Source organism: Rhabdobacter roseus, assembly GCF_014202275.1.
In the GTDB taxonomy this organism is placed as follows: domain Bacteria; phylum Bacteroidota; class Bacteroidia; order Cytophagales; family Spirosomataceae; genus Rhabdobacter; species Rhabdobacter roseus.
Window position 1 is genome coordinate 1 of record NZ_JACHGF010000017.1, and the last position, 57,671, is coordinate 57,671.

Annotated in this window: 38 protein-coding genes and 1 pseudogene (1 of these 39 running past the window's edge); 24 read left to right on the plus strand and 15 right to left on the minus strand. The window is 55.8% G+C overall.

Annotated features, from left to right (window positions below):
• Window positions 1–92: 92 nt before the first annotated feature.
• Window positions 93–521: pseudogene (locus HNQ92_RS26995) on the plus strand (integrase core domain-containing protein); the annotation flags it as partial.
• 29 nt (window positions 522–550) lie between these two features.
• Here HNQ92_RS26995 and HNQ92_RS27000 read toward each other — a convergent pair.
• From HNQ92_RS27000 to HNQ92_RS27015, 4 genes are all read right to left on the minus strand, one after another.
• Window positions 551–829 carry a hypothetical protein gene (locus tag HNQ92_RS27000; RefSeq protein ID WP_184179400.1) on the minus strand — a complete coding sequence of 93 codons (279 nt, stop codon included), beginning with the start codon at window positions 827–829 and terminating at the stop codon, window positions 551–553.
• 173 nt (window positions 830–1,002) lie between these two features.
• Window positions 1,003–1,509 (minus strand): hypothetical protein, encoded by a 507-nt coding sequence (locus HNQ92_RS27005; RefSeq protein WP_184179402.1) that lies wholly within the window; start codon window positions 1,507–1,509, stop codon window positions 1,003–1,005.
• A 374-nt stretch (window positions 1,510–1,883) separates the two neighbouring features.
• Entirely contained in the window at window positions 1,884–2,447 is a 564-nt protein-coding gene (locus HNQ92_RS27010; protein WP_184179404.1) for a hypothetical protein, read from the minus strand.
• A 157-nt stretch (window positions 2,448–2,604) separates the two neighbouring features.
• Window positions 2,605–3,192, minus strand: coding sequence for a hypothetical protein (locus HNQ92_RS27015; RefSeq protein ID WP_184179406.1), 588 nt, complete (start codon window positions 3,190–3,192; stop codon window positions 2,605–2,607).
• Between the two features lie 418 nt (window positions 3,193–3,610).
• On the opposite strand from HNQ92_RS27015, the gene HNQ92_RS27020 reads away from it, so the two are divergent.
• Entirely contained in the window at window positions 3,611–4,054 is a 444-nt protein-coding gene (locus tag HNQ92_RS27020; protein WP_184179409.1) for a hypothetical protein, read from the plus strand.
• 23 nt (window positions 4,055–4,077) lie between these two features.
• On the opposite strand, the gene HNQ92_RS27025 is transcribed toward HNQ92_RS27020, so the two are convergent.
• On the minus strand, window positions 4,078–5,733 hold the full coding sequence (locus HNQ92_RS27025) for an amino acid permease (protein ID WP_184179412.1): 1,656 nt from the start codon (window positions 5,731–5,733) through the stop codon (window positions 4,078–4,080).
• Between the two features lie 229 nt (window positions 5,734–5,962).
• Here HNQ92_RS27025 and HNQ92_RS27030 point away from each other — a divergent pair, with 229 nt between their 5' ends.
• On the plus strand, window positions 5,963–6,736 hold the full coding sequence (locus HNQ92_RS27030) for a phosphatidylinositol-specific phospholipase C/glycerophosphodiester phosphodiesterase family protein (RefSeq protein WP_184179415.1): 774 nt from the start codon (window positions 5,963–5,965) through the stop codon (window positions 6,734–6,736).
• Here the strand turns inward: HNQ92_RS27030 and HNQ92_RS27035 are convergent.
• A complete protein-coding gene (locus tag HNQ92_RS27035) occupies window positions 6,733–7,977 on the minus strand; it encodes an MFS transporter (protein ID WP_184179418.1) in 1,245 nt (414 codons plus the stop codon). The two genes, HNQ92_RS27030 and HNQ92_RS27035, sit on opposite strands and share 4 nt — an antisense overlap.
• Before the next feature lie 361 nt (window positions 7,978–8,338).
• On the opposite strand from HNQ92_RS27035, the gene HNQ92_RS27040 reads away from it, so the two are divergent.
• From HNQ92_RS27040 to HNQ92_RS27055, 4 genes are all read left to right on the plus strand, one after another.
• Complete coding sequence (locus HNQ92_RS27040) at window positions 8,339–8,782, plus strand: hypothetical protein (protein WP_184179421.1); 444 nt, start codon at window positions 8,339–8,341, stop codon at window positions 8,780–8,782.
• 144 nt (window positions 8,783–8,926) lie between these two features.
• Complete coding sequence (locus tag HNQ92_RS27045; protein WP_221307560.1) at window positions 8,927–9,583, plus strand: phosphoribosylanthranilate isomerase; 657 nt, start codon at window positions 8,927–8,929, stop codon at window positions 9,581–9,583.
• Window positions 9,584–9,607: 24 nt separating this feature from the next.
• Window positions 9,608–10,141, plus strand: coding sequence for a class I SAM-dependent methyltransferase (locus HNQ92_RS27050; RefSeq protein ID WP_184179424.1), 534 nt, complete (start codon window positions 9,608–9,610; stop codon window positions 10,139–10,141).
• Between the two features lie 197 nt (window positions 10,142–10,338).
• Window positions 10,339–11,118: a 3-hydroxyacyl-CoA dehydrogenase gene (locus HNQ92_RS27055; protein ID WP_184179427.1), complete on the plus strand. Its 780-nt coding sequence runs from the start codon at window positions 10,339–10,341 to the stop codon at window positions 11,116–11,118.
• Between the two features lie 102 nt (window positions 11,119–11,220).
• Here the strand turns inward: HNQ92_RS27055 and HNQ92_RS27060 are convergent, their stop codons facing one another.
• Both HNQ92_RS27060 and HNQ92_RS27065 read right to left on the minus strand, forming a co-directional pair.
• The gene (locus HNQ92_RS27060) at window positions 11,221–13,401 is read right to left on the minus strand and encodes an outer membrane protein assembly factor BamB family protein (protein ID WP_425504318.1); all 2,181 of its coding nucleotides are present in this window, start codon (window positions 13,399–13,401) and stop codon (window positions 11,221–11,223) included.
• Window positions 13,402–13,624: 223 nt separating this feature from the next.
• Window positions 13,625–15,100 carry a hypothetical protein gene (locus HNQ92_RS27065; RefSeq protein ID WP_184179429.1) on the minus strand — a complete coding sequence of 492 codons (1,476 nt, stop codon included), beginning with the start codon at window positions 15,098–15,100 and terminating at the stop codon, window positions 13,625–13,627.
• 261 nt (window positions 15,101–15,361) lie between these two features.
• On the opposite strand from HNQ92_RS27065, the gene rbsK reads away from it, so the two are divergent.
• From rbsK to HNQ92_RS27150, 17 genes are all read left to right on the plus strand, one after another.
• Window positions 15,362–16,291: a ribokinase gene (gene rbsK / locus HNQ92_RS27070; protein ID WP_184179432.1), complete on the plus strand. Its 930-nt coding sequence runs from the start codon at window positions 15,362–15,364 to the stop codon at window positions 16,289–16,291.
• Window positions 16,292–16,496: 205 nt separating this feature from the next.
• The gene (locus HNQ92_RS27075; RefSeq protein ID WP_184179435.1) at window positions 16,497–18,515 is read left to right on the plus strand and encodes an alpha-amylase family glycosyl hydrolase; all 2,019 of its coding nucleotides are present in this window, start codon (window positions 16,497–16,499) and stop codon (window positions 18,513–18,515) included.
• 32 nt (window positions 18,516–18,547) lie between these two features.
• The gene (locus HNQ92_RS27080; RefSeq protein ID WP_184179438.1) at window positions 18,548–20,818 is read left to right on the plus strand and encodes an alpha-amylase family glycosyl hydrolase; all 2,271 of its coding nucleotides are present in this window, start codon (window positions 18,548–18,550) and stop codon (window positions 20,816–20,818) included.
• Between the two features lie 286 nt (window positions 20,819–21,104).
• Window positions 21,105–24,125, plus strand: coding sequence for a SusC/RagA family TonB-linked outer membrane protein (locus HNQ92_RS27085; protein ID WP_184179441.1), 3,021 nt, complete (start codon window positions 21,105–21,107; stop codon window positions 24,123–24,125).
• A gap of 11 nt (window positions 24,126–24,136) precedes the next feature.
• Window positions 24,137–25,705, plus strand: a complete 1,569-nt coding sequence (locus tag HNQ92_RS27090) for a RagB/SusD family nutrient uptake outer membrane protein (protein ID WP_184179444.1) — start codon at window positions 24,137–24,139, stop codon at window positions 25,703–25,705.
• A 90-nt stretch (window positions 25,706–25,795) separates the two neighbouring features.
• Complete coding sequence (locus HNQ92_RS27095; RefSeq protein ID WP_221307561.1) at window positions 25,796–26,713, plus strand: sugar phosphate isomerase/epimerase family protein; 918 nt, start codon at window positions 25,796–25,798, stop codon at window positions 26,711–26,713.
• Between the two features lie 5 nt (window positions 26,714–26,718).
• Window positions 26,719–28,446 (plus strand): GMC oxidoreductase, encoded by a 1,728-nt coding sequence (locus HNQ92_RS27100; protein ID WP_246440932.1) that lies wholly within the window; start codon window positions 26,719–26,721, stop codon window positions 28,444–28,446.
• Between the two features lie 430 nt (window positions 28,447–28,876).
• The gene (locus HNQ92_RS27105) at window positions 28,877–29,458 is read left to right on the plus strand and encodes an RNA polymerase sigma-70 factor (RefSeq protein WP_184179450.1); all 582 of its coding nucleotides are present in this window, start codon (window positions 28,877–28,879) and stop codon (window positions 29,456–29,458) included.
• An 85-nt stretch (window positions 29,459–29,543) separates the two neighbouring features.
• Window positions 29,544–30,725: a FecR family protein gene (locus HNQ92_RS27110; RefSeq protein WP_184179453.1), complete on the plus strand. Its 1,182-nt coding sequence runs from the start codon at window positions 29,544–29,546 to the stop codon at window positions 30,723–30,725.
• A 187-nt stretch (window positions 30,726–30,912) separates the two neighbouring features.
• Entirely contained in the window at window positions 30,913–34,455 is a 3,543-nt protein-coding gene (locus tag HNQ92_RS27115) for a TonB-dependent receptor (protein ID WP_184179456.1), read from the plus strand.
• Window positions 34,456–34,458: 3 nt separating this feature from the next.
• Window positions 34,459–36,306 (plus strand): RagB/SusD family nutrient uptake outer membrane protein, encoded by a 1,848-nt coding sequence (locus HNQ92_RS27120; protein ID WP_184179459.1) that lies wholly within the window; start codon window positions 34,459–34,461, stop codon window positions 36,304–36,306.
• Window positions 36,307–36,351: 45 nt separating this feature from the next.
• Window positions 36,352–39,342 carry a SusC/RagA family TonB-linked outer membrane protein gene (locus tag HNQ92_RS27125; protein WP_184179462.1) on the plus strand — a complete coding sequence of 997 codons (2,991 nt, stop codon included), beginning with the start codon at window positions 36,352–36,354 and terminating at the stop codon, window positions 39,340–39,342.
• 12 nt (window positions 39,343–39,354) lie between these two features.
• Entirely contained in the window at window positions 39,355–41,121 is a 1,767-nt protein-coding gene (locus HNQ92_RS27130; RefSeq protein ID WP_184179464.1) for a RagB/SusD family nutrient uptake outer membrane protein, read from the plus strand.
• A gap of 40 nt (window positions 41,122–41,161) precedes the next feature.
• Window positions 41,162–42,178 (plus strand): DUF5627 domain-containing protein, encoded by a 1,017-nt coding sequence (locus tag HNQ92_RS27135; RefSeq protein WP_184179467.1) that lies wholly within the window; start codon window positions 41,162–41,164, stop codon window positions 42,176–42,178.
• 108 nt (window positions 42,179–42,286) lie between these two features.
• The gene (locus HNQ92_RS27140) at window positions 42,287–43,393 is read left to right on the plus strand and encodes a glycoside hydrolase family 99-like domain-containing protein (RefSeq protein ID WP_184179470.1); all 1,107 of its coding nucleotides are present in this window, start codon (window positions 42,287–42,289) and stop codon (window positions 43,391–43,393) included.
• Window positions 43,394–43,452: 59 nt separating this feature from the next.
• A complete protein-coding gene (locus HNQ92_RS27145; RefSeq protein ID WP_221307562.1) occupies window positions 43,453–44,457 on the plus strand; it encodes a metallophosphoesterase in 1,005 nt (334 codons plus the stop codon).
• A gap of 40 nt (window positions 44,458–44,497) precedes the next feature.
• A complete protein-coding gene (locus HNQ92_RS27150) occupies window positions 44,498–45,364 on the plus strand; it encodes an endonuclease/exonuclease/phosphatase family protein (protein WP_184179472.1) in 867 nt (288 codons plus the stop codon).
• Between the two features lie 8 nt (window positions 45,365–45,372).
• On the opposite strand, the gene HNQ92_RS27155 is transcribed toward HNQ92_RS27150, so the two are convergent.
• From HNQ92_RS27155 to HNQ92_RS27185, 7 genes are all read right to left on the minus strand, one after another.
• Entirely contained in the window at window positions 45,373–47,544 is a 2,172-nt protein-coding gene (locus tag HNQ92_RS27155) for a c-type cytochrome domain-containing protein (protein ID WP_184179475.1), read from the minus strand.
• 29 nt (window positions 47,545–47,573) lie between these two features.
• Window positions 47,574–49,028, minus strand: coding sequence for a DUF1501 domain-containing protein (locus HNQ92_RS27160; protein ID WP_184179478.1), 1,455 nt, complete (start codon window positions 49,026–49,028; stop codon window positions 47,574–47,576).
• Between the two features lie 5 nt (window positions 49,029–49,033).
• Complete coding sequence (locus HNQ92_RS27165) at window positions 49,034–51,355, minus strand: PSD1 and planctomycete cytochrome C domain-containing protein (protein WP_184179481.1); 2,322 nt, start codon at window positions 51,353–51,355, stop codon at window positions 49,034–49,036.
• Between the two features lie 41 nt (window positions 51,356–51,396).
• A complete protein-coding gene (locus HNQ92_RS27170; protein WP_184179484.1) occupies window positions 51,397–52,827 on the minus strand; it encodes a DUF1501 domain-containing protein in 1,431 nt (476 codons plus the stop codon).
• A 10-nt stretch (window positions 52,828–52,837) separates the two neighbouring features.
• Window positions 52,838–55,189 (minus strand): DUF1549 domain-containing protein, encoded by a 2,352-nt coding sequence (locus HNQ92_RS27175; protein ID WP_184179487.1) that lies wholly within the window; start codon window positions 55,187–55,189, stop codon window positions 52,838–52,840.
• 286 nt (window positions 55,190–55,475) lie between these two features.
• Window positions 55,476–56,888: a sulfatase family protein gene (locus HNQ92_RS27180; protein WP_184179490.1), complete on the minus strand. Its 1,413-nt coding sequence runs from the start codon at window positions 56,886–56,888 to the stop codon at window positions 55,476–55,478.
• A 90-nt stretch (window positions 56,889–56,978) separates the two neighbouring features.
• Window positions 56,979–57,671: the 3' portion of a rhamnogalacturonidase gene (locus tag HNQ92_RS27185; protein WP_184179493.1), read on the minus strand. Its footprint extends 633 nt past the window's final position; 693 of the gene's 1,326 nt are visible here — the last part of the coding sequence; the start codon falls outside the window, past its right edge — the gene reads right to left on this strand; the stop codon is at window positions 56,979–56,981.

Consider the following 57,671-nt stretch of genomic DNA (forward strand, 5'->3'; position numbering starts at 1 on the left):
CTTCGACTGAAAATTTTCTCCTTGACATAATCCTACTAATTTAAGGGGTTTAATTAGTAGAATCCAGTTCCAGGTTTTTAGGGGGCTAGTACAATTTTATGCATGATACTTTAGATAACGGAAGGAAGTTCAAATGCTTTAATGTTATTGATGATTACAATAGAGAGGTAATTCATATCGAAATAGACTACTCCATTAAAAGCAGCAGAGTGGTATGGGTACTAAATCATCTGATAGCAAACAGGCAGAAACCTAAAGCTATTAGAATGGATAATGGGCCTGAGTTCATCGCAGATCTCACAGCCAAATGGAGTGAAATGAACACCATTGAATTTAAATATATACAACCAGGAAAACCAACCCAAAATGCATACATCGAAAGATTCAACAGAACATACCGCAACCATATATTAGACGCATACCTATTCGATGATATAAACCAAGTAAGAGAAATAACAAGTGATTGGATGGAGGATTATAATAATTATAGACCACACAAAGCACTTAAAGGAAAAAGCCCAGCAATGGTAAAATGAAAAAAATGTCTACTTTAGATATGTACTAAAAAAGGGATGCCTACATACAGCTGTGTCAGCTTACGTATTGCTTGGACTTGTTCTTTGCTTGGGTCATGAAGTGTCAGTTCTTCAAGGTTCGGACAGTCAAAGACTTGTTCCCAATGGTCGTGGGACTTGCTGATTGTTAGAATTTTTATTGCTTCCTTGTCGTGAATGTCAACCTCAGTAGCATAAGTATAGCGTTCTCGGTTCGCAACAATTGTCCAGTAGTCACCTGTCCGGTCTAAGAAATCTCCAAAGTGATGTTCCATGTATTCTTGAGGTCTGTCTAGCTATTGGGGTTAACGGAGCGAAGCTTTGTGAAGTAGCGGAATTTGAAAATCTGCCGCTTCATTGACTTTCTGCCGTTGATTAATGCTTGTTAGCTTAAATGTAGTTCGATAGCCGCTATTTTACAAAGCTTGGTTAGCTGCCGTAAATGTTATCAGGGTAGATTATTCCAGTTAATGTCTTTGTTGTCCAATAACGATTGTAGGAACTGCCTGTTACTGCTAACCAACGTCCCGTAATCTGTTGCACAAGGCAGATCTATTTCAAATAAGTAATCACATTCCTTAAGAAGCAGGTCATAACGAGACTTGCCCTTGATGTTTGCTGGGTTTAAGTAATACTTGGGCAGTTCATTTAGCTGTATCAATGTAATTCCAGGGCCAATGTTCGGCAGTAACGATCTGAAGTCATTTGTCGGCACAATAAAGTCAAAGCTTATATGACGAGCAAGCACTTGATGATAGTTTTCATTGTCAAATAATGGAAGTTGATAACTCTTCCATTCTAAGGAACCTTTAGTCTTATGCGAGTAAACCCATACGTACTTATATTCATCCAATAAAACGAATTTCAAAAAGTCTACAGTTGCAAAGTCAAGAATTATTTGAAAGTGTCCAGTGTATATTTCTTTGAGGGTATTGATATTTTCTCTCCAATCCATTTGAGGTCAGACATTATGGCAGCTAACTCCTAAATATACGCAAGTTTTGAAGTACTCCGCTACCGCCAGTTTGCAACTGGTGGATAAACATACAGCAAGTCTTTGACTTGAATATTTCGCTACGTCCGAGTGTGAAGCGGTCTCGGACCGCAGGCTCACATAATTCCGGCCAGCCCTCCGCTGGGCGTAGTCTCCGACTACGTCCGGGTGTAGGGCGGTCCCCGCGCGGCGTCCGCTCCCTCAATCCCTCCTTCCAGGAGCAGACGCCGCGCGGGGAAGCTTTATAAATTAATTCACGCATCAATAAAGAACTAAAGTAAAATATTTATTCATCAGCCGCTTTTTTGCCAATACGATGTTACCAGCCGTTTTTGTCAACGAAACCAACTTCCAGTCAAGTGTCTGTATTTGTCGCCAGTATGCTCTAGTGTCTGCAAATATGTTATCCCTAATCTAACATCAAGAAAACCCCACAAGCCATAATAAATTCCTTTGTTGGATTTCGAAATAAGATAGACGCCTAAGTCTTTCCTACCTCTTTTGAGTTTTTCCTTTTCGTGAAAGGTTAAGGTGTCATATTTGACAGTCACGCTATCGTTTAACATGAAAACCTCACCTTGTTTACGTTGCAAAATGTCGTTAATTTCATTCAATGTATTTTGATTTTGGCTGATATAATAGCGATAAGACGTGTCAATCAAAATAGGTTCTGTTAACCATTGAAGAACTGCACAAGCAACAACTAAAGCTGACCAAAAGAGCTTTGATTTCAATTTATTCCTTGCAAATAAAATTGTTAAGTAAAAGAAGAAAGCTGTCGCAATTCCGCCAAGTAAAAGAATTTGATAAGTCCCTTGCTGCCTTCCAGCAAACAGAAAGCTCAAAAAAATTGAAGCAATTCCAATTATAAGTCCTATGTGCTTGAAGGAAATTGTCATTCTAAAATGGCTGATAACGTCTATCGGCTTGCTGTCAGTACAGGCATTTTATATTTCGTCAGCTTAGCCTTTGTTCTATAGCTAAATAGCGATTTATTGTTAAACATTTATTCGCCGGCCTGTATTGCAGTAAACCGTTGTTGGCAGTAGTTGTTCGTCACTTGTGTCGTTTACAATACTCAATTGCCTTCCTGTCATAGTTCGATAAAATTTCACCGTATTGAACCATGCAATAGTAGTCCAAACAATTTTTATAGTTTTTGCTTTTAAACTCTTGGCGGGCTTTGTTTATATAACGTCTGTCAACCTGGTATTTATATTCTTCCTGTGCTTTTCGGTTGTATTCTTCAATCATTTCTTTTTGTTGTCTTGCAAGGACCTTCAGTATTGAGCAGCCGCCAAGAAAAAAATCGTCAACTAAAAATTCAAGGTCATGCAGGATGTATCGAAAAGCTAACAGCTTGTCGTCTGACTGAAAGTCGGGAAATTGCTTTTGTTCAGCAAAGCCAAGTCCGTCAAGGTAAAAGTCGTGGCTTACTTGTAATTTGTCACACTCATAAACGACGTAGCCAACAGAATACCTGTAACCAATGATAAACTTCTTGTTGTCTTTGGCAAAGGTTGCTCTTGTAAACTTTCCGCCTGAACCCTTACCGCTTTCATAATTGTCGAGACTGAAACCGAAGTTTAAGAGCAAAGGCTTCAGCACTTCAAGTCCGTTAACTAATTCTGGTAAAGGTTGCATGTCGTTTTACAATTACTGCCAACTCTTAAATATATGCAAGTTTTGCGGACGCCGTGCGGCAGTACTTCTTGTATTTATTTGTACTTTTCTGCTACATGTTGGTACTTTTAATACAGTATATATTTAAAAACTCCATGTTGAAGCGTTTCTACTTATGGATGAGTGAAGAAGAGCGCAAAGCCCCATAGCTCCCCGAGTTGGGCGTAGTCTGTGACTGGGCGGCACTCCGCTATGGCCGGATGTAAGCGATTACTCACCGCCGCCTACAAGAAAACCAGGGCAAGAACGATTTTGCCTACGCCGGTCGGAGACCGTGTGACGCACGGACATAGTTGGTACCCTACGCCCTGCATGGGTACTTAAAGCCATTCCAACCTTTCACGCCTTTTGAAACTCTATAGAAGCAAAAACGAAACTCATGAAAAAGAACCTGCTATACGCCTTGGGGGTACTTGGCCTGCTGAGCTGCCAGAGCAACGACCTCAAGCCCAAAGACCTGCGCATCCATTACCAGGAAACCGCCACGATCGATCGCACCAGCCAAACTACCCTGACGTTCGCTGATGTAGACGATGGCCGTTGTCCCGAAGATGTAAACTGCATCTGGTCGGGTCGGGCCAAGGTAGATCTGGCCCTCCGGGGAGCCGGAGCCAGCGAGCCCGAGCTCATAAAGCTATGCTTGTGGTGTGCCGGGGAGCTTAACCCAGGTACCTCACTCCCCATCACCGACACCCTCAGCTATACCTACCGCGGGCAAAACTACCTTTTCACCCTCAAAGCCGTAGAGCCGTATCCGGCCTCGCATACAGCTCCTACTCCTAAAGAAGACTACTCCATCGTGCTTTCGGTACAGCGAAAGTAGACCAAGTACCCTAGAAGTACCCCTTACGCCAGCTTGCTTTTGCGGTAGCCGTAGGCGAAGTAAATCACCAGACCAATGACCAGCCAAATAACAAAAATGAGCCAGTTGGAAGCGCCCAGCTCGGTCATGAGGTAGAGGTTGGTGAGGATGCCCATCACGGGCAGCAGCGAGAAGCGGTGCCGGTACCCCAGCACCGAAAGTACTGCCCAGGTGAGCCAGAAGACCACCAACAGGGGCTTGTCGGCCACGGCTTCCAGCAGATGACCGTTGTAGAGCGTATAGGCAAAGGCCGCCACGAAGAAAACCCCGATGATATACTTGCCGTTGACGTAAGGTACCCGAAACTTCGACTGCGCCGAAATGCCCGTGTGGTCCAGGTAAAGTACCCCGCCGCACACCAGAATAAACGCAAAGAAAGTACCTACGCTGGTGAGATCGACGAAGAAATCCATCTTGAAAAAGAGCGCCGGTACGGCCACCACAATGCCCGTGATGATGGTGGCGAAGGAAGGCGTTTGGTACTTGGGGTGAATGGTTGCGAATTTCTTCCAGAGCAGGCCGTCGCGGCTCATCGTCATCCAGATCCGCGGCTGGCCCAGCTGGTACACCAGCAGCGCGCTCGTGATGGCAATGACCGCACTCACGGAGATGACCCCCGCCATGAAGTCCAGCCCGATGCGCTCAAATACAAACGCCAGCGGATCGGCCACGTTGAGCTCTTTGTAGTTGACCATGCCCGTCAGTACCAGCGTGATGAGCACGTACAGTACCGTACAGATCAGCAGGCAGTAGATCATGGCGCGGGGAAGGTCGCGCTGCGGATTTTTGCATTCTTCGGCGGTGGTCGAGATGGAATCGAAGCCAATGAAGGCGAAAAACACCGCCGCCACGCCGCTCAGTACCCCGCCCACCCCGTTGGGTGCAAAGGGCGTCCAGTTTTCGGGTTTTACGTAAAACGCCCCCGCAAAAATCACTAGCAGCACCACGCCGATCTTCAGCACCACCATGATGTTGCTGGCCGTGCGCGATTCTTTAATACCAATGTACACCAGGGCCGTCACCAGCACCGTAATAAGCCCGGCGGGCAGGTCAAAAATAATACGGAGGTCGCCCAGCAGCGGGGCCGTTTGGTAGGCCAGCGCGGCGGCTTGCTCGGCCGTGGTAAGTACCTCGCCGGTTTGGAGCTTGGCAAAAGCCTCCGCCGCCGAACCCGGATCAATGGTGAGCCAGCCGGGCAGCACTACCCCAAAGCCCGCCAGCATGGTGACAAAGTACCTCGACCACGAAATGGCCACCACCATGTTGGAAACGGCGTATTCCAGGATGAGCGCCCAGCCGATGATCCAGGCAAACAACTCCCCAAAAGCCACGTAGGCGTAGGTGTAGGCACTGCCCGACACGGGTACCGTACTGGCAAACTGCGCGTACGACAGCGCCGTGAACACGCAGGCCACGGCCGTAAACACAAACAGCAGTGACACGGCCGGTCCGCCGTTGAAGCTGGCCAGCCCGATGGTACTGAAAATACCGGCCCCCACGATGGCCGCAATCCCCAGCGAAACCAGGTCGCGCACGCCCAGGATTTTTTTGAGGCCACCCGAGGCCTGGTCGGCCTGGTGGGCGTCGGACAGGATTTGGGTAACGGTTTTTTTACGAAACAGAGAGGAGTTGTTTTCCATAGAAGATCCCGCGTATTCAGAAGTAGTTTGATGATTAACGGGCTAAAATAAGGATAATCTCGCACGATGAAAGCACAACCGAGTGATTTATCCCCCTGACGGAGTAATTGACGACCCACCAAGGGTACTTTACGCGTTTCATCACAAAAAATTAACCGACTTCGTAGGTACCTGAAGGTACTTTGTGGCTTTACTTAGCAGCCGGTTTTTCTCAACCCCCGTTTCACCCATGATCCGATCGCTCGCTTGCCTGCTTATCGTCCTGCTACCCCTGCACTTTCTGGGGGCACAAAGTACCCCGCGCTACACCACCGCCCAGGCGCACTCGCACAACGACTATGAGCAGGCACGGCCGTTTTGGGCGGCCTACGAGCAGCAGTTTGGCTCCATCGAAGCCGACGTCCACCTGCGTAACGACACCCTCTTCGTGGCCCACGACGCCAAGGACATGGCCCCCGGCCGCACGCTCACGAGCCTGTACCTACAGCCCATGCAGCAGCAGGTACGCAAAAACAAAGGGCGGATTTATCCCGGCAAAAAACAAAGCCTTCTGCTCCTGATCGATCTCAAAACGGCCGCCGAGCCTACCATGGCCGCGCTGGTCAAAACCCTGGAGCCCTACCAAGCCTGGCTGGCCCCGAAGGGTACCGTCAAAGTGGTGGTAAGCGGCAATACGCCCCGGCCCGAGGACTTCGACAAGTACCCCGCCTACCTCTACTTCGACGGCCGCCCTAACCAGACCTACACGCCCCAGCAACTGGAGCGCGTGGGGCTCATCAGCCAGTCGTTTCTGGCCTACGCCCGGCCCAGCCAGGAGGGTACTTTTAGGCCGGAAGAAAAAGAAAAGCTGCGGGAGGTCATCGCCAAGATCCACGCCCAAAACCGCCAGGTACGTTTCTGGGCCACGCCCGACACGCCCGCCGCCTGGCAGGCGCTCATGGAGCTGGGCGTAGACTACCTCAATACCGACCAAATAGAAGCCCTCGCCGGGTACCTGCGCTAGGTGATGCGCACCGCAAAAAGATCCTTGGACCGGAAGTAGACCCAGGTCACGACACCCATCGTCACTACCCCGCCCAGCACCACCGCCGGTACCGTGCCGAAGAGCCGCGCCGCCACGCCCGACTCAAACGCGCCGAGCTCGTTGGAGGAGCTCACAAACATGCCGTTCACCGCCGCCACGCGGCCCCGCATTTCGTCGGGCGGAAAGAGTTGCAGGATCGTCTGCCGGATGATGACGCTCACGCTGTCGCAGGCTCCGGTCATGAACAACGCCACGCACGACAGCCAGAAGCTGGTAGAGAACGCAAACACCAGGGTGAATACCCCGAAGCCTGCCACCGAAAGGAGCATGTTGCGCCAGGCGTGCCGCGTGGGCGGAAAGTACGCCATACCCAAGAGCGTGAGCATGGCCCCTACCGACGGCGCCGCCCGAAGCAGTCCCAGTCCTTCGGGCCCTACGTGCAGGATGTCTTCGGCAAAGACCGGCAGCAGCGCGATCACGCCCCCGAAAAGGACCGAAAATAGATCCAGCGAAACGGCGTAGAGCACAATGCGCGTCCGGAATACGAAGCGGAAACCTTCCTTGAGGCTTTCGAGCAGGGTGGTGTTGGTTTTGATGAAATCGGGGCGCGTTTTGATGAACGAAAGCAGCACCAGGCACACCACAAAAAAGCCGATCACTACCAGCAGCGCGTTCGCCAGGCCGATGTACGCGTACAGAAAACCCGCCACGCCCGGCCCCAGGATGGACCCCGCCTGCCCGAAGGTACTACTCCAGGTGGAGGAGTTGGAGTAGAGCTCGCGCGGCACCAGAAAGGGCTTCAGCGACGACGAAGCGGGCGAATAAAAGCCTTTGGAAAAGCCTATCAGGAAAAAGACGGAATAGATGAGCACCAGCCGCTCCCGCAGACTGAGGAGGTCAAAAAAAGCGGGCTGGAAGATCAGGTACAGAATCACCGAGCCCAGGATAATGACCGCCAAACTGAGGCGCATGATGGTGATCTTGTTGCGCTGGTCGGCGATGTGGCCGCCAAAGAGCGAGGTCATGATGAAAGGGACCACCTCGGCCAGCCCGATAAGCCCCAGCGAGAGCGGGTCGTGCGTGAGCAGGTACAGCTCGTAGCCCACGATCACCTCCTGGATGAGGATCATGGCGCGAAACAAAAAACTGTTGGCTAAGAAAAAGCGGAAGTCGGGGTAGCGGAGGGCGGCGTAAGCGTCGTGGGAATGGGTTGATTTCAATTCGTTGATGGGGACGTGTTTACTTGGCTAACATCAAGTGGGCAAAGTAGTGTTCCCGAAGGTACTTTGAAAATGGGAAAGCGCTTGTGTTTGGGCGCTCTTGTCGGGGTTGGCGCTCTGGTTGCCGGTGTTCTCACCGGCATTTTCGTTAAAGTACCTTTTACCCGTAGCTGTTTCTACCAGGGGATTCGTCTTTAGTTTTACCTTCTGTACTTGAGGTTACTGCAAAAGAAATCCCGATGGGACTGCTAGTAATCATACTGACTCTTTACAACCTCAAGGGCTTAAAGTGGGTCAAAGGTACAAGGCCATCGAAACTCCCTTTGGGAGCGTGTTTCGTGTAAATCAAGATACTGTTTGTATGAAAAAATTCCCTTTTATCGCCAGGATGTTGCTGCTGGCTGCCTCATTGATAGCTACCTCCTGTAGTGACGGGGGGCCTAAAACTTGCCAGGTACCATCCGTTGAAGGACAGAAAAACAACGTCATCGGCAAATGGAAGCTCATGACGATGGACCGTCTCATGGGACGTGATGGACCCGTAACTATTGATTTGTCCTGCGATAACGTCATTTTTCATTTTATGAATGACGGCACAGTTACTATCCATAGCGATACCGAAAAATATAGTGATTATGGCGATGAAAAGTTACCCTATGAATGGGAAAATCCCACTCTGCCCGCTACCTACGGCCAACTTACTATTAACCAACTTACCTGGCCCGCTGGAGTTGAAGAGCGGGAAATGATTCTAGACAATTCCCCCTTGGATTGGGGAAGGCGCATTTTGGTCCGGATTGAATAAACAAAAACTCAACGTTTCCCCCTTTGCCGGTGAGAGCATCGGCATTTTCCTCGCCAAGGATGTACTTTTAGAAACTAGCTATCTTTGCTAACTACCGCGATTAGCCCTAAAATTGCGGTGTACATTAGCCCGGAACAAAACTCCTTGACACCCCTACCCCGCATCAAGATTTGCTGCATCAGCAGCGTGCAGGAAGCCCAAACGGCCATCCGCTACGGAGCCGCCGCGCTGGGACTGGTGGGCCCCATGCCCAGTGGCCCCGGCACCCTCACCGACGACGCCATCGCGCGCATCGTGCCCACGGTACCTCCACCCATCGCTACTTTTCTGCTCAGCTGCGAAACCCTGCCCGAAAGCCTCATTGCCCACCAGCGGCGGGTACATACCAACACGCTCCAGTTGGTAGACGCCGTTTCGCCAGGTACCTACGCGCTGCTGCGGGAGGCGCTACCCACGGTCCGGCTCGTGCAGGTGATCCATATCCTCGATGAAGCCTCGGTGGAAGAAGCCCTGCGCCTGGCCCCGGAAGTGGACGCCCTCCTGCTGGACTCCGGTAACCCGACGCTGGCCATCAAGGAACTCGGCGGTACCGGGCGCACGCACAACTGGATGCTGAGCCGCCAGATCGTGGAGCAGGCTCCGGTGCCGGTATTTCTGGCCGGAGGCCTGAAGGCCGAAAACGTCCGGGCCGCCCTGGATGCCGTCCAGCCCTTCGGCCTGGATCTTTGCAGCGGCGTCCGTACCCAGGGCCAGCTCGACGAAGCCAAACTGGAGGCGTTTTTTCGGGCAGTCGGGTACTGAGGTACTTGTAATCAGCATCACCCCATGAAACTACCCGAACGCTTCGCCTGGGCGCTGGAGGTACTTGACCCGGCCCCTACGGATACGCTCCTGGAAATTGGCTGCGGGGCGGGCCTGCTGGCCGAGGCCCTGGCCCAGCGCCTCACTACCGGTACCCTCACGGCCCTCGACCGCTCGGCGGCCATGATCCGGCAGGCTCAGCAACGCAACGAACGCTTCGTCACCGCCGGTACCCTGCAACTGGTCACGGGCGAGCTTTCGTCCCTGATAGCCGCGCCAGGTACCTTTGACAAGGCCGTGGCGTTCAACGTCAGCGCGTTTTGGAAAAACCCAGCCCCTGAGCTTGGTCTGCTGCGCAAGTACCTCAAGCCCGCAGGTACCTTTTATTTGCTCCACCAACCTCCTACCGACACGACCCGCGCCACCGCCGAGCGGGCCGTTGCATCCCTGACGGAGCAGGGATTTCAGGTTGAGCAGGTACTTTTCCGGGAGCTGACGCCCGCCTCGGCCTTTTGCATTATTTCAAAACCTAAGAAGCGGTCTACATGTATATTGTAAAAAATTGTATAGGCTATTTTTGAGCGAAACAAGGCACATTTCACAGCGATAGCCGGAGGCTATCGTGAGAAATGTAACGAAGTTACAGCCAAAAAAAGCCCTACAAGATTTACTAGATACATGATAGACTGCTTCTAACCTTGATTGATTCTTGCCCAAATAGGTACTTTTGGGGCGCAAACTAAAAACGAACCGTTATGCAATTGCAACAAACGACCGCGCTCATCACCGGTGGCGCTTCGGGCCTGGGTGAGGCCACGGCCCGGCTCTTCGTGAAGCAGGGCGCGCGGGTAGCCATCCTGGACCTGGACGAAACCCGGGGCCGCGCCCTGGCGGCCGAACTACCCGAACAGGTACTTTTCTTCAAAACCAACGTCAGCGACGAAGCCGAGGTACAAGCGGCCCTCGATACTACCCTAGGTACCTTTGGGAGCCTGGGCGTCGTGGTCAACTGCGCTGGCATTGCCGAGGCCCGCAAGACCGTCGGGAAGGTGCAAGGTACCTTCGGGCCGCACGCGCTGGCGGCTTTTGAAAAAACCATCCGGGTCAACCTCATAGGTACCTTCAACGTGATCCGGCTGGCGGCTTTTGCCATGCTCCAAAACGACCCCAACGAAGAGGGCGAGCGGGGCGTGATTATCAACACGGCCTCCGTAGCCGCCTACGACGGACAGGTGGGGCAAGCGGCCTATTCCGCCAGCAAGGGCGGCATCGTGGGCATGACGTTGCCCATCGCCCGCGACCTGGCCCCGAGCGGCATCCGGGTCATGACCATCGCGCCGGGGCTGTTCGAAACACCCCTGCTGGCGGGTTTGCCCGAGGAGGCGCGGCTCTCGCTGGGCCAGCAGGTACCTTTCCCTTCCCGACTGGGCCGCCCGCACGAGTACGCGCTGCTAGCCAAGTCCATCGTGGAAAACCCCATGCTCAACGGCGAGGTGATCCGGCTCGACGGCGCCATCCGGATGGCGCCGCGCTAGTCACTAAAGTACCTTATACAAAAACACCGAGCGCGCTCAGCGACTGGTTCGTTAGGCCAGAGGTTGAGCGCGCTCAATTTTATGATCTCGCTAGATACCTGCTTACTTCTTAATGAGGTTTTCGGGCAGGGCAAATGCCACGTAGCTATCACCACCCGGTGCGCCGAGCTTGGTACCTCCGCAGGCCACGACTACGTACTGGCGGCCGTTGACCTGGTAGGTACTTGGGGTAGCAAAGGCCGCGGCGGGCAGCTGCTTTTCCCACAGGAGCTTGCCGGTTTTTTTGTCGTAAACCCTAAACTTACCGTCGCGCGTACCGGCGATAAAGAGCAGCCCGCTGGCCGTCACGACCGGTCCGCCGTAGCTTTCTGAGCCCGTTTGCGGCAGGCCCTTGGCGGCTAGCTCCGGCGTCTCGCCAAAGGGTACTTTCCAGAGGTACTCCCCGGTGTTGAGGTTGATGGCGTTGAGGGTACCCCAGGGCGGGCGCACGGCCGGATGCCCGTCTTTATCCAGGAATTTGCTGTAGCCCGAAATCTGGTACGTCACTTGCGAACCTTTTTGGGTACCCAGGCCGGGCTCCTTTGCTTCGCCGTCGCCGGGCGCAAAACCCGGCTCTTCTTTTTCTTCATCGAACAGGAAGGCGACCAAGGCTTTCCTTTCCTTTTCGGAGAACTTCCGGAAGGCGGGCATCATGCCTTTGCCGTTACGGATGACGTTGGTGACGTAGTCCCGGGAGCGACGCCCGCCGATGTCTACCAACGACGGGAAGCCGCTGTTGGGGTTGCCTTTGCGCTCGGCCCCGTGGCAGGGGGTGCAGTTGGTGGTGTACAGGCTATGCCCGGACGAAAGGCTAGCCAGCTGCTCGGGCGACGAAGACGGCCCCAGCGAGATACGCCAGGCCATTTCGCTGCTGTTCAGGTACAGGATGCCGTCGGGATCGGCCGCGGCCCCGCCCCACTCAGCCCCGCCGTCCAGGCCGGGGTAGATGATGGTACCTTGCTGGCTAAGCGGCGTAAAGGGCCCCTCGGAGCGGCTCTTCCGCACCAGCTCGATCAGTTCCTGGCGGTTTGCGGCGTAGGGGCTCACGTCGTCTTCGGTAAAGGTTTGGCGCGCGTAGGGAGCGGGCTTCACCGGCACGGGCTGCGTAGGCCAGCTCTCCTCACCCGGAATGTCCGACTGCGGCACCGGCTTTTCCTCAATCGGGAACAACGGCTCGCCCGTTTCGCGATTAAATACGAAGGTATAGCCCTGCTTGGTCACCTGCACCACGGCGTCCACGCGCTTGCCGTTGTGGGTGAGCGTCACCAGGTTGGGTGGAGCCGAGGGATCACGGTCCAGGATGTCGTGGTGTACCAGCTGGTAGTGCCAGATCCGCTCGCCCGTTTTGGCGTTCAGAGCCAGCAGCGTATTGGCAAAGAGGTTGGTCCCGATGCGGTCGGCTCCGTAAAAATCGTAGGCCGCCGAGCCCGTCGGGATGTACACGATGCCCCTTTTGCGGTCTACGGCCATACCGGCCCAGTTGTTGGCCCCGCCCACGGTGGCGTTCTTGTAGGTATCCTTTGGCCAGGTATCGTAGCCGTACTCACCCGGCTGCGGAATGGTATGAAATACCCAGGCCAGCTTACCCGTCTGGATATTGAATGCCTGAATGTGCCCTAAGGCAGCGTCGGTACCTTCCGACACCCGCAGTGGCATGATAATAAAATCGTCGTAGACCGTGCCGGGCGTATTCGAAATCACCATTTTATCTTCGGCGGTGGGGCCCAGGCCGGCTTTCAGGCTGGCCCGCCCGTTTTCTCCAAAGCTCGTGATGGCTTCTCCGTTGGCCGCGTTGACCGCATACAGCCACGGGCCGTTGGTGTACAGGATACGCTTATCATCACCCTTTTTCCAGTACACCAGGCCCCGGCTGGTACTGAACTGATCGGTACCTTCGGTCACTTTTCGCCAGATTTCCTGGCCGGTGGCGGCATCCACGGCAAAGGGCTGGGTGGTGGCCGTCATGCCGTAAAGTACCCCATCCACGATGATCGGGTTGCACTGGATCTGCCCGGTATCGCCGGTATGGTACTCCCAGGCCACCTCCAGCGAAGTGACGTTGGACGAGTCGATCTGGGTCAGGGAAGAATACTGGTTGCGGCCCGGTCCGCCCTGGTACTCCAGCCAGTCGGCTCCCGAAGCAAAATCGGCATCCGTCGAGCCCGTTTGGCACGCCCAGTTGGCGGCGCCCATCGCCCCGGCCAGGAGAATTACGCGTAAGATGGTCTTTTTTAAAGGCAACATATAGTACATAAGGTAGTTTTACCAGTATAAATCCGAGATGCAAAGTAAATGACTGGAACGAGAATTTATCCGCTAATTTTACGAATTATAGATAATCCTATTGCCGCTCCTCTTGTTTGATTTGTTCCTTATTCAGCCTCTTGCTTTATTTTTTTAGCAAAAAATAGTTCTTTCTATTTATATACCTCCCGCTGCCGCTCTACTTTCCCACGGACCTTACCCATCAAAAGGTACCTAGCCGCTTTTTGGCTTTGATCCGCCCCAGCCACTCGCTAAGACAGAGCTCCGTAATAAGTCGCTTTTCGTACGGATTGTCGGCCAGGGCTTCCAGTTTTTCGCGGTAGCCTTTCAGGGGTTTGAAGGCCAGCCAGCGCTTCAGGATCGTGAGCAGGAGCTGCTCCACGCCAAAGAGTTTTCGTTCGCTTTTGAGCTTGCGTTCCATGGAGCGCATGGCGTAAAGAAGGTAGTCGGTGTTGTCCATGAGGGCGTTGACCTGCAAATTGAGCAATAGAAAGATGGTACGCGAAGACTGATCGGTCAAAGTACTAGGTAGATTCAGCTCACTGTTGATCAGCCGCAGCGCCTTGGAGTACTCGTCCAGGCACAGCCATACGCGGGCAATGGTGTACTGCAGGTGCGAGCGCATCTGAAAAGGAATCTGGGGAATGTCGCGTTTGAGCGCCGGGCTGTGCTCCGTGAGCAAAGTACCCGCCTCCTCAAACTGCCGCTGATCCACGCAGCGCTTGAGTTGGTGCTCAAGTACCTTGCACCGCACCAGCGCATCCAGGCTTTCGGAGGAGAAAATGGCTTTCAGCCGGTTGAGAAAGAAATCCATGTCGTGGTACTGCTCCATCCAGCGGAGGTCGGACAGGATGCCGTCGAGGACGTAGACGTAGTAGAGCGGCGAGTCTCGCCAAAGCAGCTCGTGCCGCTGAAACAGGTCGTCCAGATCGTAAAATACCCCCAAGCTACTCTTCACGTTGCCGAGCATCTGGAAGTAGGTCGACTGAAAATGCAGGTGCAGCTGCTGCAACTTAAAGGACATCTCGCCCGGTCGGTTCAGGATCTGGTACTCTTCCAGCAGCAGATCGTTCAGCTCGGTTACTTCCTGCTGGCTGCGCACCACGCCCTGCTTCCAGTACCTCAGCAAAAGTACCTCGTAGAGGCTCGCGTACTGGCTAAACCGCTGCTCCTGCTCCAGCAGCTCTTTTATTTTGTTTTGCTTTTCGAGGAGTTGGTCTTCATTCACTTCAATGAATTGCAGGTGGGCCAGGTACTGTAGCTCCTGCCGGGCGGCCAGAATATAGAACATGTGCTTTTCGAGCCGGAGCGCCTGTACTTTTATTTTTTCCAGCTGCTCCAGGCTGGCCTTCACCAGCCCTTTGTGGTACAAAATGCGGCTGTCATGCAGCGAATTCATCAGCTTCACTTCCACTTCCTTGTCCGAATCGTACTGGCGCAGGCTCTTCATTAGTGCCCGGTAGAGGTGCTTGCGGGCGGGCTCTATGCTGGTACCCGGAAATAGTTTCTTGAGGCCCTCGGCAAAGTCCCGGTCCAGGGCAGGCTGTTTTTCCAGGAAGTCAAATAGCTGCAAGTAGCTCTTTTCGCCTTTCTGCATATCAGAGCATAACCGGAAGTACCTTTTCTCGGATTTGGTCAAGGATTGCACCAGCGCGAAAAGGGTGTCAATGGAGTACATAGGATTAGCTAATCGGAGAAAAAACAAAACTACCTAAATAAAGTACCTAGGGCCGTTTTTTCTACTAATGAGGTACCTGAAATAAATACACCGTACGTAGTAGGATTGATGAAACAAGCTAAATATGGCAGTATTGAAAAGTATATTTATTTTTTTAAATGATTGTACACTTCTAATTTTGACCTCGTTGTAGTACTCAGCACGTACCCGCTGGTTTTGTACTACCTGTAGTGTATTTAGTATTCAAATACTACCAGAGCCATGGCCGTACCTATTTGTGTTATCGGGAGTTCCAACACCGACATGGTCGTGAAAGCGGATCGCTTGCCTCTGCCGGGGGAGACGGTTTTGGGGTGGTCGTTTCTGATGAATCCGGGCGGAAAAGGGGCCAACCAGGCGGTGGCGGCAGCCCGGCTTCAGAGCCAGGTAACGTTTGTGACCAAGGTAGGTAACGATATTTTTGGGCGGCAGGCCATCCAGCAGTTTCAGCACGAAAATATCAATACCGATTTTATAACGACGGACAAAGAACTACCCTCCGGCGTAGCGTTGATCGGGGTAGATGCCGACGGCGAAAACACCATCATCGTGGCTCCCGGCTCCAACAGCAAGCTCGACATCCGCATCGTGGAGCAGGCGCTGGACCGCATCGAGGGCGAGGCCATCGTGCTGATGCAGCTCGAAATTCCGATCCATATCGTGGAGGCCGCCATTGAAAAAAGTTTCCATAAAGGCCTGCGGATTATGCTTAATCCGGCCCCGGCTCACGCCCTGGACCACCGGATCCTGAAGTACCTGGAGGTCATCACGCCCAATACGTTTGAGGCCGAAATGCTCACCGGCGTGCACGTCACCGATCCGGCTTCGGCCCGGGAGGCCGCCATCATCCTGCACGAGTTGGGGGTACCTACGGTGGTGATCACGCTGGGGGCTACCGGCGCGTACCTGCACACCGCTAGGGTATCGCGGCTCATTCCGGCCCCGGCCGTTACGGCCATCGACACCACGGCCTCCGGCGACTGCTTCAACGGGGCGCTGGCGGTGGCCCTGTCGGAAGGCCAGGACATCGAAGTAGCCATTGCTTTTGCGTGCAAAGCGGCCTCCATTTCGGTAACGCGCATGGGCGCGCAGTCGTCCATGCCCTACCGCAAAGAAGTGAACGAAATTCCCATTATACCCGTCGGCGAATAGCCCCCCTCCTTGAGAAGTATGGTTTAGCAATGAATCGTTAAGTGAACTAAAAAAACACCACAATCACCCATTTAACAAGGGCTAGCCGCTCTATTCCCAAGTACCTGACTCGCTTCGCGGGGCCGGGGCTGGAAGCCTTTTTGCGTAACAAACCGGCAGGACTAGCTCTTCGTAAAGAAAACAACCCACTGATAGCTCATACTGTATGCGTCTCTTTATAGTATCTATTCTTATTTTCCTGGCAAGCCTCCCCGGCCAAGCCGCTGACCTCGTTTTGTTCGCCCATGACGCCGAGGTGTGGCACCCCAGGCAGGCGCTGTTGGGGCAGCTGGAGGGCTTTCGGGCGCAGCAGGTCACGGTACACCACAATCAGCGCACGTTTTTTGCCGAAGTACCCAACGGCCAAACATTCACCTTTGACCTGGTACTTTCCGAGCGCGAGAACCTCATCTGGGCCGAAGCCCGCACGCCCGACGGCCAGCGGATCGTCTCCGATACCCTGCGCTACACGCTGGCCTATAAGCCGGTACCCATCGTGAAGCCCTACGCCCGCGTGCAATCCAACCACGTGAGCCTGCACGCCCGCCTGCTGGAAAATCCCCTCGGCCTACCGCTCTCCTACGCCTGGCAGGCCGACCCGGCCAATCCGGCCCGCGCCACCATCGAGCACGCGCAGGATTCGGTGGCTTCGGTGGCGATCCCGAGCCAGGCGGGCGACTACTACTTCAACCTGCTCGTGGTGGCGGGGCGGGATTCGGTCAGGTACCAAACGCTGGTGCGGCAAAACGGCGGTGTCCCCACCGCCTACGACATCGACACCGCCTACCCGTCCTGGATGCACGACGCCGTGGTGTACCAGATCACGCCGCGCGCTTTCACGCGCGAAGGTACCTTTGCGCACATTACCCAAAAACTACCCGAGCTCAAGCAGCTGGGCATCAATACCATCTGGCTACAGCCCATCACCAAGTCGTCTTACAAGGGCCAGGGCTACGACGTGGTGGACTACCTGGGCCTCAACCCGGACTTTGGTAGCGAGCAGCAGCTCCGGGAGCTCATCGCCCAGGCCAAGCAGCTACAGATGCGGGTACTTTTCGATTTGGTCCTGAATCATTCGTCCATCCAGCATCCCTACGCGCAGGACCTCATCAAGCACGGCGAGCGCTCGCACTACTACGCTTTTTACCAGCACACCAACGACAAAGTACCTTACTCTTCTTTTTACAATAAAGACGAGCACGGCTTCATCACCTACTTCTGGAAAGACCTCGTCAACTTCAACTACGCCAACGAGGAGGTGCAGCGCTGGATCCTGGAGGTGTGCAAGTACTGGGTACGGGAGTTTGACATCGACGGCTACCGCTTCGACGCCATCTGGGGTGTGCGGTCACGCGAGCCCGCTTTTTCCCGCCGCCTGCGCACGGAGCTCAAGAGCATCAAGCCCGAACTCCTGATGCTGGCCGAAGACAAAGGCTCCGTGCCCGAAGTATACAAACTGGGCTTCGACGCCGCCTACGACTGGACCGCCGACACCAACTGGGTATCGCAGTGGTCGTGGGAGTACGAGTACTCCGAGTCCGAAAGTAAGACGCTTTTCAGCCACCCGGACGAGTCCCAGCGGGGTACTTTGTTGAGCCAGGCTTTATTCCAAAACAGCGCCCCGCACCGCCTGCTGCGCTTCATGGAAAACAACGACCTGCCGCGCTTCATGGCTACCTACGACCTGCCCCGTACCCAGCTGGCTTCCGCGCTGCTCTTCTCGTTACCGGGTATTCCTATGCTCTACAACGGCCAGGAGGTAGGCTTCCGGGGACATCCGTACCGCACGCACGCCGTCTTTTCGCCCGATAGTACCATCCGGTCGCAGGATCAGGACGGGCTTTTTGACTACTACCAAAAGCTCATTCGCCTGCGCCAGCAGCACGCCGTACTGAGGGATACGACCCTGGAGCAACTACCTCTAAACAGCACGGGGAGCCCGCTGGTGGCCTTCCGGCGCTGGAGCGGTAAGGAGCAGCTGGTGGCGCTGATCAACCTGGGAAGTACCCCCGCTACGGCCTCGGTGGCCATCCGGGAGGCGTTGCCCGCACCGCTTCGTAGGAAGAAACTACGCTTTAAAGAGGCCCTGCACGAAGGTACCTATACCGTAAAAAAACGCCAGACACAGCTGGAGGTACCGCTGGAAGCCTACACCATGAAATGGCTACTACTGGAGGAGAAATGAACGTCGCATCGCAAAAGTAGATACAAGCGAGTATGAGCATACGTGGATTCTTAGGGGTACTTTTCGGGCTGGTCGGTTGGGGAGCGGAGGCGGCATCCGTCCGGCTCCACCAGCACAGTGCGGAGGTATGGGCGGCTCGGCAGGTACTTTCCGGGGAGCTCAGCGGCCTGTCGGCGGAGTCCGTGACGGTGCATCATAACCAAACCTCCTTTGTGGTCAATACCACCAATGGCCAGGCCTTTTCTTTTGAAATACAGCTCAAGTACCCCCACAATACCATCTGGGTAGAGGTAGGCCAAGGTACCTCCGCGTGGGTTTCGGATACCCTGACCTACACGTTGGGCTATCGACCGGCTCCGCTCGTACAGCCGCTAGCCACCCTCGAAGGCGACCGCGCTACGTTGCAGGCCAATGTACTTGACAACCCCACGCAGGTACCTTTAAAGTACCTCTGGGTACCTGACGAGCAGAATCCCGCCGAATCGGTCGTTTTGAACCCGGCGCAGCCGCAGGCCTCCGTCACGATCCCCACCGCGCCGGGTGCCTACGAGTATCGTTTGCTCGTCATCGCCGAAAACGATTCCAGCTGGTTTCGGGCGCGGGTGGTGCGGGAAGCGGATCGCCTGCGGGCCATCGACCCCGATACCGACGCGCCGTCCTGGATGAACGAGGCCGTCATGTACCAGATTACGCCCTACAACTTCGTGGCGAACGGTACTTTCCGGGACATTACGGCCAAACTACCCGAGCTCCAGCAGCTGGGTATTAACACCATTTGGCTACAGCCCGTCACCATATCATCGTACAAGGGGCAAGGCTACGACGTGGTGGACTACTTCGGCATCAACCCGGACCTGGGTACCGAACAAGACCTGGCCGAGCTCATTCGGCAGGCCAAAGCTTTGGAGCTACGGGTACTTTTCGACCTGGTGCTCAACCACACCTCGATCCAGCACCCCTACGCCCAGGACGCCATCGCGCACGGCCAACGCTCCCACTACTATACCTACTACCAGCGCCAAAACGACGGCAAGCCCTACGCCAATTTTTACAATACCGACGCCCACGGCTTCTTTTTCTATTTCTGGAACGACCTCGTCAACCTCAACTACGACCACGAGGAGGTGCAGCGCTGGATGCTGGAAGTATGCAAGCATTGGGTCAAGAAGTACGATATTGACGGCTACCGCTTCGACGCCATCTGGGGCGTCAACGCCCGCCAAAGTACCTTTGCACGCCGGATGCGCACGGAGCTCAAAAGCATCAAGCCCGAGCTGCTGCTGCTGGCCGAAGACAAGGGCGCCGACCCGCAGGTGTACGCGCTGGGTTTCGACGCCGCCTACGACTGGACCAACAGCCGCAGCTGGGTGTCGCAGTGGGCCTGGGAGTACGAGTATTCCGAATCCGAAAGTCGGACCGTCTTCAACCACCCGGATCTGACCCAGCGGGGTACTTTGCTGCGCCAGGCTTTATTCCAAAACAACGCCCCGCACCGCTTGCTGCGCTTTCTGGAAAACAACGACCTGCCGCGCTTCGTCCACAGCCACCAGGTACCCCGCACCAGGCTGGCCGCCGCCCTGCTGTTTTCGGTACCGGGTATTCCGCTGCTCTACAACGGGCAGGAGGTAGGTTTCCGGACCCATCCGTACCAAACCAACGCCGTTTTTCAGCGGAATCAGCCCATCGAAGCCCACGATCCGGACGGGCTGTATCGGTACTACCAGCGGCTCATCCAGCTCCGCCAGCAGTACCCCGCCCTGCGCGACACCACCCTGGCCGAAGTACCCACCACGGGCGTAGGTACCTTGCTGGCCTTTCATCGCTGGCGGGACGAGGAGAACGTGGTAGTAGTGCTGAATCTCACCAGCAACCCCACCGAAACGACCCTCGACCTCGCTTCGGTACTGCCCGAAAGTACCTCCGGAGAGCCGTACTGGCTCGACGATGTGCTCAACGACGCCCAGTTTGCCGTTTCCGGCCGCAATACCCAGGTACCTATGCCCGCGTACGGAGCGCGCTGGCTGGTCCTGCGGGCGGGCGGCCCCGTCACGGGCGCCAATCAGAGCCTGACCTTTACGGTGTACCCCAATCCCTCGGCTGGTCGCGTATCCATACGTACTTCGTCCCTGGCCTTTGATCAGGTCCGGATTGTCGATGGAGCCGGGCGGACCGTCTTTCGCGAACAATTGAAAGTACCTACTACCCACACAACCCTACAACCGAATCTTCCTCCCAGCTTGTACGTGCTTCAGGTGAGCAACGGGGAAAAGGTACTTTCCAAGAAATGGGTACTTCAAAACTAAATCCAACGCCGCTGTCAAGTCCACCTTTTTTAAAAAACACACGAAGACTAAACCTTAACATTCACCAAGCCTATGCAACAAGCACAACACTCACTAAGAACCCCGAATCAACTCCTTTTATGGAAAAAAGTCCATAAAAAGCTTACCGCTTCTACGTAGCCATCTGCCCCAACACGAACCCACGGAAGATGGCCTTAGCCGGCAAACGTACTTGTGACGCCCCCGGCCAGCCCACTAAAAATGACACAGTACTACTTTTTACATTCATCTTTTTAATTGCACCAGCATGAAAAAGTTTAACCTTAAAAACCTAACGCTTAGCCGGTTTTTAGTACCGCTACTGCTCTTACTGGCCGGGCATGTTGCCCAGGCTCAAGGTACCTCCGTGCGGGGTACCATCACCGACGACAAAGGGGATGCCCTGCCGGGCGTGACGGTGGTGCTGCGGGGTACGGCGCAAGGCTCCATCAGCGACGCCGAGGGGCGCTACACCCTGGAGGTACCCTCGACCCAGGAAACACTCATTTTCTCCTACGTGGGCTACGCCAGGCAGGAGATCGCCATCAACAACCGCTCGGTCATTGACGTGCAAATGCTCACCGACGACAAAACCCTGAACGAGGTAGTGGTGATTGGGTACGGAACCCAAAAACGGGAAACCGTCACGGGCTCCATTGCCACCGTGAAGTCCGAGGATTTTATTCAGGGGATCATTGCCGACCCCATGACCTTGATCACCGGTAAAGTAGCCGGGCTGGCCGTGACGCGCCCGAACGGCTCCGACCCCAACGCCACCACGGATTTCTCGCTGCGGGGGGCCGTTTCGCGCGAGGGAAGCGCACAGCCGCTCATCGTGATCGACGGGGTACCTGGCGGCGACCTGCGCACCATCGCCCCCCAGGATATTGAGTCAATAGATGTACTCAAGGACGGATCGGCGGCGGCTATCTACGGCTCCCGGGCTACAGGCGGGGTAGTACTGGTCACGACCAAAAGAGGCCGTCAGGGCCCGGCTCGGGTAGCTTACACGGGCTACGTTTCCACCGACCAGATCACCCGGCGGTACGACGTCCTCAACGCCGAGCAGTACCGCGCCGTGGCGCGCTCCATCAACCGCGAAGCCAACGACATGGGCTCCGAAACCGACTGGTTCAACCAGCTGACCCGCACCCCGGTCAGCCACGGCCACAACCTGGCCGTGAGCGGTGGTTCCGGCAAAACCGACTACTACGCCGCGGTGAATCTTCAAAACTACCAGGGCATGGACCTGGTCGGGGCGCGGCGGTTTGTGAACGGAACGTTCCGGCTCAACACCAAGGCGCTGTCGGATAAGCTGGATTTTTCCATCATGCTCACCAACTCCTTCGACAACAAAACCTTTGCCGACTACTATGGCTTTGGCCAGGCCCTGAACATGAATCCGACTTTCCCGGTGACGAATCCGGACGGGACGTACTTTGAAGCGCCGCAAATAGCGCAGGGCAGCCAGTGGAACCCGGTCGCCAACACCCGCTACAACACCAACAATAGCAAAGAAAAGCGGATGCTGGGTACGGCCAACCTCTCCTACGCCTTCACCGGAGATCTGTCGGCGCGGGTGTCGTATTCGTACGCCTTCCAGGATTTCCTGTCGGGCTCCTACACCGACAACCGGCTGCTGTACATGCAGCAAAGCGGGATCAACGGCCAGGCCTCCCGCAGCCAGAACAGCACCACCAACAACGTACTGGAAGGAATGCTCGACTACCAGAAACAGCTGGGCTCCCACAACCTCAACTTACTGGTAGGCTACTCGTACCAGAATATCTTCAACGAAGGTTTTGGCGCGGGTAATAACAATTTTAACACCAACGCCTTCCTGTACTACAACCTGGGTGCCGGAGCCGCCCTGAACAACCTGACGCCCGGCTTCCGCCGCGATGGCGTGTATGTCAACAGCTTCGGGAATGAGAGAACCCTACTGGCGTACTTCGGGCGGTTGATCTACGACTACAAGGAAAAGTACCTGCTGAATGTGAGCTTCCGCCGCGAGGGGGCTTCGGTACTGGGAGCCGATAATAAATGGGGGAACTTCGTGGGAGTTTCCGGCGGCTGGATTCTCAGCAACGAAGCGTTCATCAACGACGTTGGGTTTATCAACAACCTAAAACTCCGGGCCGGGTACGGCATCACCGGCAACCAAAACAGCCTCAGCCCGTACCAGTCGCTGGCTACGGTGGGGCCTTTCCCCTGGAAGCAGATGTACTCTTTTTACGGATCTCCGGGCGATCCCAACTGGATTTTGGGCTACGGACCTACCATCAACCCCAATCCGAGCCTGACCTGGGAAACCAAAAACGAATTGAACCTGGGGCTCGACTTTTCGCTCTTCAAGAGCCGGATCAGTGGCTCGCTGGACTACTACGACCGCCGCATCAACAACCTGATCGGGAACTACACGGCGCAGCTGCCGCCCAATATTTACGACTACATTTTTGCCAACGCGGGCCAAATGCGCAACTCCGGTCTGGAGCTACTTTTAGAAGCCCGGATTGTGAGCCAGGACAAGTTTCGGTGGAATGCCACCTTCGTGGGGGCTCAGAACGTGAACAAAATTGTGACCGTATCGAGCGAGCAGTTTTTTGGCGCCGCACAACCCATCACCGACATCGGCCTGGGCTGGGGGCAAGAGGTACAGCGGCTCGCCGAAGGACAACCCGTTGGGGTATTTTACGGTAAGAAATTTGCCGGAGTGACCGACAACGGCAACTGGCTTTTCTACAATAGCGAAGGACAGGCCGTTACTTCCGACCAAATCGGCGACGACGACTACCAGTACCTGGGCAACAGCATTCCGCGCTTCAACCTGGGCCTCACCAATACCATCGCCATCGGCCGGTTCGATGCCTCCATCCTGGTACGCAGCGCGCTCGGATTTAATGTCCTGAACTCCAAGAATATTTTCCACGACAACGTCAATAGCTTCGGAGCTACCAACTTGCTGGTATCGGCTTTCGACTGGGTACAGGACCCCAACTACCCCAACACCGGCCGACCCGAGCCCAAGCACCGGGGCGAGCCCACCTTCTCGGACTACTACCTGGAAAAAGGCGATTACATGAAGCTGGACAACGTCACGGTGGGCTATACCCTCCCCTTCAAAAACCTGCGGGTGTACGCCACCGCCCTCAACCTGGCCATCCTGACCAACTACTCCGGCATGGACCCCGAGCTGGGGATCAACCCCTTCCCCGGCGCCGGGGTGGAGTTCCGAAACTACTACCCCCGTACCCGCACCTTCACCGTTGGGGTTTCTGCTAACTTTTAATTCCATTGATCATGAAAAAGAACATGCATACCTTCTATAGAAAAATGGCTTTGGCGCTGCTGCTGGTCAGTACGCTGGGGATCAACGCCTGCCAGGAGCTGGACGAAAACGTGTACAGCGAAATCACGACGGCTAACTTTTACGAAACCAAAGACCAGGTCATGGCGGCCTACCTGCTGCCCTACGGGTACATGCAGGAGGTCGTGTACGACATCCACTGGTCGCTGGCAACCTTCCCCACCGACGAAGCCGTAGCGACCGTCAAGAACGGTCAGGGCTACGAGAACGGCCGCTGGATTCAGTTTCATCAGCACACCTGGACCACCAGCCTGGACTTCATTCTGTGGGAGTGGTTCAACGTCATGCGCGGCATTGGGTTCTGCAACCAGTTCATCGCCGAGATCGAAAGCCGGGACCTCAGCGCCATGGATCTACCCCTGAGCAAAGAGCAGATGCTGGCCGAAATGAAGCTCCTCCGGGCGCAGTTTTACTACTTCGCCATCGACATGTTCGGCAATGTACCCATCGTCACTACGGTGGGCGAAGCCAACCCCACCACCCGTCCCCGCGCCGAAGTCTTTGCCTTTATTGAAAGTGAAATCCTGGCGAACATCAACCTGCTGGGCGAAAAAGGCGATCACGGCTGGTACGGCCACTTTACCAAAACGGCCGCGCACGCCCTGCTGGCCCGGCTGTACATCAACGCCGAGGTATTTGCAGGTACCCCGCGCTGGGACGACGCCATCGCTTCCTGCGACTACATCATCAACTCCGGCCACTACACGCTTGATGCTACCTGGGACGCGCCCTTTAAGGTACGTAACGAAAATAGCCAGGAGAATATCCTGGTGGTACCCTACGACTACAACTACGCCACGGGCTTCAACATGGGTATGCAAAACCTGCCGGGTGCCATGCGCGACGCCTACGGGATTCCGGGCTGGCCCTGGGGCAAGACCGTGACGCAGGAGTCGTTCTTCCGGCTATTTAAAGAAAACGATTTACGGATCAACCAGTGGCTGGTGGGCCCGCAGAGCTACCTCGACGCCAGCGGTAATCAGCAGCCCGTCTGGGGCTGGTGGGACCAGGACGGCGAACAGCTCGTGATCCGGCCCCAGATAGCCCTGCTCAACAACCCCAACGGCGGGTACGGCGACGGCGTACGCAACATCAAGTACGAGATCGAACGCGGTATGCAGGACAACATGAGCAACGACTTCGTGATGTACCGGTTGTCGGAGATCCTATTCCTGAAGGCCGAAGCGCTCATGCGTAAAAACGGCGGCACGGCTACCCAGGAGGCGGTTACGCTGATCAATCAGGTGCGGAGAAGAGCCTTTGCGCCGGGCGACCCCGATGCCACCTACACCACCGCTACCCTCACGCTGAACGAACTGCTCAACGAGCGCGGGCGGGAGTTTGCCTACGAAATGAAGCGCCGTGAAGACCTCATCCGTTTTGGTAAATTTGGCGAACCTTGGTGGGAAAAACCGGCTTCGGCCAAAACCCGGGAGCTGTACCCCATCCCGATGCAGATCCGGGTGGCCAACCCTCTTTTGGAACAAAATCCCGGGTACTAAGTATCGTTTTTTTCAAGTACCAGGCAGATCCGACAGGTACCTGCCTGGTACTTTTATCTAGATATGAAACCGCACGGGCTACCCAACCAAATGACCGCTTCACGAAGAGAATTTATAAAAACGGCCGGCCACCTGGCCGGCGTGGCCTGGGCGGGTAGTTGGCTGCCCGCTCCGCTGCTCAGTAGCTGCTCGCCAAGTACCCCCGGCGCGGTTCCGCTGAGTGGGCATATTTGGATATACGCCAGCCAGTACCCGCCCGACTGGGACTGTACGCCCATGCTGGAAGAGGTATTCAGCGATTTCCGGTACGCGGGCCTGCAGGGCCTCGAGCTGATGGAAATCCACCTGCGCCACGCCGACGTAGTACCTCGGGTAGGTGCGCTCATCGAGCAGTACAAAGTACCCGTCACGGGGGTATCGTACTACGGCGACATGTGGAACCGCACCCAGCATTCGGCCATCCTTGACGACGTAGCGCTGGTTGTGGAGCGGCTTCACCAATTGGGTGGAAGTACCTTTGGCATTACCGTAGGGGACGCGGGCCGGATCAAAACCGAGGCCGAGCTGGACGCCCAGGCCGAGCTGCTGCACCAGGTGCTGCGTATCTGCACCCAACACCAGGTAGAGCCCAACCTCCACAACCATACGTTTGAGGTGGCAAACAATTTACACGACCTCAAAGGTACCCTGGACCGTGTACCCGAACTCAAGCTGGGTCCTGACCTGAACTGGCTGATCCGGGGCGGCGTGGACCCCGTGGAATTTATCCGTACCTACGGGGAGCGTATGGTGTACCTGCACCTCCGCGACCAGGACGCAAACGGAAAATGGACGAATGTGGTGGGCCAGGGCGTTACGGATTTTGAAGGCATTGCGCAGGCTTTGCAAGAAGTCAACTTTAAAGGCCGCGCCGCCATTGAGCTGGCTTTCGAAACCCCGCCCTCGGGCTCCGTGCGCGAGGAGTGGAAACAAAGCCGAGATTACGTTAAAGAAGTATTTGGATGGTAAACCCCATGAAGAAAGAGATGAGTGATACCCTGTCGACAGTTCATATCAATAGCAACGCAAAAGAAAAAAATACCTTCGACGCCATTGTGGTTGGCTCGGGCATTTCGGGCGGCTGGGCGGCCAAGGAGCTTTGCGAGAAGGGGCTCAAAACGCTGGTGCTGGAACGGGGCCGCCCCGTCGAGCACGTCACCGACTACCCCACCGCCCTGCAAGACTCCTGGCAACTACCCCACCGCGGGCAGGTACCTTTGGAGGTCAAGGAGAATAATCCGGTAGCCAGCAGTTGCTACGCTTTTAATGAGGCTACGGAGCATTTTTTTGTCAAAGACCAGGAGCACCCCTACACGCAGGTCAAGCCCTTTCACTGGATCCGGGGCTACCAGGTGGGGGGCAAGTCGCTGATCTGGGGGCGCTGGACCCAGCGCTGGAGCGACCTCGACTTTGAAGCCAACGCCAAAGAGGGCATCGCCGTCGACTGGCCCATCCGCTACCGGGACATTGCCCCCTGGTACTCCTACGTCGAGAAATTTGCGGGCATCAGCGGCAACCGCGACGGCATCCCGCACCTACCCGACGGGGAATTTCAGCCACCGATGGCGCTGAATTGTCTCGAAAAGCATTTCCAGAAAAGTATTGCCCAAAACTACCCCGACCGGCAGCTGATTACCTCCCGGACTGCCAACATGACCCGCGAGCTACCCGGCCGCAGCCCCTGTCAGTACCGCGACCGCTGCGCCCGGGGCTGTCCTTTTGGGGCTTATTTTAGCAGCAACTCGGCTACCCTCCCGGCCGCTCAAGCCACCGGTAACCTCACGCTGCGCCCGCATTCGGTGGTACATTCCATTATTTACGACGAGCCAAAGCAGAAGGCCGTTGGGGTGCGCGTCATCGACGCCCAAACCAAGCAGGAAACCGAGTACTACGCCTCCGTACTTTTCCTGAACGCCGGTACCATCAATACCACGGCGCTGCTGCTGAACTCCACCTCATCGCGCTTTCCCAACGGCTTCGGCAACGACAGCGGCGTGCTGGGCCACTACCTCATGGACCACAACTACCGCGCGAGCTTTGGCGGCAAGCACGAAGGCTTTCAGGATCAGTACTACTACGGCCGCAAGCCCACGGGCGTGTACATCCCGCGCTTCCGCAACGTCGGGAAAGATGTGCAGTCTACTTTTCAGCGCGGGTACGCCTACGCCGCCGGTGGCTCACGCCAGGTAGGCCGGGAAACGACCGAAACGATGGGCGCCGCTTTCAAAGAAGCCTTAACCCAGCCCGGCGACTGGAGCCTCTGGATGACCGGCATGGGCGAATGCCTGCCCTACGCGGACAACAAAGTGACGCTATCGAATACGAAAAAAGACGCCTGGGGCCTGCCGCAGATCGAGATTGATTTTGAGTTTAAGGAAAACGAGCTCACGATGCTTAAGGAGATCATCCGCGACGGGGCCGATATGCTGGAAAAAGCCGGCTTCAAAGATATTTACGCCTACGACACCAACCAGCCACCCGGCCTGGGGATTCACGAAATGGGTACCGCCCGCATGGGCCGTGACCCGAAGACCTCGATCCTGAACGCCCATAACCAGGTGTGGGGAGCGACGAATGTCTTCGTGACGGACGGCTCCTGCATGACCTCCAACGCCTGCCAAAATCCCTCGCTCACCTACATGGCGCTCACCGCCCGCGCCGCCGACTACGCCGTGCGGGAGTTGAAAAAGAAGAATTTGTAATACTTTCCCATCACCAAAGGCCCTGCCTGTCGCTCGTAAGTACCCCTACCTACCCTGATCGCAGGTTTTTGCAGGTACCCCTGGACCGGACCAACGAATCCGGCCCAGGGGCTTTGTGGCGTGCCAAGTACCCTTTTGGGGAAAAGTACGCCGAGCCTCGGAGGTCATTCATCCTGTTTGTCTTTAGATCCTTGCCCGCAATGATCACAATAATTTAAACTGAGCGAGAAGATTTCTTCCCGTACTTTGTTGCTTTCCCCGGCTCGCTTTCATCAGCCTTTTCCCGGAGGCTGCCGTAGGCCCATGCCGCCATGATACCTGAAAATCAACCTTGTCTGAGCGGTATATTCCTTTTTTCCTGTCAATAAGATTTTTCAAAATTTAGTCAACAGTATCATTATTTTGCGATATATTTATACTTTTGTCGACAATGGCTATATATTCCGAATTTAGTGATGCCGAATTGATGCTCCTGCTTTCCGGGAGTGATGGGCTGGCTTTTGCCGAAATTTATCAGCGCTACACGGGAGCTTTGTTTATACACGCATACCGCATCTTGGGGGATGAAGAAGAGGCCAAAGATGTAATCCAGGAGCTTTTTGCGGTACTTTGGATTAAACGAAATACCATTGTCCTCAGAACGTCCCTGTCGTCCTACTTGTACAGCTCCGTGAAGAACCGCATCCTAGATCTCATAGCCCACAAAAAAGTAGAAGATCGGTACGTCCGCTCGCTGGGCCGTTTTATCGACGAAGGGGAATACGTGACCGACCAGCAGGTACGGGAAAAAGAACTCAGCGAACTGATCGAACGGGAGGTGGCCTTGCTTCCGCCCCGTATGCGGGAGGTATTTGAGCTCAGCCGCCGGGACAACCTCAGCTACAAGGAGATTGCCGAGGAGCTCAATATTTCGGACAAAACCGTTAAAAAACAAGTCAACAGTGCGCTTTCTATTCTACGTCAGAAGCTAGACATCGCCTTCCTCTGCGCCTTCTTCCTCCGCTTTCTATAATTTTTTTCATTTTTTTTACGATCAAGCTACTACCTGCGCCTGACTTTGCCGTCTTACCGATACAAAGCAGAAAAAGTTGCTCCTCATGAAGGAATCTCAGGCCCGCGAATTGCTCAAAAAATACCGTGAAGGTACCCTTACCGAGGCCGAAAAGGCCCTTCTGGAAAGCTGGTACCTTTCCATGGCCAAAACCCAGCGGGCTGACCTTCCGGACGCAAACCTGGAAAAGTACCTCGACACGATTTGGGAAGCCTTGCCCGTACCCAAGCAACCCGAAGAAAAGAGCGTGATCAAGCTCTGGCCCAAATGGCTGGCGGCCGCCTCGGTGCTCCTGGCGGTGCTGGCGGCTACGTACTGGCTCTACGAGCAAGCGCTCACCAACCACCTACCCGACGAACAGATCGCCACCCACATAGACGCTCCCCCCGGCGACAATCGGGCCATTCTTACCCTGGCCAACGGCGAGCAGATTGAGCTGGAAAGTGCGGAAAACGGCGAGCTAGCCCGGGAAAAGAACGCCGCCATTCTTAAAACCAAGGAGGGCGAAATTATTTACCAGCAATACGGGCAGCCCGGTACTTCTACGCCCGCCCCGCACGCGGCGGTTGTTTACAACACCATCTCGACCCCCAAGGCGGGTCAGTACAAAGTAAAACTACCCGACGGTACCTTGGTGTGGCTCAATGCGGCCTCCTCGATCCGCTTCCCGACGGTGTTTTCGGAGCAGGAGCGCGTGGTGGAAATTAAAGGAGAAGTGTACTTTGAAGTAGCCAAAGTAACCCAAGGCAAACGTCGGGTACCCTTCAAGGTCCTCACCGGAACCCAAACCGTTGAAGTACTGGGTACGCAGTTCAACGTGAACAGCTACGCCGACGAGGGAAGCATCAGGACGACCCTCTTGGAGGGAAGTATCAAAGTAGAGGTAGCAGGCGACCGCCCCGAGGGCTGGCTGCTCAAGCCCGGCCAGCAGGCTTTGCTCGCCTACGGAACCTCAAAGCCTTCCGTCCATGTACGCCAGGTGGACACCCGCTCTGTCATGGCCTGGAAAGAGGGGTACTTTCGGTTTGATAACGTAGACCTACCCGAGCTCATGCGGCAGCTATCGCGCTGGTACGACGTGGAGGTAGATTACGCCGGTCCGATCAAAGAGTACGAATTTGTGGGGCAAATTGGACGAGATACGCCCCTGTCGAAGGTACTTCAGATTCTGGAGCTGGGAGGCGTGCATTTTAAGCTTGAAGGAAAAAAAATAATTATCATCGAGTAATACTACCAATGCCTATGACACAACAAAAATCAGAAACCTAGGCAACCTGTAACAAAAAACCGTTTCAGATGCGACCTGAAACGGTTGACAGTTCGGGTTCTACCTCTACTCGCCGGATAGCGAGCCGGGGTTGCTATGCTCTTCGTGGTCCAAAAAACAATTCAGAAACCCAAAACCAACCCAATATATGCATTCTTTTTTACAAAAGAAAAAAACGTATATATATAAGCGTTACTTTTTCAAACTAATGGTAGTGATGAAGCTCTCGTCCTTTATCCTGGCGATCACCTGCCTACACGTGTCGGCAGCCAGCTTTTCGCAAAAGGTGGCTTTATCGGTGAAAGACGCCCCGCTCACGACGGTATTCCACCGCATCGAACAGCAAAGTAGTTATACTTTTTTTTACGACAATAAGCTGGTCCGAAAGGCCAAGCGCGTGACCCTGGACTTTACGGGGGGGTCGGTGAAGGAGCTCATGGACGAGCTCATGAAAGAGCAGCCGCTGACCTACCAGATCGTTGACCAGACCATCGTCATCAAAAAGAAAGAGGAAAGGCAGCAGAGCCTGCACAATAAGGCGGGCACGGAACCACGGGCAACCCCCGTACTGGAAGCCGAAAGCAAGGACGTTACGATTCGGGGGAAGGTGACCGACGACAAAGGGGAAGAGCTACCGGGCGTGAGTATTTTAATCAAAGGTACCCAACGGGGTACCATCACCGACGCCCAGGGGAACTACACGCTTGAGGTACCTGACCAGGCCGCCGTGCTGGTATTTTCCTTCGTGGGCTACGTGCCGCAGGAGGTAGTAGTCGGCAGCCGAACCTCCATCGCGATTACGCTGCGGTCTGACGAAAAAATACTGGATGAGGTCGTCGTGGTGGGTTTTGGAACGCAGAAAAAACAGAGTGTCGTGGGGGCTATTGTCCAAACGACCAACGAAGAGCTGAGACGAACGGGTAACGTAACCGACCTCAAGCAGGCCCTCACCGGGCAGCTCCCCGGCTTGACGACCATCACGTCCAGCGGCGAGCCGGGGGGTACTTTGTCCTCTGGCAATGCGACCGACATCTACATTCGGGGCCGCAATACCTGGAACGGCGGTCAGCCCTTGATTCTGATCGATGGCGTGGAGCGGGAAATGAGCAACGTGGACGTCAGCGAAGTAGAAAGTATATCCGTGCTGAAGGATGCCTCGGCGACGGCGGTTTTTGGGGTACGCGGGGCTAATGGGGTCATCCTGATCACCACCAAACGGGGGTCCGAATCCAAGCCACAGCTTTCGGTAAACTATAGCGCCACGGCCTTGTCGGTATCGCGGTTGCCGGAAAAGCTGGATTCGTACGAAGCCATCATGACCCGCAACGAGATGATCGAGCGGGAAGGTCTGCTCAGCCCGGTGTCCTGGGCCGACTACGTCCCCTACGATGTAGCCCTGCGTTACCAGCGCCCGCAGTCGCCCACCAATGCCATGCTGTACCCCAATGTCGATTGGGCCAAGGCCATGTTTCGGGAGGTGTCGTGGTCGCAGCGAGCCAATCTAAACATAACGGGAGGAAGCAACTTCGTGAAGTACTTCGGGTCACTGGCTTACCTCAACGAGTCAGATATGTTCAAAAAATACGATAACCATAAAGGCTACGACCCCAGCTATGGTTTCAACCGCTTCAATTTTCGGAGCAACCTCGATTTCAAGCTCACCAAAACGACCAACATGCGGGTCAATCTGGCCGGGCTGTTCAGCCAAAAAAACACCAACTACTCGTTTAATAACGGAAGCTCCGGCACCAACCCCCTCGCCTGGGCGGCCGCCTACCGCTTCCCTCCCGACGTGATTCTGCCCCAGTACGAGGACGGCAGCTGGGGACAGAGCTATGCCCTCCCTCCGGAAGCCCTGCAAAATCCCGTGGCCTTGATTTACAATACCGGCGTATGGCAACAGCGCAACGTAGAGCTCCGGGCGGATTTCCTACTGGAGCAAAAGCTTGATTTTCTGATCAAAGGGCTGAGCTATACGGGTACCTTATTCTACGACAACGGCATACAAACGGTAGGCGGCATCGGCGACCAGAACCACGCCCGTCCCGAAGGGAACCTGCTCGGGAAAATCGTGTTTCCCGACCTCTACAGGGGCGGCGACCAAGACCCGAGCGAATACACCCAGGCTACCCCGGTGGTAGCCGCCAATGCGTTCGACTGGGTCGTGACGCCCTGGAACATCAACGCAGAAACCACTTCGGCTTCGGCCATCACCCGCAGGCTGACGCATCAACACCAACTCAACTACGTGGGTGACTTCAACCGGCATCATGTGGGCGGGATGGGGCTCTTCAAAAGAGAGCAGTATGCCCAGGGCAGCATGTTCCCGACGTACCGGGAAGAATGGGTTTTCCGCACCACCTACGATTTTGACACCAGGTACCTGTTCGAATTCAACGGAGCCTATAATGGTTCGGAGAAATTTGGACCGGGCTATCGTTTTGACTTCTTCCCCTCCCTGGCCTTGGGCTGGTATGCCTCCAACGAAAAATTCTTTAACCTGGATTGGATGAACCGCCTGAAATTCCGGTACAGTGTCGGGATGGTGGGCGATGACACCGGGGGCGCGCGCTGGGCGTATCAATCGCAGTACCGCTACGGAGGCGAGGGAATTAATTCGGCCCTTTTGAATGCCAACCCCAACGAGCGCAGTCCCTACTTCTTCTACAAGGAGCAGATTGTCGGAAACCCGAATATTCGCTGGGAAAAAGCGCGTAAAACCAACTATGGTGCGGAAATAGGTCTCTTCAAAGACCTGGTGTCCATCAACTTTGACTATTTCACCGACAACCGCACCGACATTATCATCAGTGGTACTTCCAGGGCCATCCCTCCGTACTTTGGCGCTACGCCTCCGGCCGCCAACCTCGGCCAGGTGAAATCCAAAGGGTTCGAGCTGGAGCTACGGCTCAACAAAGCGTTTCCATCCGGGGTGCACCTGTGGGGAGCCTTTGCCGTTACCCATACCGAAAACAAGATCATCAACCGGGACGACCCTTTTTTCCAGGTAGGTTACCTCAAGCAGGCCGGTTATCAGATCGGGCAAGTCAGGACGCAGGTACGTAGCGGTTTCTATAACAACTGGGATGAGGTATTTGCCAGTACGCCTCAGCAAACCAATGACCTCCACAAGCTACCGGGCTACTACAACATCCTTGATTTTAACGGCGATGGCGTCATTACACCCAACGATGACACCGTTCCCTTTGGCTACTCGGAAGTACCCCAAAACAACTACAACGCGTCGATGGGCGGTAGTTACAAGGGTTTTAGCGTCATGGTGCAGTTTTACGGCGTAAACAACGTTTCGCGCAATATCCCGCTGAGCAATTTTTACCAGTTCCAGAATACACTCTTTGCGCACGTCCGAGACCACTGGTCCCAAGACAACCCCGACGCCACCTCGTTTCTTCCCCGGTGGAAATCACAGGGGCAGTTCATTGGAGACTATTTCATTTACGACGGCTCCTACCTCCGGCTCCGCACGGCCGAACTCGCCTACACCTTCCAACCCCCGGTCCTGAAACGCCTCGGCTTTTCCAACCTACGCACATACGTCAACGGAAACAACCTCCTGTTCTGGTCAAGGCTCCCCGACGATCGCGAAGCGGCCTCGTCGGGAGGGGATGCCAGCGCAGGCGCTTATCCTACTCCCATACGGATTAACATCGGTATCGACTTAACGTTTTAAACTATGAGACTTCTCAAAGATCTACTGCATAAAAATAGAATACGCCTCGTAGCCGGTATCGTAAGCCTCGGCTTTATCTTCGGCGGCTGCGAAGACTACCTGAACCGCGCCCCCCAGGCCAACATCACCGATACCGACGTTTTTGGAAGCTTTGTCAGTTTTCAGGGGTTTGTGGAAGAAATGTACGATTGCATCGTGGATATCCATAAAGTACTGGGAGGAAACCAATACTATAACTTCAGCGCTTCGGACGAATTATTATCCAATGTACCTATTCCCTGGGACGACGGCAACTACTGGAACCAGGGCACCTTCCTGTACGGAGCCAGCCCCAACTTCACGTACAGTGGCAACCTCACCCGCATGCGGGTATGGCCTTTTGCCTGGTACGCCATCCGGAAGGCCAATCTGGGGCTGAGTAAGCTCGACTTACTGACCAACGCCGACCCCGAAGCCCGCCGGGTAATCGAGGGACAATGCTTGTTCTTCCGGGCTTATTTTCATTTCGAGCTCATGCGCTGGTACGGCGGCCTGCCCTACATCGATGAAGTATTATCTTCCTCGGAAGAGCTGAAACTACCCCGGCTGAGCTACCGCGAAACCGCCCTAAAAGTGGCGAGGGACTTTGAAGCCGCCGCGGCTTTACTACCCCTAAAATGGGACGACTCTGCCGTAGGGCAGGCAACGTTGGGAAATAATTCACAACGGATCACGAAAATCCACGCCCTGTCTCTGATGGGCAAAAACCTGCTCTACGCCGCAAGCCCGATGATGAACGAATCTTCGACCGGCATCAATACCTACGACGTGGAGCTGTGCAAACGAGCCGCCGATACCTTCGCCGAGGTTATCCGGATCTGTAATGAATCAGGTACGTACCGGTTGCAATCGTGGCAAACCTGGACGGATAATTTCTGGGTTTGGTCCCCCGGCAACCGGGAGCGTCCGGGCGGAACGGAGGTTATCATGAACCCTACCGTCATCATTCCCAACTTCGTACGGTTCACGACCAACCGTACGGCCAACCCGGTTCAGTTTGGGGCGGGCAACAACCGGGTGGAGGTACCTACGCACAACTACATCAAAAACTACGGCATGGCCAATGGCCTGCCCATCGACGATCCGGAGTCTGGCTATGATCCGAACGACCCCTGGACCGGGCGCGAGCCCCGCTTCTACATCGATATTGTGTACGATGGGGTTCGGCTGGTCGACAATGCCAATGTAGCCGCCGCCCGGGAAAACGAATTCGCCCAGTTGTCCAACGCTGGCAGGCACCGAAACGGTACTCCGGCCAGTAGTAACGTGGCCGGCAGCGTGACGGGTTACTTTTACCGGAAATGGACCCCCAAAGGGAATAACCCCTGGGACAACCGCTGGGGGAATTTTCAGTCGTACCACCCCATCATGCGCCTGGCCGATGTGTACCTGATGTACGCCGAAGCCGTGCTGCACGGATACGGCTCCCCCACGGCCAAATCTCCCGGGGTGGAACTTACGGCCCTGGATGCCGTAAACGCCATCCGCAACCGTGCCCAGCTCCCTAACCTGGCTCCTAAGTTTACCGCTTCCAAAGACGCTTTCATGAAGGAGCTCATTCGCGAACGCGCCGTGGAGCTGGCCTTTGAAGGGCACCGCTTTTTCGACCTGCGCCGGTGGAATGTAGCCGGGAACGCCGAGTACATTCAGAAAACAGCGATTGATTTTGACCGCGGCCCCAACGGGAAGCCCATCAACCTGCGCGAAAGGGTGGTAGTGACCCGCGTGTTTGAAAAGAAGCATAACTGGCTCCCGTTCCAGCTCGGTGACACGAGACTCTACGAAGGCTTCCCCCAGAACCCGGGTTGGTAAGTAGCCGATTGGTTATCCTGAATTATTGTTTAAAAACTGAATTACATGAAAACACTATATAAAGACTTGGTCGTCTTGGTGTGCGGTATGTTGCTGCTATGCCCAGGCTTGGCCCGCGCGCAGCAAAGCAGAACGCTGCAAGGGATAGTAGCGGACGAGAATGGCAAACCCATCAAGGGAGCCTGGGTATACGCCAACGAAGGAATCGCGGTAGGCAACACCGATATGGCGGGCAAGTTTGCGCTTGCAGTAACCGGGGCCAGCAGCCTGCTGGTCGAGGCCGAAGGCTATGAGTCGGCCGTTTTTGAACCCGAGGACTACCTGGAGCGAGAGACCTTGACGCTCAGGAAATCCGACTTTTTACTGGGCCAAAAAGATGACGTCCGGATTGCCTTCGGAAAAGTAAAGAAGGCCAACCTGGTCAATGCCGTCAGCGTATTGGACCCAGTCCAGCTCAGGAGGTTCGATAACACCCAGACCGTCGCTTCCGCGCTGACGGGTATGCTCCCCGGCCTGCTCGGGAGCTCGAACGTCCGTGGCATTGGTACGCCTCTTTTTGTGGTAGACGGTCTCCCGCGTGACATCAGTACCCTCAACCTGGCCGAGGTGGAGCAGATTACGGTACTGAAAGACATCAACTCGGCTATTATGTACGGGAATCAGGCGGTCAATGGTGTCGTGCTGGTGACGACCAAGCGGGGACAAGCCTACAAAAGGCAGATTAATGCATCGGCCTTTTACGGAATATCCCGGCCCACGACCCTACCGGAGTACCTGCCATCTGCCGACTACATGGAGCTGTACAACGAGGCCCGAACCAACGACGGACTGGGGATTCAGTACTCGCCTGATCTAATCCAGAAGTACCGCACCGGCAACCCCTACCGGTACCCAAGCATCGATTACTATTCCGGCGAGTACCTGAAAAGCTTCCGGCCCTTTTCGAGAGCCACGATGGACTTCTCCGGAGGCAATCGGGTAGCTACCTACTATTCCAACATTGGCTGGACCCAGACGGGAAGCCTCTATAATTTTGGGGAGGGGAAATCGGCCAAATCAAACGTCTTTAACGTCAGGGGCAATATTGACCTGAAGGTCAACTCCTGGATCAAAAGCGCCCTGGATGCCGTTGTGGTACTCAATAACGACCGCAGCCCCCAGGGAAATTTCTGGGCCAATGCCGCTACGCTACGCCCTAATTTATTTGCACCCTTGGTACCCATTTCGTCCATCGATCCGGAGAACGCCATCCTTAAGCGGCGTAAAAACGATATCGACGGGATGTACCTACTCGGGGGTACGACTACCTACCAGACCAACCCCATCGCGGCGGCCTATGCGGGGGGAGAGCTGGAGCGTCTTCAGCGTACCTTTTCGTTCAACAACCGTATCGATTTTGACCTGAGCCGCTCGGTGCAGGGCCTGGCTTTTCATACCAACCTGAGCTTTGACTACCTTACTTTATACGACCAGTTTATCAGCAACCAGTATGCGGTGTATGAGCCCGTCTGGGACGAGCAGGACCGTATCATTAGCCTGAGACAATTTGGCGAGGATGTACGCTCAGGTACCCAAAACGTCGGCAATGCTTCGTATCGGCGGAGAATCGGCTTCTACGGATTGTTGGATTATGATCGCACCTTCCAGGAGGCTCACCAGGTATCCGGTTCCTTGCTGGCCTTCCTGACCAACGATAAAGTACAGGAAGACTTGCAGGGAAATAAGAACGCCAACCTGGGCCTACGGCTGAACTATGGCTACAAAAGTAAGTACCTGGTAGACTTCAGCAGTGCGTATGTCCACTCGGTCAAACTACCCGAAGGCAACCGGACGGCCTTTTCTCCTTCGCTGGGCCTGGCCTGGGTCATGAGCTCAGAAGACTTCCTCTCCTCAACCCCGTTCCTGGATTACCTGAAGGTACGCCTATCGGCGGGTATCATGCATTCGGATGCCGGTATTGATGGCTTCTACTACTACAACAACCGCTTTGGCGGCTCGGGAAGCTACTCCTGGTACGAAGGTACCCGATCCAGAGCGGGTACCGTGTCGGTCAACGGCGGCAACAACCTGCTGGCCTTTGAAAAACGGAAGGAGGTTAACCTTGGCTTTGAAAGCATGCTATTTAACAAGCGCTTGTCGCTCGACGCCAACGTTTTCTCTAGCCTGTATTCCGATATCATTACCCGGCCTCAGACCATCTACCCGAGCTACTTTACCAGCTATATTCCCTACCAAAACTTCGACGAAAATGCCTACCATGGCGCTGAAATGGGCGTGAGCTACCAGCAACAGCTAGGTGATTTTTCACTAGTACTGGGGGTGAATGCCCTGTACGCCAACTCCAAGGTCAGGAAGAAGGATGAGCTCTACGCCGATAGCTACCGCTTCCGGACGGGGCACCCCGTCGACGCGCGGTTTGGACTGGTTGCCGATGGCTTCTTTTCTGATCAGGCCGAAATCGACCGCTACGCCATCCAGGCGTTCGGGGCCGTCAAGCCGGGCGACCTCAAGTACCTTGACCAAAACGGCGACGGCATTATTGACGCCAACGACGAACGCCGTATCGGACGGTCGCAGGCGCCGTTTTCGTACGGGCTAAACCTCAAGCTATCGTATAAAAACCTGACCCTCTTTGCGCGTGGCAACGGCCGGGCGGGCGCGGACGGCATGCTCTCCAACGATTACTTCTGGGTAGATGGCGACGACAAGTACTCGACCTACGTCCTGGGTCGCTGGACCGAAGCCACCAAGGCAACGGCTACCTTTCCCCGGCTGAGCTCCATAGCCAACACCAACAACTACCGCAGCTCTTCCTTTTGGCTCTACCGCGACAACTTCTTTACCCTAGATCGCCTCCAGCTTACTTATGATATACCCATTCGCCTATCGAACCGGCTGAATCTGAAGTCGCTGTCCTGCTTTGCTGACGCCTCTAACCTGGTCATGCTCTCGGCCTATCGTTCGATCCGGGAATTAAATATTGGTACGGAGCCCCAGTACCGATCGTTTTCATTGGGTTTCAACGCCTGGTTTTAAATCACTAAAGACATGTTAAAATCCTTAAAAATATATAGATGGCTCTTCGCACTTTGCGTGGCATTGGCGGGATGTGATATACTGGAGCCCGTCAACGATAATCACGCCACGCTCGACCGGGTGTACCAAAACCCCACCTTTGCCGAAGGCGTGCTGATGGCGGCTTATACCCGCCTCCCCACCAACAGCCTGAGTTTTAACGACGTCGCTACCGACGACGCCGTCACCAACAATAAGCTGAACGACTACCTCCGGATGGCTACCGGGCAATGGTCTTCCATTTACAATCCCGTTGGCCAGTGGAATAACTCCATCGCCGCGATCCAAAGCCTGAATCAGTTTTTAGCGGTAATCGATACCGTCAACTGGAAGGGCTCGGTTCCTGAGCTGAACTGGATGTATACGCAGCGGTTCAAGGGCGAAGCTTACGCCCTGCGGGCCTTGTTCCAGTACCATTTGTTAGTAACCGTGGCGGGCCCCGGCGCAAACGGGCAACTGCTGGGGATTCCTATCTTCGACCGGCTCCTGGATGTACGGGATAACTTCAACCTACCCAGGGCTACTTTTGAAGAATCCGTGGCCCAGATCTACGCGGACATGGATCGGTCCCTGGGGTACCTGACCATGAACGACTACCGGAATATCAGCAATACAAGCCAGCTACCTAAGGGCTACGAGCACGTTTCGGTCGTTAACTATAACATCATTTTTGGCCAGGAGCTCAACCAGCGCATCAGCGCCCGCATGGTCAAAGCGTTGCGGGCGCGGCTGGCCTTGCTGGCGGCCAGCCCTGCTTTCAACCCCAACAACAATGCCTCCCTGTGGGCAAAAACCGCTGATTACGCGGGAGCATCCCTCCAGGAACTGGGCGGCTTGGCGGGGCTCGATCCGGCCGGACACCGGTTTTACCTTAAATCCTTGGTTGATGCCGTAAACGTTTCGGCCAGTACCCCCATCGACCAAAAGGAAATCCTGTGGCGGAGTTCCGTGGTTAACTCCAACTCCAGGGAGCAGGCCCATTTCCCTCCGTCGCTGTTTGGCCGGGGCAATGTGAACCCAACCCAAAACCTGGTCGATGCCTTCCCCGCCGCCAATGGGTATCCTATTGACCATCCGCAAAGCCAGTACGACCCAGCTACCCCCTACGCCAATCGGGACCCGCGGCTACGCCTCTACATTGCGTACGACGGCAATACGTTTTCGGGCAGAACGCTTCGCACGGGGGTAGGCGGTGGCGTCGATGCCAAAGATTCGGTAGAAACCTCTACCCGCACGGGCTACTACCTCAAAAAACTACTGGTGGAAGAAGTGAATCTTAACCCGGTATCCATGACCACCCAGAAGCATTACGAAGTACATATGCGCTATACCGAACTGTTTCTGATCTATGCCGAAGCGGCCAACGAGGCCTGGGGGCCGGATGGCGCAGGTACCTGGGGTTTTTCGGCCCGGGAAGTGGTGGCCGCCATCCGCAAGCGCGCCGGTATTACCCAACCGGATTCGTACCTGACTTCCATCACCACCAAAGAAGAGATGAGGAAACTGATTCGGAACGAGCGACGGCTTGAGCTATGCTTCGAAGGCTTCCGCTTCTGGGACTTGCGCCGCTGGAAAGAAAACCTGGCAGAACCGGCCAAAGGGATAAACATCAACCGAACTAACCTCACCGTAGTGGACGTGGAGCCCCGGGTATACAACAACAACTACATGCATTACGGCCCGATCCCTGAAACGGAAGTCGTTAAATACAACGCCCTGATCCAAAACAAAGGGTGGTAGACCTATTTCGAACCCAACATTCATTTACAAGACCTTTGATATGAAAAAGATAGTATTCCTGCTTATGCTGTCGGCTGGAGTAGTGGGTTGTAAAAATCAGGAAATCGTTTTTCCGGATTTTGACTATACAACCGGCTATTTCCCTTACCAGTACCCCGTCCGAACCCTGGTACTTGGCAAGGATATCTACGACAATTCGAACGACAACAACCATAAATTCCTGATCTCAGCTACCATGGGAGGAGTATATGAAAATAAAGTTGACCGGATTTTCAAGATCGAGGTTGATAACAGCCTTTGCGAAAAAGCTACTTTTGCCTCTACCCGCCAGCCTATTTATCCGTTGCCCAAGGAGTACTATACCTTGAGCTCCGCCGATCAGCTTATCATTCCTGCCGGGGAGGTTACCGGAAATATCGAGGTACAGTTGACGGATGCTTTTTTTAATGATCCGGCGGCCATTAAGCTGGCTTACGTAGTGCCGATTCGCATTACGCAGGTAACCAACCTGGACTCCGTCCTGAGGGGAAAAACCTCCCTGCCCCGGCCCGACCGGCGCATAGCCAGCCACTGGGATGTCGTTCCGAAAGACTTCACCATGTTTGCGGTCAAGTACGTCAACCCCTACCACGGCAACTACTTTCACCGGGGCCGGAGCACGGTAAAAAATGCGGCGGACCAGGTGATCGAAACCACCGCCTACCGCCAGCAACACATCACTTCCGACGAAGTATGGAAACTGACCACCACCGCCCGAAACCAGGTTTCCCTCAGCGGGGTCATTCGCTCTTCCACCATCACCGGCCCCCTGAACCTACTGCTTACTTTTTCGGGCAACGACTGCGTAGTGAGCGGCGCCGAGGGGTCGGCCTACACCATCACCGGAACCGGGAAATTCCGGGAAGACGCCGACGAATGGGGCAACAAAAAGCGGGACGCCATTCACCTGAATTATCAATTCTCGGACGGAACGAATACGTACTCGGCCATGGATACCCTGGTCGTTCGGGACAGAGGGGTTGTGATGGAATTGTACCAGCCGGTCGTGACGCCTTAGTTGCGGAGCAACGCTCGCTTTGATAATCACCTTAGAGCGGTTTTTCCCTACCGGGCAACGCCGCTCTACCCTCAACGCAAAACGCCTCTTTAACATCACCCTACCTACATGCATCGATTCAGAAATCTGATCGGGCTGGCTGTTCTGCTCGCTTTTATCGGCGGCATTCAGCGCAGCTACGGCCAAAGTACCCCGGCTAAAAAACGGGCGCAAATTGGCGTGTACTACTTCGACGGCTGGGCCGGAAAAAACAAACACGCCGACAACCCCAGCGAGCCCTGGGCCACAAACGCCCCTACCCACTTGACCCGTCGGTTTGTGGAGGAATTTTCGGACCGGCAGCCCGTGTGGGGATGGCGGGACGACTCGCAGGAGATCATGGAAAAACAGATTGACCTGGCCGCCGACAACGGCGTCGATTTTTTCCTGTTCTGCTGGTATTGGCGCGACAGCAAGGGTACGATCAACCCAGAAGCCATCCAGAACCTCCCGCATCATACCAGCCTTAACCTCTATTTAAAGGCAAAAAATAAGCACCGCGTCAAATTCGGGCTGCTGGTGGCCAATCACACCGGATCGGAAATCGTGGGGCCCGAAAACTGGGCCAAAGCCACCGAATACTGGCTGCCCTACTTCCAGGACCCGCAGTACGTCACCGTAGACGGGAAGCCTTTGGTGGTACTTTTCAATACGAAAGGAATTGACGAAGAAGGCTTGGCCCGGATGCAGCAGGCGGCCAAAGGGAGTCTGCCGGGACTGGCCATTGCGGGCTGTGGGACCGCCACTACCCCCGGTTTTATGTACCGCACCCACTACAACATCATTCCTGGCTACGCCGCGGGCTCCGAAGCCCACCCCTACTCGGAACTGATCGAGGCCCATAAAAAGAACTGGTCGGGTACGCCGGAACTACCTTACATTCCTGAAATAACCGTAGGCTGGGATAAGCGCCCCTGGGAAGGCCCCGAAGGCTTGAACCAGAAGGAAGGCTGGTACTATACGGACCGAACGGTGGCGCAGTTTAAAGAATTTCTAAACGAGGGGATTCATTGGATGGACGCTCACCCCGAGCAAACCACCCAAGAGCGCATCATGCTGCTGTACGCCTGGAATGAACTGGGCGAAGGAGGGTACCTGGTACCTACCCAAGCCGATCCGGAGGCTAAGTACCTGAAGGCGATCCGGGAAGTTGTTTCGCCCCAAAAGAAAAAGTAAGCCGGTAGCCCTTTTAACCAAAACATGACCCTTAAAAAATAAGATTAAGTCTCCCTAACATGACGATGCGACGACCCATGAAGTGCCTGGTAAAAATTCTTCTGTTCCTTTTTGTCCCGTTTAGCGTAATCAATGCGTACGCCCAAAAATTCACCTTACCCGTTTTCCCGGACACCCAAAGCGAAGTGGGAGCCAAACACGATATGTTCAACAGCCGGATTGATTGGCTGATCAAGCACAAAGACTCGCTCCGCATCCCCCTGGTGCTGCACGTCGGGGATGTCGTCGATTTTGACAATTATGACCACTGGGAAGTAGCCAGTAAGGGCTTTGACCGGCTGGATGCCCACCGTATCCCGTACGCCATTACCCTGGGCAACCACGACACCGAAGCCGTAGGATTTTTGAGCGGCAGCGCGGCCCCGGGCAACGTAAACCAGAACCTCCGCAAAACCCACAAATTCAATGCGTACTTTCCGATGAGCCGGTTTGTGAGCCAGCGCGGCCGCTATGAGGCCGATAAGAGTGACAACGCCTACTATACCTTCAAGGTAGGTGACACCAACTGGCTGGTCGTAACCCTGGAATTCTGCCCCCGGATGGGGCCCGTCAACTGGGCCGGTGATATTATCAAGGAGTACTTCAACTACAACGTCATCATCCTGACCCACTACCACCTGACGCCGCGCGGCGAAATTGCCACTACCAACGCGGGCTACGGCGACTTCAGCCCCCAGACGGTCTTTGACAGACTTATTAAAAAGCACGCCAACATCCGGTTTGTCCTCAGCGGGCACGTCATGAGCTCGGCCCTGAAAGTAGATACCGGAGACGCGGGCAACAAGATTTACCAGATTCTACAGAATTACCAAAACCAGGATTTTGGTGGAGGGTACATGCGGCTGTTATCTTTCGATCTCGACAAAGGTACCGTAGACGCCAGCATGTATTCGCCGTACTACAAAAAGACCAAGGAAGATAGCTCGAAGTTTACGCTGGAAGGAATCGACTTTATCAAGCAAAGCGAGGCACGCTCCCGCACTAAACCTGTTGAAGCGAAATAACAACTACTTGGCTAACAACCAATAACACAGATTAAGCTCTATGATAACAAGGATCAAAAGTACCTCCCTGAGGTGGTGGATCGTCGGGATCCTCACGCTGTCGTCGTACCTGACGTGGGCGCAGGACATGCGGGTGATGACGTACAACATTCGCTACAAAAATACCATCGACAGCATCAACGGCTGGGAGTTTCGGAAGGAAAACGTAGCCGGGCTTATCCACTACCACCAGGCGGATGTCCTGGGCGTACAGGAGGCCATGCCGGACCAACTGGCGGACCTCGAAAAGCTACTGCCTGATTTTAGCTGGTACGGCGTGCCTAGGGTGGCGGGTAAAAATGGCGAATACACCGCTATTTTTTACCGCAAGAGCCGCTTCAAGCTCCTGGACTCAGGTACCTTCTGGTATTCGGAAACGCCAAACGTCAAGGAAAGTAAAAGCTGGGACGCGTTTTATCCGCGCACGGCCTCCTGGTGTAAACTAGCCGACCAAACCACGGGTACCGAATTTTTCTTTTTCAATACCCACCTGGATCATCGCGGCGAAATAGCCCGGCAAAAAAGTGCCGACGTATTGCACGAGCAGCTCCAGACCATTGCCGGACAAAAACCCGTCATCGTCGCGGGCGATTTCAACGCCTCTCCTACCTCTATTACCTACCAAAAGCTAACGGAAGGCAGGAAGCTCCTGGATTCCATAAAGCAATCCAAAACGCCCCATTACGGGCCGGAGAACACATCGAGTGGCTTCTCCGTGCGAAAAGAACCCATCCGCAGCCGGATCGACTATATTTTCGTTACTTCCCACGTCAAGGTACTTCGGCACGCCACCCTGTCCGACCAGCAGGAAGGCCGCTACTACTCGGATCACCTGCCGGTGATCGCCGTCGTGGAAGTGGGACACTAAACGCCGTTTCAATTCACAAATACCTCATCCACCAGCAGCAGGGCCCGGCGGCCTTTGCTGCCGTGCCAGTCGGGTATTTCCGGGAGGGGTTTGGCGATGATCTTGAGGAAGGTAACCGTCTGGGGTTTGAAAGTACCCCCCAGCGCCTGAAGAGCGGGCGGGGTACCTTTGACAGGTACCTGGGGCTTGAAAGTACCCAGCAGCTTCAGCTGGGTTTCCGAAGTACCTCCCCACACCTCGATGGCCGCGGGCGGGAAGATCCCCGTCTCGGGTTCGATCATGGTTCGGAGCGTGACGGAGCTGACCGTCACGGGCCGCTTGTATTCGGCTAAAAGCGCCAGGTCGTTGTCGCGCACGCCAGCCCAGTGGTTGGCCCAGGCGGGGCTGTTGGCATTGAAAGTACCCAGGGTACTGTTAAAAAACGTCTGGGTACCTTCGGCCTGGTGTACGCGGTTGAGCGGCAGCAGCAGCCGCAGGCTGTCGGGCTTGTAGGTACTTCGGTACACTTCGAAGCGGGCTTCTTCGGAGCCGTACCAGCCCGCCTTGTAGGCTTTGGCGCGGATGGAGGTACTTTGGCCAAGTACCGTACCGCTCGTAAATACCGCCGAGCGCAGGCTGTCGGGCGCGGTGCCGTCGGTGGTGTAGCGGATCTCCACGCCCCGGATGGGGTGGTGAAGCTGCAACGCCAGCGACTCGCCAAAAATGGGTGAGGCATTTTTGAGCTGGGGCGGATTGAGCTGCATGGGCGCCGTTTTTTCGCCTTTGAAGCCCTCGATAAACCGCACACTGGGGTACTTTTTTCGAAGCTGCTCTACCTCGGTCTCCGTCAGGCCGGTATTCCAGACGGCCACCGTGCGGAGGTTACCCAGCCCCCGCAGCGACTCCGCCAGCTCGGGGTACTTGACGGGGGTACCGGCCAGCGACAGGCTTTTTAATTTTTTCAAGGAAGACAATTCCCGCAAGCCCTTCCCGCTTACTTCCGTAAAGTTCAGATCCAGTTTTTGTAAATTCTCAAACTGACCGACGCTTTTCAGATCGGCATCTTTGACGGGCATTTTGGTCAAATTCAAAAAGACGATCTGCTTTCGGATGTCGTTCAGTTCCCGTAGTTTCTCGGGCGTGTAGGTACTTTGGTTATACAAATTCACCGCCAGTGCGGGCGACTCCCGCGCCAGCGGCGCCACGGTGCGGTAGTCGTCGTTGAGCTTTTGGATCAGGTCTTCGTCCGCCGCCGCGAAGTCAAATTGCTCCTCCGAAGTACCTCCGAGCGCCGCCTCGGCCAGGATGCGCAGCGAGTCGGTGGGGGGTAGTTCAAGTACCTTTTGTTTAAAGTCGGCGTTGCGCCTGACCCACCACGCGAGCAGCGCTACTTCCTCCGCGCTGAGCTGCGCCTTGCCGCGGGGCGGCATGTGCTTCTTGTCGTCCAGGGGTAGGTGCACACGTTGCAGCAGCAGGCTCATCTCGGGGTTGCCCGGCACGAAGAGCTTCCCCGTTTTGCCGCCCTTCCGAATCGCCGCTTCGTCGGTGAGCAGCAGGCCACCTTTGATTTTTTCAGGATTATGACAACTCAGGCATTTCTGCTCAAAAAGCGGCTGGATCACGTGCTCGTACACCCGCGCCTCTTCCAGCGCCGGGGGTACTTTCTCGGCTTCGGCGAGCAGCGGCCCCGTGATGAAGCTATCGCCGTGGGTAAGGGTAGCGCCATAGTGCCCGGCTACCAGAAGCAGCAGCGCGGTAAGTACCGTACCCGCCCGCGCCCAAGGTACCTGGTACCAGGTCGTTTGCCGTCCCCAGTACAGCAGCGAAGCCATCCACAAAGTACCTACGCCGGTCCACTTGTGCCACGCCAGTACTTGGCCCGCGTAGCCCTCCTCCCGTGCCAGGAACAGCCCCATGATGATCGTCACGGCCGCCAGCAAGGTACTTACCAGCAGCAGGTTGGTGAGGAAAGTACGGTAAAAAGCGTTGGAGGCGTAGGTCGTTCGGAAACGGAAAAATTCCATCGCCAGGGCCAGCAGCAGCAGCGCAATGGGAAAGTGCAGCAGCAGCGGGTGCATGCGCCCCAGCGGTTGCAGCCAGAGGGGTACCTCCAGTTTTTCTTCAAATATTAGTATAAACAGAATGAAGACGTTGGCCGCAATCAGTACTTGTTCCGCAATCCCTTTGGCTTTATAATTCATGAAAAACGACGATGCAATGGGTAAAGTACCTAACTGATAATATCCCGCACCACCCGGCCGGAGATGTCGGTGAGGCGGTAGCGGCGGCCCAGGTGTTTGAAGATCAGCTTTTCGTGGTCGAGCCCGAGCTGGTGCAGCACCGTAGCCTGGAAGTCGTGCACGTGGACCGGATTCTGGCTGATGTTGTACCCGAGCTCGTCGGTCTCGCCGTAGACCATCCCCGGCTTGATGCCCCCGCCCGCCATCCAGATCGTGAAGCAGCGCGGGTGGTGGTCGCGGCCGTAGTTGTCTTTGGTGAGGGTACCTTGCGTGTAGCTGGTCCGGCCAAACTCCCCGCCCCAGATCACCAGCGTTTCGTCCAGCAGGCCACGCTGCTTGAGGTCGGTCACCAGCGCCGCCGACGCCTGATCCACGTCCATAGCCTGCTTGGCGATCTCGAAGGGTAGGTTGCCGTGCTGGTCCCAGCCCTGGTGGTAAAGCTGCACGAAGCGCACGCCGTTTTCGGATAGCTTGCGGGCCAGCAGGCAGTTGGCCGCGTAGGTACCCGGTACCAGGCAGTCGGGCCCGTAGAGCTTCACGATGTCGTCGGGTTCTTTGGACAAATCAAGTACCTCGGGCACGGCGGTTTGCATGCGGTAGGCCATTTCGTACTGCTGTACTTTGGCCGTGATTTCCGGGTCGCCAAATTCCTCGTACGAAAGCTGGTTGAGCTGCGCGAGGTGATCGAGCATTTCGCGGCGGTCGTGGCGGTTCAGGCCGTCGGGGTCGCGCAGGTACAGTACCGGGTCTTCGCCTTTGCTAAACTGCACGCCCTGGTGTACCGAGTCCAGGAAGCCGTTGGACCACAGCTTGGAATACACCCCCTGCCCGTTGCCGATCCCGCGCGAGAGCAGCACGGTGAAGTTTGGCAGGTTTTTGTTTTCGTTGCCTAGCCCGTAGCTCAGCCAGGCACCCATGCTGGGGCGGTTGCCCTGCTGCGAGCCCGTTTGCAGGAAGGTAAGCGCCGGGTCGTGGTTGATGGCCTCAGTGTACATGGATTTGACAAAACATAAGTCGTCCACGATCTTGGCCGTATGCGGCATCAGGTCGCTGACCCAGGCCCGCGACTCGCCGTATTGCTTAAAATCCACAAAGGAGCCCACCAGCGGAAAGGAGGACTGGTTGGCGGTCATGCCGGTGAGGCGCTGGGTACCCCGCACCGAGGGCGGAATCTCCTGGCCCATCAGCTCGCGCAGCTTGGGCTTGTAGTCAAAGAGCTCCTGCTGCGAGGGCGCACCGTTCTGAAAGAGGTAGATGACGCGCTTGGCTTTGGGCGCAAAGTGCGGAATACCAGCCGCAAGAGCTTCTTCGTCCACGCCGCCGTTGCGAAACAGGTTGGGCATCAGCAACGACCCCAGCGCCACGCTCCCTAGTCCCAGGCTCGCGGTTGATAAGAAGCGGCGGCGGTTGAAGTTCAGGCCGTGTTCCAGGATCTCTTTTTCCATGCTCACTAGGATTTGGTAATGGTTTCTTCCAAATTATAAAGGGTATTGACGACCCGCATCAACGCCGCCAGCGACCGCGTCTCTACCTTCGGTGCCAGGGGGTACTCCCCTACCGACACCAGCTTTTCGGCGGTTGAGGCCTCTAGTTTTTTCAGCTCTTTTTCGTAGTAGTTGGTGAGCAAGGTCAGCTCCTGCTCACTCGGGGTACGGCACACGATCAGCCGGAACGCCTTGGTGATTTTATCCCGCGTGGGGGTACCTTCCTGCAGCAGGCGCGTGGCCAGTACCCGCGAGGCTTCCAGCACGGTGGGGTCGTTCATCATGACGAGCGCTTGCAGGGGCGTGTTGGTTTTGAGCCGTTTTACTTCGCAGAGGTCGCGGTTGCTGGCGTCGAAAATACCCAGGCCGGGCGGAGGTACCGTGCGCTTGATGAGCGTATACATGCCCCGGCGGTACAAGGCCGAGCCGTGGTCCTGGACGTAGGTAGAGAGCAGCCCCCGGCCCGACGTTGCGCCTTCCCACAGGCCCGCGGGCTGGTAGGGCTTCACGCTGGGTCCGCCGATGCTGCGGTTGAGTAAGCCACTGCTGGACAGCACCAGATCCCGGATAAACTCGGCGTGAATGCGGTAGCGCGGCGCGCGGGCCAGGTACACGTTGTCCGGGTCGGCGGCCAGGTGCTCGGGGCGCATCACCGCCGACTGACGGTACGTGGCCGACGTCACCAGCTGCTTCACCAGCCGCTTCATATCCCAGCCGTGCTCGCGGAAATCCACCGCCAGCCAGTCGAGCAGCTCGGGGTGTGAGGGTAGTTCGCCCTGCATCCCAAAATCGCCGGTCGTTTTGACCAGTCCTTTCCCGAAAAACTCCTGCCACACCTGGTTCACCACCACCCGCGCCGTGAGCGGATTGCGCGCATCAAACAGCCACTGAGCCAGCCCCAGGCGGTTTTTAGGGTACTTTGGGTTAAAAGGAAGGATGGCTTTGGGGGTACCTGGCTGCACCTCGTCGGTGGGGGCGTCGTACTCGCCGCGGTGCAGGACGTAGGTTTTCCGCAGCGTATCCAGGTCCCCCATCACCGACACAATCAGCCGGTTGGTATCGGGTTTATTGATGAACTTAAGAATACCCTGCACCTCCTCGTTGCTGATCTCCATCAGCGGATTTTTGGCGTAGGTTTCCGGCCCACCAATCACCGACTCAATTCCTTTTTCGTTCACACTGTTGAAAAAAGCGTAGAGCTGGTAGTACTCTTTCTGCGAAAACGGATCGTACTTATGGTCGTGGCAGCGGGCGCATTCCATGGTTACGCCCATCAGCCCTTTGCCCAGCAGGTCGGTGCGGTCGGTGACGTACGAAACGCGGTACTCTTCCGGAATCACGCCGCCTTCCTCCGTGATTTTGTGGTTGCGGTTGAAGCCCGTAGCCAGGCGCTGCTCCCTGGTGGCGTTGGGCAGCAGGTCACCGGCGAGCTGCCAGGTTACAAACTGGTTGTAGGGCAGGTTTTTGTTCAGGGCGTGGATCACCCAGTCGCGCCAGGGCCACTGGGTCCGGTAGCCGTCGTCCTGGTAGCCGTGGGAGTCGGCGTAGCGGGCCAAATCCAGCCAGTACAGCGCCATTTTTTCGCCATAGGCGGGGTTTTTCAAAAGCTGATCCACGACCTTTTCGTAGGCCTGGGGGCTCGGGTCGGACCGGAACTGCTCCATCAGCTCCAGGCTAGGTGGCAGGCCCGTCAGGTCCAGGGCTACGCGCTTCAGCAGGCGCTCTTTGTCGGCCTCCGGACTGGGCTCAAACCCCTTTTGTTCCTGTTTGTGCAGAACAAAGTAGTCGATTTCGTTTTTGGGCCAATCCGCTTTTTCTACCTTGGGCAAGGCCGACTTCTTAGGTACCTCAAACGCCCAGTGTTTTTCGTACTTGGCCCCCTGTTTAATCCACTTTTCGATCAAATCAATTTCGTGGGACGTAAGCTTCAGGTTCGACGCCACGGGGGGCATCCGCAGGGCGGTATCCGGAGTCGAGATCCGCCGAAATACCTCCGACAGCTGCGGCTTGCCCGCCACCAGCGCGTGGGCCATGGGGTTTTCCTGCAAGGCCTTAAAGGCCTCCTCGGCCACGTCCAGCCGCAGGCCCGCTTCACGCTTGTTTTCGTCGGGCCCGTGGCAGGCAAAGCATTTGTCCGAAAGAATGGGGCGGATGTCGAAATTATAGCTGACCTCGTCCGGTAGTTTTTCTTCCGCAGCGCGCCCGGTGGTCGTGGTGTAGCACGATAAAGTACCTGCCGTAATCGCCACGAACAAACAGCCTATCCAAAAGTACAATCTCCGAAACATACAAACGAATGGTTTAACAAAGTACCTGCCCAGGGCCCGTCTCAGGCCAATAGCTCCTTCACGGCTTTTCCTTTGCCATCGGGTGTAGTATAAAAGGGCCGTCCTTCGATTTCATACTGGGTATCGGGCGGAATTCCCAGCGCGTGGTAGATGGTTTGGTGAATGCCGTCGATCTGAACGGGATTCTCGATGGTCTTGCAGGGGCGTTCGTCGGCGGTTTTTCCGTACACAAACCCTTTCTTGATCCCCCCGCCAAACATCAGCACCGAGCAGCCGTCGGTAAAATGCCGGTGCATCCCGTAAAACTTCAGGTCTGACAAAATATCCGGCTGGTTGACCTGCTCCTGTACCTTGGCGTCGGGGCGGCCTTCTACCATCATATCCCGGCTGAACTCGCTGGCCAGAATCACCAGCGTGCGGTCCAGGTGGCCGGTTTTGTCCAGATCTTTGATCAACTGCGCCACCGGGCCGTCGATGAGCTTCTTCATGTCTTTCAGGCGCGTGTGGCCGTTTTCGTGCGTATCCCAGCCCATGAAGGGCTCGTACTCGGTGGTCACGCTGATGAAGCGGGCACCCTGCTCCGTCAGGCGGCGGGCCAGCAGGCAGCCCAGCCCAAACCGCCCCGTGTTATAAATGTCGTAGCTTTCCTTGGGCTCGGTACTGAGGTCAAAGGCCTTGGCCTCGGGCGAATTCAGCAACCTATACGCCTGCTCCATGGAGCGCCGCAGGGATTCTTTCTGGTAGTCACTACCATACTCGCCCACCGGACTGTTGCTGATGAGCTCGTTGTAGAGCTGATTGCGGCGCTCGAAGCGGCTGGCGTCCATGCCCACCGGTGGCCGCACGCTCTCCAGGCCCTGGCTCGGGTCGGGAATGAAGAAGGGGCCAAACTCATTGCCCAAAAACCCTGCCGTATGGAAAGCTTTGAGCTCCTCGGCCTCCCCCACCGTGAAGCGCTGACCAATGTCGACAAAGGCCGGAATCACGGGGTTTTTCGGACCAAGCTCCTTGGCAATCCAGGACCCCAGGTGCGGGGCCGCGACGGTCTGCGGGGGTTCGTAGCAGGTATGCCAGTGGTACTGGTGGCGCGAATGCAGGATGTGCCCCATGTCGGCCGCCACGTAGGAGCGGATCAAAGTACCCTTGTCCATCACGCTCCCGATGGACTCCAGCCCTTCGGAAAAATGAATGCCGTCCAGCACGGTAGGTACCGAGGGAAAGGTACTTAGTACGCGGTTGCCTTCCATGTCTTTTTCGAAGGCCGTATAACGCTTGGGATCGAAGGTTTCGGTATGGGCCATGCCGCCCGCCATCCAGAGCAGGATCACGGTGTCGGCGGTGCCGTTGGTACGGCCACGCCACCCGCTGCAGCCCGACAATAAACTGGCTACGGGAGCTCCCGCCGCCAGGGCGGCCAGGGTGGCGGCACTGGTTCGTTGCAGAAATTCGCGTCGGTTCCAGGTAGGTTTCATGGTAGGTACTTTAATAAATGAGTTGGAATTCGGGGTGCAGGGCCATGGCCCAGGCCAGGTCCTGAATGCCCTCGACGCTGGGATTCTTACCGATCATTTTTTCGGCCACGGCCAGCTCTTTCGGGAGCGGATCGCGCCCCAGCGCCTTTCGGTAAAGTACCTTCACGAGCGCCTCCGCCGTGGGGTACCTGGCCTTCCATTGCTCCGCTCCGCTTTTCAACGCTTGGTTGAACTTCTCGCCGTTGGTGAGCTCCAACGCCTGCAACAGATTGGCTTGCGACGTCCGACTGGTACTCACCGTTTCGCGGTTGGGACGCCCCAGGGCCGTCAGGAACGGGTCGTTTTTGACCAAAGCCGCGCGGGGAAAAGGTACCTCCTGCCGGATGGTTTCGGGTAGTAGTTTGTAGACAATGGCCGAGTCGGCGTAGAGCGGGGTGAAGGCCACACTGACGGCGTCGGCAAACTGTTCGGCGGTGAGGCGGCGGCGCACCATGCCCTCAAAGACGTAGGTAGGAGCCATGAGCTGATCGGCCTCTCGAACGCCCACGGAGGGTAGTTGGTAGGTACGGGAAGTCAGGATAGCGTACATGAGCTTTTTGACATCGTAGCCCTGCGCCACGAAGTCCGACGCCAGCCAGTCGAGCAAATCCTGGCTCCAGGGCGCGTTATCCATGACGTCTACCGGCTCCACGATACCCCGCCCCATGAGCTGCGCCCAGATGCGGTTCACCAGGGTGCGGTACAGCCGTCCGTCTTGGGGCTGCACCAGATAATCGGCCAACTCGCGCAGGCGCTCCTCGGTAGGCGCATCCACGCTGATATTGCCCAGCTCTTTGAACAAAATCCGCCGCCCGGCCATCTGGCCCGTAGGTTTGTCGCAGTGGTTGATCTCCAGGGTACTATCGGCAAACACGTTGGCAAAGGCGTAGGCGTCGTCCAGCTTCCAGTCGCTGATGAAGCTATCGTGGCAGGAAGCACACTTGAGGTTTAGTCCTAAAAGTACCTGCGAGACGTTCTGGGCCGCCTGCATTTCGGTACGCTGGCTGGAGTTGATGGTACCCCGCCACTTGATGCCCTTGATGAAGCCCGCCGACTCCTTGGTGGGGCTAATGAGCTCCTTCACAAACCAGTTGTAGGGCTTGTTGGTCTTCAGCGAGGCATACAGCCACTGGGTAATGTCGGAGCGCCCGCCGGTGATGTAGCCCGTGCCGGAGTAGTCGTTGCGCAGGGCGTCGTTCCAGAAGGTGAGCCAGTGCTGGGCGTAGTCTTCGTGGCGGCTGAGGAGTTCTTTTACGAGTTGCTCGCGCTTGTCGGGGCGGGTGTCGGCCACAAAAGCCTGGATTTTTTCGGGCGTAGGCAGCAGCCCCACCACGTCCAGAAAGACCCGCCGGAGGTAGGTACGGTCGTCGACGGCGGGTTTCCACTTGATTTTATTTTTTTGAAAATAAACATTCACGAAGCGGTCGATGGGCTGGGAAAGCTCCGCCGTAGCCGGGGGAAGCGCCGGTAGCCGGGGCTCCAGGGCCGCCACGCGGTAGATGCTTTTCTCGGGGCCGCTGGGCCAGGGCGCTCCCTGCTTGATCCAGAATTCCAGCAGCGCTACTTCCTTTTCGGTGAGGCGCTTGCCCTTGGTAGGCATGGCTTCCTTATGCCCGGCGGGTAGCTTCACGCGCCGGATCAGTTCGCTTTTCTCGGGCCGCCCCGTCACCAGTACCGGACCGTTTTCGCCGCCTTTCATCAACAGCTCTTTCTGGTCCAGGCGCAGCTCGCCTTTGGTCTTGGTGGCACTGTGGCAGCTGTAGCAGTTATGCGCCAGGATGGAGCGTACCTCCAGGTTGAGCTGCGCCACCTGCGGCTCCGTGAGGGGCTGGTTGGCGTTACTGGCAAAGGTAAAGTGGGTTTCGCCAAAATCAGATTCTGGGGTACTATTCTCGCCCGGCAACACGCTGCTGAGGTAGTCTTCGCCGTGGGTGAGCAAGGCTCCGTAGTGGCCCGCTACGCTCACGCCCACGACCGTCAGCACGAGCGAGGCCCGGTACCAGGCCTGCCGCCCCGTACGAAGTACCCCCAGCGTCACGATGGAAAGTACCATGGTAGCGATGCCCGCCCACTGATGCAGGGTTACGAGCTCGCCGCTATAGTCTTCCACATTGACCAGCAGCAGGCCAAATACCACCGCCACCACGGAGCTGATGGCCCCAATCCAGAGCAGCGCCGTAATCCCCGACCGCAGCTCGTTATAGGGGCGCCGCCACCCAAGTACTTCTAGCAACAAGGCCACGCACAGCAGTCCCACCGGAAAATGAACGATCAGCGGGTGAAGCCGCCCCAAAAATTGCCAAAGCCAAAAGGTTTCTGTCATTTCCTGCACTACGTCAAAAAAGTTATAATCAATGAGAGGATCGGGCTTTTCACCAATTTACACAAAAGGTACCTCAACCAACACCGGCACTATCCTGTTCTTTGGTACCATTAAATCGTCTAAAGGTACTATTCATTAAAGTACCTTTTCCGTTTAATCTACGCGCGTAGGTACTTGGCCGTTAGGTTTTTTCTCGGCCGATGGAAATAGTTTATATAAAAACCGGGGTACCCACGCCGTAGGTACCCCGCTAGTCTGAAGGTAGTTTATGCGAACTGCTTACGCCTTAAAGTACCTGCTGCTTCCACTTTAGGTACTTTTGCCGGGCTTCCGCTACTTTCCGGGCGGCTTTCGGGTCCGCGGCCAGATTCTGCCGCTCGCCGGGGTCTTTTTTCAGGTCGAAGTATTCCTCGTAGCCGTGCTCGATGTACTTCATGTACTTGTAGTCTTTTCGAACGACCCCCTCCACCTGGGGTAGTTTGGGACTTCCCATGAAGGTATGCTCGTAGAAGAATTCCGGCCGGTCCAGCGCTTTGTTTTGGGTACTTACCAGCTCGATCAGGTCGATACCCTGCATGGTTTCGGGCACGGCTACGCCCGCCAGGCGCAGGATCGTGGGGGCAATATCGATATTCAGGGCGAAGGGCTGAGGGCGCAGCCCGCGTAGCTTGGGGTTGCGCGGGTCGTAGATCAGGAGCGGTACCCGGATCGACTCTTCGTGGCCGTACCACTTGCCCGCCAGGCCGTACTCGCCCAGGTAGAAACCGTTATCACCCATAAAAACAATAATGGTATTATCGGCCAGGCCCCGGCGCTCGAGCGACTGCACCAGATTCCCCACGACCTCATCCACGCCACTCAGCAGGCGGTAGTAGTTCCGGACGCTCTCCTGGTACATGCGGTTGTTTTCAAAACGCAAATGCCACCGTTCGCGGGCGATGTTTTCTTCGGTTCGAAAAAAATCCGGGAACGCCCGCCAGTACTTCGGATCGGCCTTTTCGGGCTCCGGAATGGAGTCGCCCGCGTACATGCTTTTATACCGAGGCTGGATGATAAACTGCCGGGGGTCGTTGTCCTGCACGTGGGGCGCTTTAAAACTCACCGACAAGCAAAAGGGCTGGGCCGCGCGGGTACTTTCCATAAACTGCTCAATGTCCCCGTTTACCTTGTCGGTATGGTGAAGGTAGTTGCCCCGCTCGTCTTTCATTTCGTAGTCGGGCTGGCCCTTGTCCGAGCAGGCCCAGAAATCGAAGGCGGCGGCCGGTTGCTCCTTAGGATTCCCCACCCCAAACTTCCCGATAAAGCCCACTTGGTAGCCCGCTTGCTTCAGCAGCATGGGGTAGGTACTTTGAAAAGCCTCCGGGCCAAAACTAGTGGCAAAATCCTGAATTTTGTGCCTGGACATGTACTGCCCGCTCAGCAGGCTGGCCCGGCTCACGCAACAGATGGAGGTGGTGACGTAGGCGTTCTGAAACAAGACCCCGCCGCTGGCGAGGCGGTCCAGATGGGGCGTTTTGATAATGGGATTTCCCATCGCGCCCAGGGCGTTCCAGCGGTGATCGTCCGTCAGCAGGAAAATAATATTCGGCGGCGGCGCGGCTGGCGGCTTCGGCGAACGAATATAGCTACTAAAAATCAGCGAAGTCCCCAAAAGTACCCCGGCGGCTAATGTAAAGTACCTTGGGAGGAGTCTGTTCATGGTTGTTTTTTGAATGTATGCTAATCCGTTTTTTATCAAGCCACGGGGTACCTTGGCACCCTGTGGCAGCGAGGTACTTTAAGCTGAGCTTCAGGGAATCTTCTGCCCGTTCACCACCGTATTCCTGAAGGTCAGGCCGTCGATCAGCTGGGGATTGTAGGTACCGTTTTTGGCTTCTACCTTCACGTTCTCAAAGGTGAAGCGCGCTAGTTTGTCGTGCTCGGTGGTGGCAATATCGAAGAAGATCGCGCATTGCATGTCGATGTTGCGCAGCGTAATGTACTCGGAATACGACAAGGGTACTTCCGGGCGGCCTTTGAGGTCAAAGAATTGCGTCCAGGGCTTGACGTAAATGAGGCTGTGCGCCTGGCCGGTAATGTTTTCTACCGTGATGTACTCGTACTTCTGGGGCGTGTCGGGCCGCATTTTGAGCCAAAGTACCCGCATGGCCTCGTTGACGTGGCAGTTGCGCATCACGACGTTCCGGTTGTGAATGGCCTCGCTGCCGCAGGTCAGGGCGGCGTGGCAAAACCCAAACTCACAGTCTTCAATCAGGATGTTGGCGTTGCCGCCGTTGGCGGGGTCGGTGTCGGCCCAGGGGCCTTTGCCGCCTTTGAGCGCAATGGCGTCATCATTCACCGACATATAGCAGCCCTTCACCAGCACGTTGGTGCAGGCGTCGATGTCGATGGCGTCGGTACTAGGGGCTTTTACCGGGGCGTGGGGCGAAAAGATGTGCAGGTCCAGAAGCTTGACGTTGGTACACTGGTAGTAGTGGCTGGT

Coding starts and splice junctions, on each gene's coding strand:
- HNQ92_RS27000 (WP_184179400.1), bottom strand. CDS start 829: ATGGAACATCACTTTGGAGATTTCTTAGACCGGACAGGTGACTACTGG.
- HNQ92_RS27005 (WP_184179402.1), bottom strand. CDS start 1,509: ATGGATTGGAGAGAAAATATCAATACCCTCAAAGAAATATACACTGGA.
- HNQ92_RS27010 (WP_184179404.1), bottom strand. CDS start 2,447: ATGACAATTTCCTTCAAGCACATAGGACTTATAATTGGAATTGCTTCA.
- HNQ92_RS27015 (WP_184179406.1), bottom strand. CDS start 3,192: ATGCAACCTTTACCAGAATTAGTTAACGGACTTGAAGTGCTGAAGCCT.
- HNQ92_RS27020 (WP_184179409.1), top strand. CDS start 3,611: ATGAAAAAGAACCTGCTATACGCCTTGGGGGTACTTGGCCTGCTGAGC.
- HNQ92_RS27025 (WP_184179412.1), bottom strand. CDS start 5,733: ATGGAAAACAACTCCTCTCTGTTTCGTAAAAAAACCGTTACCCAAATC.
- HNQ92_RS27030 (WP_184179415.1), top strand. CDS start 5,963: ATGATCCGATCGCTCGCTTGCCTGCTTATCGTCCTGCTACCCCTGCAC.
- HNQ92_RS27040 (WP_184179421.1), top strand. CDS start 8,339: ATGAAAAAATTCCCTTTTATCGCCAGGATGTTGCTGCTGGCTGCCTCA.
- HNQ92_RS27050 (WP_184179424.1), top strand. CDS start 9,608: ATGAAACTACCCGAACGCTTCGCCTGGGCGCTGGAGGTACTTGACCCG.
- HNQ92_RS27055 (WP_184179427.1), top strand. CDS start 10,339: ATGCAATTGCAACAAACGACCGCGCTCATCACCGGTGGCGCTTCGGGC.
- HNQ92_RS27060 (WP_425504318.1), bottom strand. CDS start 13,401: ATGTTGCCTTTAAAAAAGACCATCTTACGCGTAATTCTCCTGGCCGGG.
- HNQ92_RS27065 (WP_184179429.1), bottom strand. CDS start 15,100: ATGTACTCCATTGACACCCTTTTCGCGCTGGTGCAATCCTTGACCAAA.
- rbsK (WP_184179432.1), top strand. CDS start 15,362: ATGGCCGTACCTATTTGTGTTATCGGGAGTTCCAACACCGACATGGTC.
- HNQ92_RS27075 (WP_184179435.1), top strand. CDS start 16,497: ATGCGTCTCTTTATAGTATCTATTCTTATTTTCCTGGCAAGCCTCCCC.
- HNQ92_RS27080 (WP_184179438.1), top strand. CDS start 18,548: ATGAGCATACGTGGATTCTTAGGGGTACTTTTCGGGCTGGTCGGTTGG.
- HNQ92_RS27085 (WP_184179441.1), top strand. CDS start 21,105: ATGAAAAAGTTTAACCTTAAAAACCTAACGCTTAGCCGGTTTTTAGTA.
- HNQ92_RS27090 (WP_184179444.1), top strand. CDS start 24,137: ATGAAAAAGAACATGCATACCTTCTATAGAAAAATGGCTTTGGCGCTG.
- HNQ92_RS27095 (WP_221307561.1), top strand. CDS start 25,796: ATGACCGCTTCACGAAGAGAATTTATAAAAACGGCCGGCCACCTGGCC.
- HNQ92_RS27100 (WP_246440932.1), top strand. CDS start 26,719: ATGAAGAAAGAGATGAGTGATACCCTGTCGACAGTTCATATCAATAGC.
- HNQ92_RS27105 (WP_184179450.1), top strand. CDS start 28,877: ATGGCTATATATTCCGAATTTAGTGATGCCGAATTGATGCTCCTGCTT.
- HNQ92_RS27110 (WP_184179453.1), top strand. CDS start 29,544: ATGAAGGAATCTCAGGCCCGCGAATTGCTCAAAAAATACCGTGAAGGT.
- HNQ92_RS27115 (WP_184179456.1), top strand. CDS start 30,913: ATGCATTCTTTTTTACAAAAGAAAAAAACGTATATATATAAGCGTTAC.
- HNQ92_RS27120 (WP_184179459.1), top strand. CDS start 34,459: ATGAGACTTCTCAAAGATCTACTGCATAAAAATAGAATACGCCTCGTA.
- HNQ92_RS27125 (WP_184179462.1), top strand. CDS start 36,352: ATGAAAACACTATATAAAGACTTGGTCGTCTTGGTGTGCGGTATGTTG.
- HNQ92_RS27130 (WP_184179464.1), top strand. CDS start 39,355: ATGTTAAAATCCTTAAAAATATATAGATGGCTCTTCGCACTTTGCGTG.
- HNQ92_RS27135 (WP_184179467.1), top strand. CDS start 41,162: ATGAAAAAGATAGTATTCCTGCTTATGCTGTCGGCTGGAGTAGTGGGT.
- HNQ92_RS27140 (WP_184179470.1), top strand. CDS start 42,287: ATGCATCGATTCAGAAATCTGATCGGGCTGGCTGTTCTGCTCGCTTTT.
- HNQ92_RS27145 (WP_221307562.1), top strand. CDS start 43,453: ATGACGATGCGACGACCCATGAAGTGCCTGGTAAAAATTCTTCTGTTC.
- HNQ92_RS27150 (WP_184179472.1), top strand. CDS start 44,498: ATGATAACAAGGATCAAAAGTACCTCCCTGAGGTGGTGGATCGTCGGG.
- HNQ92_RS27155 (WP_184179475.1), bottom strand. CDS start 47,544: ATGAATTATAAAGCCAAAGGGATTGCGGAACAAGTACTGATTGCGGCC.
- HNQ92_RS27160 (WP_184179478.1), bottom strand. CDS start 49,028: ATGGAAAAAGAGATCCTGGAACACGGCCTGAACTTCAACCGCCGCCGC.
- HNQ92_RS27165 (WP_184179481.1), bottom strand. CDS start 51,355: ATGTTTCGGAGATTGTACTTTTGGATAGGCTGTTTGTTCGTGGCGATT.
- HNQ92_RS27170 (WP_184179484.1), bottom strand. CDS start 52,827: ATGAAACCTACCTGGAACCGACGCGAATTTCTGCAACGAACCAGTGCC.
- HNQ92_RS27175 (WP_184179487.1), bottom strand. CDS start 55,189: ATGACAGAAACCTTTTGGCTTTGGCAATTTTTGGGGCGGCTTCACCCG.
- HNQ92_RS27180 (WP_184179490.1), bottom strand. CDS start 56,888: ATGAACAGACTCCTCCCAAGGTACTTTACATTAGCCGCCGGGGTACTT.